The organism is Burkholderia sp. BCC0405, from assembly GCF_902833075.1.
GTDB lineage: Bacteria > Pseudomonadota > Gammaproteobacteria > Burkholderiales > Burkholderiaceae > Burkholderia.
In genome coordinates, this window is record NZ_CADFEO010000015.1 from 1 (window position 1) to 57,671 (window position 57,671).

The 57,671-nt window shown below is 66.0% G+C and carries 40 protein-coding genes and 7 pseudogenes (1 of these 47 running past the window's edge); 15 read left to right on the forward strand and 32 right to left on the reverse strand.

The annotated features are described in order from the left end of the window. Positions 1–117: pseudogene (locus HWX36_RS37310) on the forward strand (IS630 family transposase); the annotation flags it as partial. 85 nt (positions 118–202) lie between these two features. Here the strand turns inward: HWX36_RS37310 and HWX36_RS23575 are convergent. The 3 genes from HWX36_RS23575 to HWX36_RS23585 are packed head-to-tail and all read right to left on the reverse strand — an operon-like array spanning position 203 to position 4,566. Next, positions 203–1,741, reverse strand: a complete 1,539-nt coding sequence (locus tag HWX36_RS23575) for a DHA2 family efflux MFS transporter permease subunit (protein WP_175955254.1) — start codon at positions 1,739–1,741, stop codon at positions 203–205. Continuing rightward, positions 1,738–3,108, reverse strand: coding sequence for an HlyD family efflux transporter periplasmic adaptor subunit (locus tag HWX36_RS23580; protein WP_175955256.1), 1,371 nt, complete (start codon positions 3,106–3,108; stop codon positions 1,738–1,740). The genes HWX36_RS23575 and HWX36_RS23580 overlap by 4 nt, the downstream gene beginning before the upstream one ends. A gap of 9 nt (positions 3,109–3,117) precedes the next feature. Next, the gene (locus HWX36_RS23585) at positions 3,118–4,566 is read right to left on the reverse strand and encodes an efflux transporter outer membrane subunit (RefSeq protein ID WP_244136501.1); all 1,449 of its coding nucleotides are present in this window, start codon (positions 4,564–4,566) and stop codon (positions 3,118–3,120) included. 154 nt (positions 4,567–4,720) lie between these two features. Here HWX36_RS23585 and HWX36_RS23590 point away from each other — a divergent pair, with 154 nt between their 5' ends. Beyond that, on the forward strand, positions 4,721–5,557 hold the full coding sequence (locus HWX36_RS23590) for a helix-turn-helix transcriptional regulator (protein ID WP_175955260.1): 837 nt from the start codon (positions 4,721–4,723) through the stop codon (positions 5,555–5,557). 106 nt (positions 5,558–5,663) lie between these two features. After that, positions 5,664–7,040: a glutamate-cysteine ligase family protein gene (locus HWX36_RS23595; RefSeq protein ID WP_208457821.1), complete on the forward strand. Its 1,377-nt coding sequence runs from the start codon at positions 5,664–5,666 to the stop codon at positions 7,038–7,040. Positions 7,041–7,059: 19 nt separating this feature from the next. On the opposite strand, the gene HWX36_RS23600 is transcribed toward HWX36_RS23595, so the two are convergent. Continuing rightward, complete coding sequence (locus HWX36_RS23600) at positions 7,060–8,172, reverse strand: 3-deoxy-7-phosphoheptulonate synthase (RefSeq protein WP_175955262.1); 1,113 nt, start codon at positions 8,170–8,172, stop codon at positions 7,060–7,062. Between the two features lie 381 nt (positions 8,173–8,553). Here HWX36_RS23600 and HWX36_RS23605 point away from each other — a divergent pair, with 381 nt between their 5' ends. The 4 genes and pseudogenes from HWX36_RS23605 to HWX36_RS23620 form a co-directional block, all read left to right on the forward strand. Beyond that, positions 8,554–8,964 carry an acyl-CoA thioesterase gene (locus HWX36_RS23605; RefSeq protein WP_175955264.1) on the forward strand — a complete coding sequence of 137 codons (411 nt, stop codon included), beginning with the start codon at positions 8,554–8,556 and terminating at the stop codon, positions 8,962–8,964. A 28-nt stretch (positions 8,965–8,992) separates the two neighbouring features. After that, entirely contained in the window at positions 8,993–9,613 is a 621-nt protein-coding gene (locus HWX36_RS23610) for a hypothetical protein (RefSeq protein WP_175955266.1), read from the forward strand. Next, complete coding sequence (locus HWX36_RS23615) at positions 9,610–10,173, forward strand: shikimate kinase (protein WP_175955268.1); 564 nt, start codon at positions 9,610–9,612, stop codon at positions 10,171–10,173. Before HWX36_RS23610 ends, HWX36_RS23615 begins: the two co-directional genes overlap by 4 nt. Positions 10,174–10,440: 267 nt before the next feature. Next, positions 10,441–10,812: pseudogene (locus HWX36_RS23620) on the forward strand (GNAT family N-acetyltransferase); the annotation flags it as partial. A 48-nt stretch (positions 10,813–10,860) separates the two neighbouring features. Here the strand turns inward: HWX36_RS23620 and HWX36_RS23625 are convergent. From HWX36_RS23625 to HWX36_RS23630, 3 genes and pseudogenes are all read right to left on the reverse strand, one after another. After that, positions 10,861–11,028 (reverse strand): annotated as a pseudogene (locus tag HWX36_RS23625) (MarR family transcriptional regulator); the annotation flags it as partial. Between the two features lie 39 nt (positions 11,029–11,067). After that, entirely contained in the window at positions 11,068–11,196 is a 129-nt protein-coding gene (locus HWX36_RS37680; RefSeq protein WP_279613396.1) for a hypothetical protein, read from the reverse strand. Beyond that, complete coding sequence (locus tag HWX36_RS23630) at positions 11,193–11,564, reverse strand: GFA family protein (protein WP_175955270.1); 372 nt, start codon at positions 11,562–11,564, stop codon at positions 11,193–11,195. Before HWX36_RS23630 ends, HWX36_RS37680 begins: the two co-directional genes overlap by 4 nt. A 468-nt stretch (positions 11,565–12,032) precedes the next feature. On the opposite strand from HWX36_RS23630, the gene HWX36_RS23635 reads away from it, so the two are divergent. Further along, positions 12,033–12,665, forward strand: a complete 633-nt coding sequence (locus HWX36_RS23635; RefSeq protein ID WP_175955272.1) for a 5-formyltetrahydrofolate cyclo-ligase — start codon at positions 12,033–12,035, stop codon at positions 12,663–12,665. Positions 12,666–12,679: 14 nt separating this feature from the next. After that, positions 12,680–13,363, forward strand: coding sequence for a hypothetical protein (locus HWX36_RS23640; RefSeq protein WP_175955274.1), 684 nt, complete (start codon positions 12,680–12,682; stop codon positions 13,361–13,363). Between the two features lie 60 nt (positions 13,364–13,423). On the opposite strand, the pseudogene HWX36_RS23645 reads toward HWX36_RS23640, so the two are convergent. The 8 genes and pseudogenes from HWX36_RS23645 to HWX36_RS23680 form a co-directional block, all read right to left on the reverse strand. Beyond that, positions 13,424–14,557, reverse strand: a pseudogene (locus HWX36_RS23645) (AAA family ATPase). A gap of 41 nt (positions 14,558–14,598) precedes the next feature. After that, positions 14,599–15,146, reverse strand: a pseudogene (locus HWX36_RS23650) (RNA ligase family protein); the annotation flags it as partial. Between the two features lie 66 nt (positions 15,147–15,212). Continuing rightward, positions 15,213–16,667 carry a TolC family protein gene (locus tag HWX36_RS23655; protein ID WP_175955275.1) on the reverse strand — a complete coding sequence of 485 codons (1,455 nt, stop codon included), beginning with the start codon at positions 16,665–16,667 and terminating at the stop codon, positions 15,213–15,215. Then, entirely contained in the window at positions 16,657–18,075 is a 1,419-nt protein-coding gene (locus HWX36_RS23660) for an HlyD family type I secretion periplasmic adaptor subunit (RefSeq protein ID WP_175955277.1), read from the reverse strand. The genes HWX36_RS23655 and HWX36_RS23660 overlap by 11 nt, the downstream gene beginning before the upstream one ends. Positions 18,076–18,083: 8 nt before the next feature. Beyond that, complete coding sequence (locus tag HWX36_RS23665) at positions 18,084–20,213, reverse strand: type I secretion system permease/ATPase (protein WP_279613397.1); 2,130 nt, start codon at positions 20,211–20,213, stop codon at positions 18,084–18,086. A gap of 77 nt (positions 20,214–20,290) precedes the next feature. Next, positions 20,291–27,364 carry a S8 family serine peptidase gene (locus HWX36_RS23670; RefSeq protein WP_175955279.1) on the reverse strand — a complete coding sequence of 2,358 codons (7,074 nt, stop codon included), beginning with the start codon at positions 27,362–27,364 and terminating at the stop codon, positions 20,291–20,293. Between the two features lie 14 nt (positions 27,365–27,378). Beyond that, a complete protein-coding gene (locus tag HWX36_RS23675; RefSeq protein WP_175955281.1) occupies positions 27,379–28,104 on the reverse strand; it encodes a hypothetical protein in 726 nt (241 codons plus the stop codon). Positions 28,105–28,679: 575 nt separating this feature from the next. Beyond that, a pseudogene (locus tag HWX36_RS23680) lies at positions 28,680–28,970 on the reverse strand (RNA ligase family protein); the annotation flags it as partial. A gap of 733 nt (positions 28,971–29,703) precedes the next feature. Between HWX36_RS23680 and HWX36_RS23685 the strand changes: the two are divergent. Continuing rightward, a complete protein-coding gene (locus HWX36_RS23685) occupies positions 29,704–30,852 on the forward strand; it encodes an RNA ligase RtcB family protein (protein WP_175955283.1) in 1,149 nt (382 codons plus the stop codon). Beyond that, positions 30,852–31,460, forward strand: coding sequence for a peptide chain release factor H (gene prfH, locus HWX36_RS23690; RefSeq protein WP_347879231.1), 609 nt, complete (start codon positions 30,852–30,854; stop codon positions 31,458–31,460). The genes HWX36_RS23685 and prfH overlap by 1 nt, the downstream gene beginning before the upstream one ends. 86 nt (positions 31,461–31,546) lie before the next feature. On the opposite strand, the gene HWX36_RS23695 is transcribed toward prfH, so the two are convergent. Beyond that, positions 31,547–32,374: an alpha/beta hydrolase gene (locus tag HWX36_RS23695; RefSeq protein WP_175955287.1), complete on the reverse strand. Its 828-nt coding sequence runs from the start codon at positions 32,372–32,374 to the stop codon at positions 31,547–31,549. Between the two features lie 240 nt (positions 32,375–32,614). Continuing rightward, positions 32,615–32,778, reverse strand: a pseudogene (locus HWX36_RS23700) (VOC family protein); the annotation flags it as partial. On the opposite strand from HWX36_RS23700, the gene HWX36_RS23705 reads away from it, so the two are divergent. Continuing rightward, positions 32,740–32,892: a hypothetical protein gene (locus tag HWX36_RS23705; RefSeq protein ID WP_175955252.1), complete on the forward strand. Its 153-nt coding sequence runs from the start codon at positions 32,740–32,742 to the stop codon at positions 32,890–32,892. The pseudogene HWX36_RS23700 and the gene HWX36_RS23705 overlap by 39 nt on opposite strands. Positions 32,893–33,144: 252 nt before the next feature. Here the strand turns inward: HWX36_RS23705 and HWX36_RS23710 are convergent, their stop codons facing one another. The 15 genes from HWX36_RS23710 to HWX36_RS23780 all read right to left on the reverse strand — a co-directional run bounded on the left by HWX36_RS23710 (position 33,145) and on the right by HWX36_RS23780 (position 52,815). Continuing rightward, complete coding sequence (locus HWX36_RS23710) at positions 33,145–33,357, reverse strand: hypothetical protein (RefSeq protein ID WP_175955503.1); 213 nt, start codon at positions 33,355–33,357, stop codon at positions 33,145–33,147. A gap of 173 nt (positions 33,358–33,530) precedes the next feature. Further along, complete coding sequence (locus HWX36_RS23715) at positions 33,531–36,119, reverse strand: EAL domain-containing protein (protein WP_175955290.1); 2,589 nt, start codon at positions 36,117–36,119, stop codon at positions 33,531–33,533. 66 nt (positions 36,120–36,185) lie between these two features. After that, positions 36,186–39,878: a hybrid sensor histidine kinase/response regulator gene (locus HWX36_RS23720; RefSeq protein ID WP_175955292.1), complete on the reverse strand. Its 3,693-nt coding sequence runs from the start codon at positions 39,876–39,878 to the stop codon at positions 36,186–36,188. A 44-nt stretch (positions 39,879–39,922) separates the two neighbouring features. Then, on the reverse strand, positions 39,923–40,999 hold the full coding sequence (locus HWX36_RS23725; protein ID WP_244136502.1) for an ABC transporter substrate-binding protein: 1,077 nt from the start codon (positions 40,997–40,999) through the stop codon (positions 39,923–39,925). Between the two features lie 719 nt (positions 41,000–41,718). Then, positions 41,719–42,156, reverse strand: coding sequence for a hypothetical protein (locus tag HWX36_RS23730; RefSeq protein ID WP_175955296.1), 438 nt, complete (start codon positions 42,154–42,156; stop codon positions 41,719–41,721). Positions 42,157–42,296: 140 nt separating this feature from the next. Further along, positions 42,297–43,229, reverse strand: a complete 933-nt coding sequence (locus HWX36_RS23735; RefSeq protein ID WP_175955298.1) for an ABC transporter permease — start codon at positions 43,227–43,229, stop codon at positions 42,297–42,299. Continuing rightward, positions 43,229–44,098: a sugar ABC transporter permease gene (locus tag HWX36_RS23740; protein WP_175955300.1), complete on the reverse strand. Its 870-nt coding sequence runs from the start codon at positions 44,096–44,098 to the stop codon at positions 43,229–43,231. The genes HWX36_RS23735 and HWX36_RS23740 overlap by 1 nt, the downstream gene beginning before the upstream one ends. A 26-nt stretch (positions 44,099–44,124) precedes the next feature. Beyond that, positions 44,125–45,204 carry an ABC transporter ATP-binding protein gene (locus HWX36_RS23745; protein ID WP_175955302.1) on the reverse strand — a complete coding sequence of 360 codons (1,080 nt, stop codon included), beginning with the start codon at positions 45,202–45,204 and terminating at the stop codon, positions 44,125–44,127. Positions 45,205–45,253: 49 nt separating this feature from the next. Further along, a complete protein-coding gene (locus HWX36_RS23750; protein WP_175955304.1) occupies positions 45,254–46,420 on the reverse strand; it encodes an extracellular solute-binding protein in 1,167 nt (388 codons plus the stop codon). 316 nt (positions 46,421–46,736) lie between these two features. Next, positions 46,737–47,312 carry an alpha/beta hydrolase gene (locus HWX36_RS23755; RefSeq protein WP_175955306.1) on the reverse strand — a complete coding sequence of 192 codons (576 nt, stop codon included), beginning with the start codon at positions 47,310–47,312 and terminating at the stop codon, positions 46,737–46,739. Between the two features lie 16 nt (positions 47,313–47,328). Beyond that, positions 47,329–48,657 carry an MFS transporter gene (locus tag HWX36_RS23760; protein WP_175955308.1) on the reverse strand — a complete coding sequence of 443 codons (1,329 nt, stop codon included), beginning with the start codon at positions 48,655–48,657 and terminating at the stop codon, positions 47,329–47,331. A 158-nt stretch (positions 48,658–48,815) separates the two neighbouring features. Beyond that, positions 48,816–49,871 carry a 3-keto-5-aminohexanoate cleavage protein gene (locus HWX36_RS23765; protein WP_175955311.1) on the reverse strand — a complete coding sequence of 352 codons (1,056 nt, stop codon included), beginning with the start codon at positions 49,869–49,871 and terminating at the stop codon, positions 48,816–48,818. Between the two features lie 114 nt (positions 49,872–49,985). After that, positions 49,986–50,834, reverse strand: coding sequence for a TauD/TfdA family dioxygenase (locus HWX36_RS23770; protein ID WP_175955313.1), 849 nt, complete (start codon positions 50,832–50,834; stop codon positions 49,986–49,988). A gap of 10 nt (positions 50,835–50,844) precedes the next feature. Next, positions 50,845–51,825 (reverse strand): quinone oxidoreductase, encoded by a 981-nt coding sequence (locus tag HWX36_RS23775; protein ID WP_175955314.1) that lies wholly within the window; start codon positions 51,823–51,825, stop codon positions 50,845–50,847. Positions 51,826–51,843: 18 nt separating this feature from the next. Continuing rightward, the gene (locus HWX36_RS23780) at positions 51,844–52,815 is read right to left on the reverse strand and encodes a universal stress protein (protein ID WP_175955315.1); all 972 of its coding nucleotides are present in this window, start codon (positions 52,813–52,815) and stop codon (positions 51,844–51,846) included. Positions 52,816–53,056: 241 nt separating this feature from the next. Here HWX36_RS23780 and HWX36_RS23785 point away from each other — a divergent pair, with 241 nt between their 5' ends. The 3 genes from HWX36_RS23785 to HWX36_RS23795 all read left to right on the forward strand — a co-directional run. Continuing rightward, positions 53,057–55,759 carry a LuxR C-terminal-related transcriptional regulator gene (locus HWX36_RS23785; protein WP_175955316.1) on the forward strand — a complete coding sequence of 901 codons (2,703 nt, stop codon included), beginning with the start codon at positions 53,057–53,059 and terminating at the stop codon, positions 55,757–55,759. A 223-nt stretch (positions 55,760–55,982) separates the two neighbouring features. Then, on the forward strand, positions 55,983–57,107 hold the full coding sequence (locus tag HWX36_RS23790) for a porin (protein ID WP_175955317.1): 1,125 nt from the start codon (positions 55,983–55,985) through the stop codon (positions 57,105–57,107). Between the two features lie 178 nt (positions 57,108–57,285). Then, positions 57,286–57,671: the 5' portion of a glutathione S-transferase N-terminal domain-containing protein gene (locus tag HWX36_RS23795; RefSeq protein WP_175955318.1), read on the forward strand. The gene runs 319 nt beyond the window's last position; the window shows 386 of its 705 coding nt (coding positions 1–386); it begins with the start codon at positions 57,286–57,288; the stop codon falls past the right edge of the window.

Sequence of the window (57,671 nt, forward strand, 5' to 3'; positions counted from 1 at the left end):
GACAAAAAGCTCATGCGCTACATCCGCCAATACAACAAGCAGGCCGCCCCGTTGAAGTGGAAGTACTCCGATCCAACTCGACGCATCCGGTGCAATTCATCCGGTTCAATGGACTAGTGATTCGGTACCGGGAATCCGGCGCGGCTGGACTGACGTCGCGCGATGACCAGCATGGGTCGGAACGGGCCGCGCTGCGCCCGCTTCATCGTTTTGCGGCGGCGCCGGGGCCGAACGGCGGACGGGCGAGCCAGACGACCGCGATCACCGCGAGATACACGCAGCCGAGTGCGAACGAAACGTCGTTGAACGAGATCTGGTACGCCTGTGCGTCGACCAGGTTGCTCAGCAGCGTGGCCGCGCGTTGCGGATCGCCACCGCCGAGCCGGGCGACTTCCGCGCGCACGGCCGGATCGAACGCGCTCACGTGCTCGCTGAGCTGTGCGTGATGCAGGATCGCGCGCCGGTCCCACAGGAACGACGTGATCGACACCGCGAAGCTCGCGCCGAGCGTGCGCAGGAACGTCGACAGGCCGGAGCCGGCGGCGATCTCGTCCGGCTTCAGGTCGGACAGCAGGATGCTGTTGATCGGCATGATGAACAGCGCGAGGCCGAGGCCCTGCAGCAGCTGGATCAGCGCGATGTGCGTGAAGTCGATGTCGGGCACGAAGCCCGCACGCAGGAACGACGACGTGCCGAGGATCGCGAATGCGCAGCACACGAGCACGCGCATGTTGAAGCGTGGCGCGTACTTGCCCATGAACGGCGTCATCAGCACCGGGATCACGCCCATCGGCGCGACCGCGAGCCCGGCCCAGAATGCCGTGTAGCCGAGTGTGCGCTGCAGCCACTGCGGCACGATCACGTTGACCGCGAAGAATGCCGAATACGCGAGCACGAGCGTCAGCGTGCCGGCCGCGAAGTTGCGGTGCGCGAAGAGCCGCAGGTTCACGATCGGATTCGGCTCGTTGAGCTCCCAGATCAGGAACAGCGCGATGCCGAACGCGGCGACCACCGACATCACGACGATGAACGTCGAGTTGAACCAGTCGGCTTCGTTGCCTTTGTCGAGCACGATCTGCAGCGCGCCGACGCCGACGATCAGCGCGGCGAGGCCGACATAGTCGACGCGCGCGGCAACCGTCGTCTCGACGCGCGCACGCATCTGCGCGAACACGCACATCGCGGCGAACACGCCGATCGGCAGGTTGATCAGGAACGCCCAGCGCCACGCGTAATGCTCGGTGACCCAGCCGCCGAACACGGGCCCCGCGATCGGCGCGACGACGGTGACCATCGCGATCATCGACAGCGCGAAGCCGCGTCGCTGCGGCGGGTAGATCGACAGCATCAGCGCCTGCGTGGTCGGGATCATCGGCCCCGCGACCAGGCCCTGCAGCGCGCGGAACGCGACGAGCTGCGGCAGGTTCTGCGCGAGGCCGCACAACAGCGACGCGAACGTGAACGCGAGCGTCGCCCACACGAACAGCCGCACCTGCCCGACGCGCTTGACGAGAAACCCGGTCAGCGGCAGCGCGATCGCGTTGCTGACCGAGAACGTCGTGACGACCCACGCGCTCTGCGTCGTGCTCACGCCGAAGTTGCCGGCGATCGTCGGCAGCGACACGTTCGCGACGGTGCCGTCCAGCACCTGCATGAAGACCGCGAGCGCGAGGCCGAAGGTCGTCAGCCCGACGCTCGACGGACGAAAGCCGCTGTCGGCGGCCGCCATCGGGCCGCTCATCGCACGGCCTCCGCACGCGCTGCCGCCGGCAGGTTCGCATGGATGACGTCGGCGATCAGGCTGTCGGCACGCGCGAGCTCGTCGCGGTACACGTCGGTGTGGAATACCGGCGCGCGCTGCTCGCGATGCGACAGCATCGCACCGCCGCGGTCGTGCTGGTCGACGCGTGCGTGCATCGACAGGCCGATGCGCAGCGGATGCGCGTCGAGCTGCGCCGGGTCGGTCAGTTCGATGCGGACCGGCAGCCGCTGCACGATCTTGATCCAGTTGCCGGTCGCGTTCTGCGCGGGCAGCAGCGAGAACGCGCTGCCGGTGCCGATGCCCAGGCTCTGCACGCGGCCGGTGTAGCGCACCGCGTCGCCGTACAGGTCGGCGGTCAGTTCGACCGGCTGCCCGATACGCATGTGCTCGAGCTGCTTCTCGGTGAAGTTCGCGTCGACCCACAGCTCGCGCAGCGGCACGATCGCAAGCAGCGGCACGCCGGGCGACACGCGCTGCCCGACCTGCACCGTGCGTTTCGCGACATAGCCGGTGACGGGCGTGACGACGTCGGTGCGCGCACGCGCAAGGTAGGCGGCCCGCAGCCGTTCGGCCGCGGCCTGCACGTCCGGGTGTGACGCGACCGCGGTGTCGTCGATCAGCGCCTTGCTCGTCTGGTGCTGCTCGCTCAACGTCGCCAGCGCGCTCTGCGCCGCCGCGTATGCGCTTTGCGCGGACGTCAGCGTGTCGCGTGCATGCGCGAGTTCCTCGCGTGAAATCGCGCCGGTGCGGCCGAGATCCTCGCGGCGGCTGTAGTCGGCCTTCGCCTTGTCGAGCGCGGTGCGGCGCGTGTCGAGTTCGGCGCGTGCGCCGTCGATGCTGTTCGCGAGCCCGCGCTCGTTGCTGTACAGGCCGCGCACCTTGCGCACCGTTGCCGCGAGATCGGCCTGCGCGGTCGCGAGCGCGATCTGCGCGTCGCTCGGGTCGAGACGGACGAGCGGCGTGCCGGCGCGTACGAGGTTGCCGTCGTCCGCGTCGATCGACACGACGGTGCCCGTCACCTGCGGCGTCAGCTCGACGACGTTGCCTTGCGCGTACGCATTGTCGGTGGATTCGTACCAGCGTCCGACGATCGCGTACCAGATGCCCCAGCCGATGATGCCGAGCGCGAACACGGCAACCAGCGCGCGCACCAGATGCTTGCGCCGCGCAGGCGGTGGCGGCGGCGTCGCGGGCGCGCCACCGCCCGGTGCCGGTTGCGTGCGGGCATCGGGCCCGCCCGGCGCGCGCGGCGTCGTGGTGTGGTCGGCCGCCGGCTGCTGGCGGGCGCTGGCGGGATCGGCGGCGGCCGGTCGCGCGGGGGTTTGCAGGGAGTTGTCGCTGCTCATGGTTCGATGTCAAGGACGTTGGGAAGGAGTGGCGGCAAGCCTGGCGTCGTCCGGCTCGGCGCGGAAGCCGCCGCCGAGCGCGGCGGCGAGCTGCAGCGACTGGTCCGCGCGCTGCGCGCGCAGCGCGGCGACCTCGCGGCTCGCGACCAGCAGTTGCTGGCGCACGACGAGCGCGTCGAGGTAGCTGCCGACGCCGGCCCGGTAGCGCGCGTCCGCGAGCCGCCACGCATCGGTGGCGGAGTCGAACGCACGCTGCTGGGCATCCGTCTGCACGGCCAGCGAATGCAGCCGGTGCAGATCGTCGGCCACCTCGCCGATCGCACCGATCAGCGTCTTGTTGTAGCCGGCGACCGCGAGGTCGTATTGCGCGTCGCGCCGGCGCAGCACGCCGCGCCGTTCACCGCCGTCGAAGATCGGCAGGCTCACGGCCGGGCTGGCGTTGTAGGTGCGCGACGCGGCCTGGAACAGCGAGGCGCCGCCGCGCGTCGCGAGCCCGATCAGCGCGGTGAGACTGACGTTGGGCAGGAAATCCGCACGAGCGGCCGCGACGTTGCGGCTGGCTGCCTCGACTCGCCAGCGCGCGGCGACGAGATCGGCGCGCCGGCCGAGCAGCGCGGCAGGCAGGTCGGCCGGCACCGCGAGCGCGTCGGCCGGCAGCGGCGCGGGCCGCACGAGCGCGAGGCCGCGATCGGGGCCCGCGCCGAGCAGGATCGCGAGCGCGATGCGCGCGCTGTCGATCGCCTGCGCGGCGCGGGCCTGCTCGCGCGTCGCGGCCGCGACTTCGCTTTCCGCCTGACGCTGCTGCGCGACGTTGTCGATGCCTTTCGTGACGCGCTGGCGCGTGAGCGTGAGCGCTTCGTCGGCCCGTTCGTATTCGGCCCGTGCGACGTCCTGCTGATCGAATGCGTACGCGAGATTGACGTAGGTGCGCGCAACGTTGACCGACAGCAGCACGCGCGCGGCCTGCGCATCGACCTGCGCGGCGCGTGCTTCGCCGAGCGCGGCTTCCCACGCGGCGCGGCGGCCGCCCCACAGATCGAGATCCCAGCTCAGGCCGAGATTGATCTCGCGCGTGTGGCTGAAGAAGCCGCCGCCCTCGGCCGACGAATACTGGGTGCCGGACAGCCGCTCGGCCTTCGCGCTCGCGCGGCCGACGAGGTGCGGCAGCCGCGCGGCCTGCGCCTCGATCACCAGCGCCTGCGCTTCTCGTGCGCGCGCATCGGCGGTCGCGAGATCGGGGTTGCCGGCGAGCGCTTCGTCGATCAGCGCACTCAGTTGCGCATCGTTCAGCGTGCGCCACCAGTCCGCGGCCGGCCAGTCGGCGGCCGGTGCGTGCGCGAGGCTGCGCGATGCGGCGAGCGTATCGGCGCCGCGCAGCGTGCCGGCCGGCGCGAGCCCGTCGCGGCTCGCGCATGCGCCGAGCACGACGAGCGCCGCGGCGACGGCGATTCGCGACATGACGCGCAGTGCGCCGGCATCGCGTGTCCAGGGAGCAAGTGCTGCATGCATCGCGTTCCTCTGCTTCGTATCGGTTTGAACACGACACGCATTGTTGGACGCCCCCGGACAAAGCTGATAATGTTGTTTAGACAAAAAATAATGAATTCCGGCCATGCCCATCCGAGACGTTTCTCCACCGCGCACCGCGAAGCGCGCCGACTCCGATCCGAGCGAGCGTGACGACGGCCCGTCGCTGATCGCCGTCTGGGGCGAGGACGACGGCGGCAACACATACCGGCTCGGCACCCGCGAGGTCGACTGGCACAGCCATCTGCGCGGCCAGGTGTTCTGCGTGGAAAGCGGTTTCGCGCACGTGCGCACCCCGCATGGTTCGTGGCTGCTGCCGCCGCATCGCGCGGGCTGGATTCCGCCGGGCGAGCAGCACAAGGTCAGCATCAGCGGCGCGTTGAGCGGCTGGAGCGTCGTGATCGCGCCTGCCGCGAGCCGGCGGATGCCGGGCCAGCCGTGCGTGATCGCGATCACCGAACTGATGCGCGCGCTCGTGCGGCGCGCGGTGTCGTGGGCCGATCAGGATCGGCTCGATATGGAGCAGGCGCGCATCAGCGTCGTGCTGCTCGACGAGATGCGCCGTGCGCCGCACGAGCCGCTGCATCTGCCGATGCCGCGCGACCGGCGGCTGCTGCGCATCGCCAACGCGATCCTCGGGCAGCCGCACGACAGCCGCACGCTCGAAGCGTGGGCCGAATGGGCCGGGTTGTCCGCCCGCACGCTGAGCCGGCTGTTCGTCGCGGAAACCGGCACGAGCTTCGCGCAATGGCGTCAGCAGGCGCGCCTGACGCATGCGCTCGAACGGCTTGCGAACGGCGACAGCGTCGCCAACATCGCCGACGCGCTGGGCTACGCGACGCCGAGCAACTTCATCGCGATGTTCCGCCGCGCATTCGGCGATTCGCCCGCGCACTACTTCGCGAAGCGCAGGCAGCCATAGCGCAGTGCCGCTCTGCCCCGCCCCTATCACCCCTGCCAGTACAGTACCGGCGTCGACGTCGCTATAGTCGCCGTGCGACCGGCCGGTCGGTCGCTCAATGTGACTTGTGGAGGGTGTCGATGTCGAATGCCGTTGGGTCGGACCATACGCCGATCGTCTCCGAGCAGCAGCTCGCCGATCATCTGGCTGCCGGCTGCAAGCCGGCCGCGCAATTCCGGATCGGTACCGAGCACGAGAAGTTCGTCGTCGCGCGTGCGACGCATGCAGCCGCGCCTTACGACGGGCCGTCGGGGATCGCCGCGGTGCTCGCGCGGCTGCAAGGCGACGGGACGCCGATCGTCGATGCCGGACGGATCGTCGGCGTGATCCAGCGCGACGGCGCCGCGATTTCGCTCGAGCCGGCCGGCCAGCTCGAACTGTCGGGCGCGCCGCTCGCCACGCTGCACGACACGCACGCCGAGCTGCGCACCTTGCCGCGGCCCGCGACGCGTGCGAGCCGCTCGGCCTGCGCTGCGCGCCGCTGGGTTTTCATCCTCACCTTGCGCGCGCGGCGCTGCCGTGGATGCCGAAGCAGCGTTACGGGATCATGCAGCGCTATATGCCGCGCGTCGGCACGCGCGGGCTTGACATGATGCAGCGCACCTGCACCGTGCAGGTCAATCTCGATTTCGTGTCGGAAAGCGACATGGCGCGCAAGATGCGCGTGTCGCTCGCGCTGCAGCCCGTTGCAACCGCGCTGTTCGCGAATTCGCCGTTCTCCGACGGCCGGCCGACCGGCCTGCTGTCGACGCGCGCACACACGTGGCTCGATACCGACGAGGATCGCTGCGGGGCGCCGGCGCTGTTCCTGTCGCGCAGCTTCGGCTTCGAGCGCTACGTGAGCTGGCTGCTCGACAACGTGCCGATGTATTTCGTGCGGCGCGGCGATCGCTACACGGATGCGACCGGCTGGACGTTCCGCGATTTCATGCGACGCCGCATTCCGCACCTCGAGGGCGACACGCCGACGCTCGGCGATTTCGCCGACCATCTGACGACGGTCTTCACCGAAGTGCGGCTGAAGCGGTATCTCGAGATGCGCGGCGCCGATGCGGGCTCGCCGGCGATGATGGTCGCGCTGTCCGCGTTCTGGACCGGCCTGCTGTACGATCCGGGCGCGCTGTCGGAGGCCGAGACGCTGGCCGCCGCGATCGACCGCGGCGTCCTGCTGACCTTGCGGCGCGACGTGCCGCGCGTCGGGCTCGGCGCATCGGTCGACGGCCGCCCGTTGCGGGCGCTCGCGGCCGATGCGCTGGCGATCGCGCATCGCGGCCTGCGCGCGCGGGCGCGCAGGGATGCGGCCGGCCGCGACGAATCCGTGTATCTCGCGCCGCTCGACGAGATCGTCGCCGGTGCGCCGACCCAGGCCGAGCACTGGCTCGCCCGCTATCGCGACGCGTGGGCCGGCGACGCGACGCGGATCTATGACGAAGCCGAAATCTGACCGTGCCGCGCCGGGCCGCTCACGCGCAGCACGCGAGCAGCGGCTCGTGCGCGAACTCGATGTCCGGCGCCGGCGCATGGCCTCGCCGCCGCGCACGCACCGCGTGCGCGAGCGTCTCGAGAAGCTGCGCGGTATCGGCGAACGACAGGCACGCATCGGTGATGCTCTGCCCGTAGCGCAGCGGCATGCCGGGCACCAAATCCTGGCGCCCTTCGATCAGGTTCGACTCGATCAGCACGCCGACGATGCGCGTGTCGCCGGCCGCGACCTGCGCGGCAACGGCCGCGCCGACGCCCAGTTGATTGCGGAACTGGCGGCGGCTGTTGCCGTGGCTGACATCGATCATCACGCGCGGCGCGCGATGCGCGGCCGCCATGCGCTCGCATGCGCCATTCACGGCGGCCGCGTCGAAGTTCGGTTCGCGGCCGCCGCGCAGCACGACGTGCGTATGCGGATTGCCGGGCGACGCCGTCGCGCATAGCCGGCCGCCCGCATCGACCGACAGGAAGCGATGCGCTCGCGCTGCCGCGCACATCGCATCGACGGCCACCTGGACGTTGCCGTCGGTGCCGTTCTTGAAGCCGATCGGAATCGGCAGCGACGACGCCAGCTCGCGATGCACCTGCGATTCGACGGTGCGTGCGCCGATTGCGCCCCACGCGACCAGGTCCGCCAGATAGTGCGGCGACAGCGGATCGAGAAACTCGGTCGCCGCCGGCATCTCTGCCCCGTTGATGTCGCACAGCAGCGTGCGGGCCGTATGCAGCCCCGCGTCGATCCGTTCGCTGCCATCCAGCAGCGGGTCGTTGATGAGCCCTTTCCAGCCCACCGTCGTGCGCGGTTTCTCGAAGTACACGCGCATCACGATTTCCAGCTCGTCCGCGAAGCGCGCGCGTTGCAGCGCGAGCCGCGCCGCGTAGTCGCGCGCCGCGGCCGGGTCGTGCACCGAGCACGGGCCGGCGATGACCACGAGACGGTCATCCTTGCCGTTCAACACGTCGACGATCGCGCGGCGAGCCGCATGAACCGTGCGCGACGCGCGCAACGCAGGCCGCAGCGCGCCGGCCAGATCCGCGGGGGACGGCAAATGCAGCACGGCGTCACGGTTTGCCGTCCAGGTATTCGCATGCATGGGGACTGCCCTCCTGTCGATAATTCGGTGGATTTTTTACTACAGCGCGACTGTATTGAATGGTTCTTTCCATGCGCAACTAACATAGTTTCCAGTTTCTAATTCATAACCTTATGAATGACAGAAATAAGGGGCGCTCCGGTTGTAGGGGTATTGGCTTTTCTTATTTTTGAGATAAAAGTCAGGATTGATTCTGGATTTTTAATGAAGAATCCCGGAGCCATTTTTCGGGTCGACTTCAAGGAGTTGATGATCTTCCGCGGTGTTTCGCTATTTGTTCTGATAGTGGCGCCCTGATAGGCGTTCGATTAATTTTCAGATTCCTGATGGGCCAATCAGGATCAAATATATAAATCAACCCAGTCCTTGCGGAGAATCACCATGTCTAAGCGTCATTACGAAACGCCCATTCACGTCAAGTATCGTGATACGGACTCGATGGGGCATGTGAGCAGTCCCGTCTATTACGACTATCTGCAGCATTCGTACCTCAGCTACATGTTCGATCTCCTCGGCCTGCCGCGGAGCGAGAAGCTGCCGCACATCATGGTGAAGACGCAGTGCGAGTACCTTGCGCCGGCGCAATTCGGCGACAACCTGACGATCCGGTCGAGCATCGTGCGCTTCGGCAGCAAGAGCTTCGAGCTCGAACAACTGATGGAGCGCGACGACCAGACCATCGTCGCGCGTGGTATGTCGACGCACGTGATGTTCGATTACGCGAGCAACACGACGCAGGCCGTACCCGACGAGTTCAAGGCACGCGTGCTCGAATTCCAGGGTTCGCTGTGATGCGTGCGCGCCATCTCGGGAGCGACACGTGAGCGCCGTGGTGGCGCGCGCCAGGCGCCGGATCGGCGCGATCGTCATCGTCCGCCATGCCGCGCAGGCGTTGCTCGAGCCGGCCGCGCTCGAGCGACACCGCGCGCTCGTCAATCGTCACGAGGATGAACTCGAGGTGCTGCTGCAGCCATGCGGGGGCGCGCACGACGGCGTACGGCCGCTGCTCGGGCGGCTGCGGGATGCCGGCGTGGTCGTCGCGCTCGATGCGGCGACGCTCGCTCATGACGCGTCGCTGCTCGAGTTCGCGAGCTGGGTCACGCAGTGCGCGACGCCCGGCGACACGGCGGAGCCGCACGATGATGCAACCGTGCCGGGCGGCGGGCTGTTCTGCGGCCTGGTCGTGCGATGGCGCGACCTGCGCAACGGGTGGCGGCGGCCCGAACGCGACGAGGCGCCCGAGCGCACGCCGCAAACCATCGCGGCGGATGCGGCCGAGCACATCGCGGCCGGCGATCCGGACGGGCTGGTGCTCGGCGCGCTGCTCGACGCCGACGACGCAGCCACCGGCGCGGCGCTCGACACGCTGTCGGACGCGGTGCGCGCGCGGCGGATCTGTGCGGCGACGCGGGCCGGCTGGCCGCTCGCGCGGCGCCTATGAGCGCTGTCGTCGCGGCGACCCACGCGCGTGCGCTGCCCGCACGCGCGTTCCTGGTCGGCATGATGGGCGCAGGCAAGTCGACGCTCGGCCTCGCGCTTGCGGCGTCGCTCGGCTGGACGTTTGTCGACAGCGACGACGAGATCGAGCGGCGCACCGGACGTTCTGTCGCCGTGCTGTTCGATCGGGTGGGCGAAGGCGGTTTTCGTCTGCTCGAAGCGCAAATCGTCGACGAATTGACGCAGCGCCCGAACGTCGTCCTGGCGACCGGCGGGGGCGCGGTGCTGAATCCGCGCAACCGCGCGCGCCTGAACGAGCGCGGCTGCGTGATCTACCTGCATGCGGATCCGGATGCGCTGTGGCGCCGCATGCGCGATGACACGCGCCGGCCGCTGCTGCAGGTGGCTGACCCGCGGCAAACGCTCGCCGCGCTGTACCGCTTGCGCGACCCGCTGTATCGCGAATGCGCGCATGCGTTCGTCGATACGACTTCGAAGGGTGTCGCGCGCGCGACGGCCGATGTGTTGACGTTGCTGCTGGCACGGGTCAGCGCGCCGGATTGAGGGCGTGCACGACGCATGTTCGCTTCCCTGCCCTCGGTTCGACGGCGAGAAGCTGAAGGCGCGCCGGACGTTGGGCATCGGACGCGTTTTCGAAACGACGAGTTTGGATTTTCAATCGTGCTGTTGTGATAAGAAAAGTTATCCAGACGTCAGCATCGCTTTATCAAACTGCGTGTTCCGCGGCAGACGAATCGGCTCCTCACACGACGAATCCGCAGGCATCGCCGGAGCAACGCGCGCCGCACGGCTGGCTACGTCACGCTCACCGAAGCCGACGTGCCGGAAATGCTCGCGCTGACCACGGCCGCGCAGCCCGGCCCGTTCGGCCCGCGCACGTTCGAGCTCGGCCATTACATCGGCATTCGCAGTGAAGGCAGGCTGGCCGCAATGGCCGGCGAGCGGATGCAGGTCGACGGGTATACGGAGATCAGCGCCATCTGCGTGGATGTCGCGTTCCGGCGGCAAGGGCTGGCGGCGCGTCTGATGCGGTCGTTGATGGCGGAGATCGATGCGCGCGCGGAAACACCTTTCCTGCACGTCCTCACGTCTAACCAGGTTGCGATCGAGTGCTATCTCTCACTCGGTTTCGTCGTCCGCCGCGAGATGCACCTGCTGGTGCTGGGCGACGAGCATGCATGACGACGCGGCCGGTGCGATGCACATGCCGGCCGTTGATGGTTCGGGCGTTCATTCGTCGGTCGACCGGATCAGGTTGCCGTGCAGCGTGACGATCGCCTTCTGCATCTTTGCGAATTCGTCCGGCTTCAACCCGGCGGCTTCGACCGGCTTCATGTCGAGCCCCTTCTCGCGCACGCGGCGGCCGCGCTTCGTGAGGCGGACGAATACCCGGCGTTCCGGACGCGTGATCATCGTGTTCGATGAACCGGCGCGCAGTCAGCCCGCCCAGCGGCGCTTGCCGGTCTGCATGCGGCTGACCGACAGCAGCGTGCATGGCACCGGATGCGCGATTTCGGTCGCGAACCCGCCTGCGGCAAACAGCAGGATCGTCAGCCAGCGTTTCACGCGTCCTCCACGACCGAGAGGCTCGCGCCGTCGGCGACCATTGCATCGAGCGCATACGGATCGATACCTTCGAGGCAGCCGAGGTTGACGCGCCAGCAGGCGGGGTCCATGCGTGTCTGATGGAACGGATAGATGCCGCAATGGCTGCAGAAATAGTGATGGGCCGTGCGTGTGTTGAATTGGTAGCACGTCAGCGCGCCCTCGCCTTCGACGATCTTCAGTTCGCTTGCGGCGAACATCGGGCTCATCAGCGCGCCGCGCCGGCGGCACAGGCTGCAGTTGCAGCGAACCGCCGGCGTCACGGCCGCTCTGACTTCGAATCTGACGGCCCCGCAATGGCAGGACCCTTTGAACCAGGTTGCAGACATGGTGGATTCCCGAAGAGGTCATGCCTGCTTTATAGCGGACGCCCGAAGCTGCGTTGTATCGCAATGTATCCGCCGTTCGTGCAGATACAGAACATTGCAAATCGGCGGCGGACGGCGGCGGACGGGACCGTATGGAAGCGGCGATCGGGGTGCGGTCACCGATCGCGGCATCTGCCTGCGGCTCGCCGCCCGCGGATCGTCCGATCAAGCCGGAACGTGCTGCATCCGCTCGATCGCCGCCCGTGCTTCGCGTTCGAAACGGGTGCGATGGCGGCCTGCAAGAGCGCGAACAGTCTGTCGCACATGGACGCGATGCTTTGCCAGGGGATACTGCACTTACCGTTTTGGCCCTACAATGCGCAGGCGACGAAACCGCATGATCGGCCGTCAGGGTGCCGCGTTCATCGAACGCAGCGTCCGACATTCAAGCGGTTTCGCTGAATAACGAACAACATCCAACCCGCACACATGAAAAGAAGAACGTTTCTCGCGCTGCCCGCCGCGGCAGCGGCCGGCCTGCTCGCCGGTTGCTCCAATTTCGGTCCCGTCACCAAGGCGTGGATGGAGGATTCGAAATACGACGAAACCTTGTCGACGTTCCTGATTACCGCCGACCACAAGCAACTCGTCGTGCTCGGCAGCAAGTATCACTACATCTTCGACATGCCGCCGGGCCTTGCGACGGTGCTCAACGCACCCTATCGTCCCCAGATCGACACGGCGTTCGACGATTTCGAGGCGCATAGCGACACGATCGCCGGCCAGTACACGATGAGGCTGGACTACTCGGATGCGCCGACCGGCTCCGACGTGCGCGAGCGTGCGCTCGCGGACGGTTTCAAGCGAGACGGTGCCTACCTGACGTTGGAAGGCAAGATCAGCGGCAAGCGCTATCTGCCGAACGATGTCACGCCGTCGTCGGTTCCGCAGGCGTTCAATCATCCGTACCATGTCAAGGTGACGGAGAAGCTGGGGGCTGTCGGCAAGGGCGCCAAACTCGCGTTGTCGCCGATCACGATGGCGGCCGATGGCGCGCTGGGCCTGCTCGGCTTCGCCCTGTTCCCGATCGCGTTCACCACATTCATCATCGTGGCGAGTTAAGGCTGGAAACCAAGATGAAATCCCCTGCCCGAAACCTGCTTCGGATCGGCTGCGTGGCTGCCTGCCTGGCGTTCGCGCAACACGCCGTCGCCGAAAGCGACTGGGATGCCGCCCGGCATGTCCGTACCGACTGGGTGTTCGCGTCGATGAAGGAAAGCGACGTGCGGCCCACGCTCGATCGCGCACTGAAGGACCAGGCGCGCTGGGCCGGCCTGCCCGGCAACGCACCCGATACCGGCGCGTTCCAATGCACGAAGCTTGCATTGCCGCCGCCATCGGCCGAAGCGCAGGCCGCGTTCGACGCGGCGCCGTCGCCGCGCGGTCGCGACGCCGACAAGGCGTACGCGAAGGCCGCGTCGCTCGGTTCGTGGCGCGCGGCCGCGCGGCTGGCGAGCAGTTCGCTCGACGACGAGGATTGGGAAGGCGCGCAGCCGGCGATTGCATGGCTGCTCGTTCATCACGTGCCGGCCGGCTACAACAAGCTCGCGGATGTCCTGCAGGCGATGTCGGGCTACGACGGCGAAACGCCCGGCGAGGGCATGAGCGGGATGATCGCGTCGCTGCGCTGGCGCGCGGCGCGCGAAGGCGATCCGGTCGCGCAGATGGAGATGGCCGATCTGTTCGAGAAGCTCGGCAAGGCCGATCTCGTCACCGCGCTGCGCGCTTGCGCGACGCAGCAGAATCCGGCGCTGAAATGAAGCGAGCCGGTATGCCGCGCTGATGTGCGGCGTACCGGCTCGTGTTGTGACGTTGTCGCGTCAGGCTTCGTACCGCACTGCGTGCGCTTCGGTCCGCAGCGGCGGATCCCAGCGCAGCAGCATCGCTTCGAGCGCGCGGTTCGTCAGCGACGTGTCGCGCCGCGCGTTGCGACGCAACAGTGCCGCGCGCGGCTGTTCGAGGTAGACGAGCGTCATGTCGGCGCCGTACGCAAACAGCAGGTCGAGCGTCTTCTTGCGCATCTGCGGCGACAGGTTCGTCGCATTCCACACGAACGGTTTCTGTGCGCGCAACAGCGCCTTCGCGGCGTCGACCGCATGGTGCGCGACGGCACCCTCGTTCTGCCCGTGACGCAGCCCCAATGCATCGCGCGCATCGTCGAACGACACGACCGGCAGATCCGGACGATGCCGCGCAACCCACGTGTTTTTGCCCGACGCGGGCAGGCCCGACATCACGACGACCTACGAGCCCGGCGGACGGAACAGCGGATAGTCGGGATGCACGTCTGCGCCACGGAAGTAGCTGAGCGCGGTATGCGCATCGGCGAACGCGCGCGGCTGGCCGTAACAGCCTTCTTCCCTCGCCAGTTCACGCAACAGTTCGATGTTGTCGAGCACGCGCTGCGTATCGGCGCAGATGCGCCCGCGAATATCGGCTTCGGCGAGCAGGCACAGCAACGGCAGGCTGACCTGCCACGACAGCTCGCGCGCGATGAACTCGGGTGTGCCGCGGCGCGATCCGCTCATCGCGAAGAACGGCACCTGGTGCACGGCGATCATCCGGCAGATCGCCTCGCGCACCGCGAACGGCACGCCGGCATCCCACAAGGCGATCCGCGCGTCGATCGCACCCTTGCGCGAGTGGCCGGGATGGCCGATTGCGCCGGTGACGGGATCGACGACCGTCGTACTGTGCTTCGCGATGTCGTGCAGCAGCGCGGCCAGGAACACGATTTCCTGGTCCGCGCGCGACGCGGCCTGGTACTCGGGCAGCGCGAGCAGCGCATCGATCACCATCATCGTATGCGTCCACACGTCGCCTTCGCCGTGGTGCGCGGGCTCCTACGGCGTCGTTTTTGCGTGTTCGAGCGCGGGAAACGCCGCGAGACACGCGCGGTAGTCCAGCTGCCGGCCGGGTACAGGCACGAGTGCCTGAAGTTGTTTGTACTTCATGATCAAGACTCCTCTCGAAACGGCGCACGGCCGTTCCGTATTCATTTTCCCGGACGCGAGGCGAGGCGCGATCGCCACGTTACCGTCGGGCGCGGCGCATATATGTCGACACCCGGCGCGAGCTGGTTCGGGATGAACGGCTGCTCCGAATGATGGCGTGCCGAATCGAGGATGGCCTGCACGAAATCGTGGTGCACCCACTTCAGGCGCACGGTCGTCGTGTAGTCCGTCTCGACCTTCACATAGAGCCCTTCGGAGCGCTCCGACTTGTCGCACTGCTGCCATGCACGCGCGAGGTTGAGCCCTTGCCGCCGCACCGTTTCCTCGGACGCGCGACGCCAGTTCGGCGTCTTCGCGAGCGATGGGCCGAGCAGCGCCGGCGCGATGCCTTCGTACAGCACGGGCCCGTCGGTGAGCAGCGCGCGACGCGCGGGCGTCGACAGGAAACGGCCCGTTGCGCGGTCGAACACGTCGAACTCGAAAAGTGATGCGGCAGCGCGTCGTAGAACACCACATGCTTCTTGCTCATCGTCTCGCCATACATCACGTAGCGATCGCCAAGGCGGTTGAGCAGCCAGCCGAGGTATGCCCGGGATTCGTAAAAAATCCGCCACATTTCTTCTTAACTTCCTGATTTTATAAAGAATTTTCGATCTCAATGTACGCCTGTACGATCCAGATCCCCCATTCCTAGCTTTCCTAGCTTTGACGCCAACAGCAATCGTGCCGAGCGCCAGTCTGTCAGGGCCTGAATCCGCTGCTTCTTCGCGTTGGCCAGCGCCGACTGCGCATTGAGCAGCTCGAGCATGCTACCCACACCGATCTGATACCGGCGCTGTGCCGCCTCGTATGAGTGCTGCGCCAGTGTCAACAAGTTCGCGCTATTGTCTAGATTTTTCGTCGCGCTCTGCAGCGACTGGTAGCTGTTCCACACGTCCAGTCCTACTTGCTGCCGTGCCTCGGCCAGTAGGTCCATTTGCAACTCTGTCTGAGCATCGGCCTGCCGGACCTGATAGGTCCGCGCGAAGCCCTCGAAAATCGGGATCGTCAGTTGAAACCCGAGATACCACTCCCGGTGTGTGGCCGGAAACACCGGGAAACCGAGCTGCAAACTGGTTGGCTGGTTGTTGAAATTGTACTGGGCGACCAGATTCAACTTCGGCAGACCCTCCGCGCGTGTCTGTGCGGCTTTGGCGCGCGCGGCGGTGACCTGCGCCTCGGCTGCAGCAATCCCCGGGTAATGCTGCTGGGCATCCTCGATCAATGCCGCCACCGAATCGCCGAACGCGTGATCCGGTTGAACGCCGTCTCCAACATCCGGCAGTGAGATCGGCGTCGCCGGCGCCAGATTCATATCCGAGGCGAGCGTCCCCACCGCGCTTGCCCAGTCGCTCTCCGCCTTCGTTCGGTTGACGACGGCCTCTGCATACGCGGTCTGCGCCTGTAGTTGATCGCTGATCGCGACAACTCCCCGGTCCACGCGGGCCGTCGCGACATCGGCGCTACCTCGAGCGGTCCGCTCGATTTCCCGGGCTGCCGCCAACGAGCCTTGCGCGGCCTGCGCCGCATAAAAATCCTTGGCGACGGTACCGAACACCGTCTGCAATGTCGCCAGTTGATTGGCTTGCGCCGCCGCCAGTAGCGCCGTCGCATTGCGCAGCGCCGCCGAGCGGCCGCCGAAGTCGTACAACACCCAGCTAAGCGATACGCTCGCGTTTTGCAGGTTTTTCCCGTAGTTCGAGTCGTACTGCGGATAGCCGGTGACGTGATTGTGCGCAACATCGCGCGTACCCTGCCAGCTACCGTTGATCGTTGGCAGGAATCCGGCTCGTCCGACACCAACCGCGGCCGCCTGAATCTTGACGTTGGCCCATGCCTGCCGCGTTTTCGGATGATTGCAGAGGGCGCGCTCAACCGCATCCTGCAATCTCAGCGGTGTAGGTAGGTCGCCGAACACGCACACACCCTCGCTCTTGCCGAGCAGATCGACTGCAGGCGTTGCCGGTACGGCGCCGTTCGTTAGTAATGGATCGAATGCCCATGTCGCGGTCGCAATCGATAAACCGGCGACGAATGCGCCGGCTACCTCCGTTCTTCGCTTAGCGCTCACGCAAACTCTCCTGACCAGTCTGAATCACAGGATCGAGGAAGTAATGTGCGACGCTGCGCTTTCCCGTCTTGATCTCAGCCGACACCGACATGCCCGGCGTCAGGTTGATCCACGTGTCGTTGGCCCGAATGCGATTCGTCGTCAGGCGGATGCGAACCGGGAAGGTCAGCCCGCGCTTTCGATCGGTCACCGCGTCGTTGGAGACTGTTTCGACGGTACCGTGCAGAAAACCGTAGCGCGTGTACGGGAACGCATCGACCTTGACAACGGCGGGCTGCCCCGCCTTTACGAAGCCGATGTCCTTGTTCTCGATGTTCGCCTCGACCTCGAGCGTGTCGTCCGGCACGATATCCATTACTGGCGACGCTGCGGTCGCGACACCGCCCAGCGTATGAATCTTGAGCTGCTGCACGGTACCGGCAACGGGCGCGGTCAGGCTCAACAGTTTCTGTCGCGTGTCCGCCTTCGTTTCATCGTTGCGGCTTTGTGCGAGCTGCTGATTCGCCTTGTCCAGCGCATCGAGCTGCTGGCGACGATACTGGGACGTGAGTGCCGCGATCTCCGCGCGCTGCTGCGCAATCGCCGCAGCTAGTTCCTGCGCATGGCTGCGTTGCGCCGCCAGTTCGTGTTCCTGGTTCAGCGCAGTCTGCTCCTTGTCCAGATAGTCGGTGCGCGCCACGTATTTCTCGTTCACCAGCGACGCGTAGTCGTTTGCCTGCCGGCGAGCCAACGGGGCGGTCGCGTCAAGCTTCGCGATCTGCTGCCGCGTGGTGCCAAGCTCAGCCTCGCGCTTCATCAGTTCGGCTTGCGCGCTGTTCAGCTTGTCGCGGTATTCGAAGTAGATGCCGTCGGCGAAGTGCTGGGCCTCGAGTTGTTGTTCGTCGCTCGCGTCTTCGACTTTCGCCAGCATCGGTGAAGTTCCCTTGGTTTGCGCCTGTAGCAGCGCACGGCTGCGTTCGACCGTCAGTGCGGCATCGAGCCGGCTCTGATGGGCCTTGTCGGCATCGGCTGCCGCCTGAGTGGTGTCGAGTTCCATGAGTAGTTGCCCAGCCTGCACGCGCTGCCCATCACGCACTAGAATGCGCCGCACCACCCCCGTGAGTGCGGGCTGGATCGTCTTGACCTGCTGCTTCGGGATCAGCTTGCCCGGTGCGACAGCAACGATGTCGAGCTTACCGATCAGTGCGATCAGTACAGTGAAGACGGCCAGTGCGACGATGATGCGCATCGTCCACATCGGTAGCGGATGGACGGGCGTCTCGGCCAGTTCGAGGTGCGCCGGCAGGAAGGCCCGTTCGTGGGCGAGGCGTGGTTTGGTATCGTTCTCGAGCCGCACCCGCCACGCCTCCCGGAAAACGGTTGCATACCGGCCCATCAGGGCAGCGAACGCCTGAATTTTTGTGATCATGGGTAAGCTCAGGCGTTTTGCAGCGCGACCAGATGCGCGTAATAGCCGCGCAGTTCGAGCAGTGTCTCGTGCGTACCCTTCTCGACGATGCGCCCTTTGTCCATCGCAATGATGTGGTTTGCATGACGCACCGAACTGAGCCGGTGCGCGATGATGATCACGGTCCGCCCCTCGCACATCGCCCGCATATTGTTCTGGATGATGTGTTCAGTTTCGAAGTCGAGAGCGCTGGTTGCCTCGTCGAAAATCAGGATACGGGGATTCGTCACCAGCGCCCGCGCGATCGCGATGCGCTGGCGCTGACCACCCGACAGATTGGCCCCTTGTTCTTCCACAATCGTATCGTAGCCCTCGGGCAGTTCCGAGATGAAGTCGTGAGCGCCGGCGAGCTGGGCCGCACGTATCACGACATCGAGCGATACGGCGGGATCGGTGACGGCGATGTTCTCGCGAATCGAGCGATTGAAGAGACGATTTTCCTGCAGCACAACACCAATTTGTCGACGCAGCCAGGCTGGTTCCGCCAACGCCAGATCAATGCCATCGATACGCACGCGCCCGTGTTCGGGTAGATACAGGCGCTGCAGCAGTTTGGTGAGCGTGCTCTTGCCCGAACCCGACCGGCCGACGATACCGACCACCTCGCCCGCCGCGATCTCGAGCGACACGTCGTCGAGAATCGCCGGTCCATCCGGGCGATAACGAAAGCGGATCGACTGGAAGCTGATGTTGCCGCGCACCGCCGGCAGCGTCTGTCGGCTTTGCGCCAGCTCGGTTCGAGTGTTCAGGATGTCGCCGAGCCGGCTCATTGAAATGCCGACCTGCTGGAAATCTTGCCAGAGCTGCGCGAGGCGCAGTACGGGGGCGGCCACGTGCTGGGACATCATGTTGAACGCAACGAGCTGCCCGACCGACAGCTTGCCCTCGATCACGAAGCGAGCACCCAGATACAACGTAATCAGCGACACGAGTTTGCCGACCAGCTGGATCAGTTGCTGGCCTACGTTGCCGAGCGCGGTCACCCGGAAACCTGCTGCGACGTAGCCGGCGAGCTGATTGTCCCAGCGACGCGTGAACTGGGGTTCGACTGCCATCGATTTGACGGTTTCAACGCCGGATACGGTCTCGACCAGGAAAGATTGATTGTCCGCTGTGCGAGCAAATTTCTCGTCGAGCCGCTTGCGCAGGATTGGTGTGATGAGCATCGAGATCGCCGCGTAGACCGGTAGCGACACCATGACGACCAGCGTCAGCCAGACGCTATATACGCACATCACGCCCAAGAAGATGATCGAGAAGAACAGGTCGATGACAGCGGTCAACGCCTGTCCGGTCAAGAAGCTGCGTATGTTCTCCAGTTCGCGTACGCGCGCGACGGTGTCGCCCACGCGGCGCACGCCGAAATAGGCTAGTGGCAGAGTTAGCAAATGCCGAAATAATCTTGCGCCGAGCTCAACGTCAATCCGGCTCGCAGTATGGGCGAACACATAGTTGCGCACGCCCGACAGTAGAATCTCGAAAAGGCCGCTGACCAGCAGTGCAACGCATACGACGTTCAGCGTATCGAACGCACGATTGACCAGCACCTTGTCCATCACCACCTGAAACATCAATGGTGAGACAAGCGCAAAGATTTGCAGTGCCGCCGACACGAGCAGCACCTCGAGCAAGATGCGCCGGTACTTGACGACGGCTGGAACGAACCACGAGAAATCGAAATGTGCGAGAGCGCCGGCCAGGGACGCACGCGAAGTCATCAGCAATAGCTGCCCACCCGTTCGCGCCATCACAGCGGTCGGCGAAACAAGTTCTGCCTGCTTTGCTCCAGCCTCCACAATCAGGGCCTTCTCGGCATCGCAGGCGGCCAATACAAAGTGCCGCCCAGCTTCGTCCAGCATAAGTGCTGGCTTCGGCGTTTCCGCCAACCGCTCGGCAACAACACGGACACGCCGGACTTTCAGACCCAGCGCGCGCGCGGCAAGTTCCAGATCATTGACCTCCAGTTGCTCGGAGCCTGCCGAAGCCGCGTGCCGCATTTGCTCGGCGTTCGCGGCAATTCCGTGATATTGGGCAATCAGGACCAATGCCGCTAATCCGGGATCGATCATCTGCCCGTTATCGGGCATCTTCTCAGTCATCTAAACACCAATTCAACCTGTACAAAAAAACCGCCCGCAATACAACAGTGCGGGCGGTCGCCTCTAAAACGCGAGCGTTAATGCCAGTTAGCGGCAAGGACTGGTTGCAGAGCAGATTGCTGATTGGGTGTCAAGCTCGTCGTCCCGGCTGCAGGCGGAGAAAATGCCGCCATCGCCTGCACCAGCTTCTCGACATTGAAACTCGACACCGTTTTACCGTCACCAGAGGTAATGTCGGCCTGATGCGGCGAGCTCGCGTACCAGTCCCTGAGCACGACCGTCTCGGCACTGCCGATGACCGAAATGTCTAGATCCTGGCCGACGTGCTTGAACCAAAGATGATCGGCGGCGACATCGGAACCGAACTTGAGCTTCCCGGCGAAGCCTGAAATATTCAGATCGTAATTGCCGTGCCCGACATTGACGGTTGAAATGCTGCCGCTGACCGTTGCCACGTCGTGGCCATCTCCCAGATTGAGCGTGGCGATTGAACCGGTGCTGGTCACCGTATTCGTGCCACTTCCCACCGTCAGCACCTGGAATGCTCCGGATACCGTATTGTTTCCGTTGCCGAGCGTAATCTTGGCGCTGCTATCGGAACCAGTCACGTTGTTCGCTCCGTGTCCAGCCACGACCGTCGCTCCGGATCCAACGAGCGTGACGGTGTTGTTACCGTCTCCCAAGGTCAGATTTGCGCTTGATCCCGAAACGATCACGGTGTTGGAGCCTGCTCCCTGAAGCGTTGCCGTATTGCCCGATCCGCTCTGCAGGAGAACGTGATTGCCCCCTGCCGCCGTTACCCCCGAGAACGCGTTACTTTCGTTAATCGCGACCTGAGAATCAGCGACATTGACCTTCTTGAACGTATCAACGTTCAGAACATTGGCCTGAACCAGCAATTCCAAGGTCGAATCGGCGCTAACGCCACTCTGGTTGACCGCAGTCACCTTGATATCGACAGTTCCGGTACCTCCCGCTCCCGGCGCAGCACGCAATTTGTTTTGCGCGGGATCATACGTCAACCAGGCCGGCAGCGGGCTGCCGTTCGCGAGCGTAGCGCGATAAGTCAGCGTATCGCCTTGCGGAACCGTGAACAACGAAGACAACGGATCGCTCTCCCACGCATTCGCCGAGTCGATCATGCGATAGCTCGGTGAATGTCCTGAGAGTTTGGCCGGCCCGAATCCCGGAATCGTGATCGGTGTGATAGGCGGCACCGTTACCGGCGGAACAGGATTGATCGTGACAGGAAGAATTGGATTCCCGGTGATCGGCGGAATGGGCTGGCCCGTTACCGGCGGATTCGTTGGCGTCACCGGGTTCACGATCACGGGCGGAACGACCGGCGTGATCGGATTCGTTACAGGTGGCGTAGGGGACGGCGGAGCCGTCACAACCCCGGCGGCCTTCGGCGTGTCCTTGGCGAAGATAAAATCCGACTCCGTGACCTGTGCGAAATCCAGGGCATCAAGATAGACCAGTTCAGCCGGGGTACCGTTCGCTCCCAATGACTTGCTGCTGACGCTTACGCCATGGATCTGGGCAATTCCATTGATCGTCGCACGATTCCGTTGTTCGACAACGAGATCGGCAAAGCTCGTCACGCCCGTTTGGCTCAGGTCGATCTTGTCGACTCCGTGCCTGAATCCTCGCAGTGCGTTACGGAAGCTCGTTGTACCGGGCTGATTCTGGATCACGAACGTGTCCGAGGTTGCGCTGTCGTGGCTATACACCGTGCCAGCCAGCGACGCGATCGTCTTGCCGCTGGCGTCGGTCGTATAGCTGACGCCTTGTGCGCCACCGTCCAAGACAACCGTTCCTGCGCCGATGTTGGGATTGCCCGACGGCGCCTGGCTGTTGATATACGCAGCGGGCGCAACGAACGTGTCCTGAAACTGGAATTGGGCGGCCGTCAGGGACGAGACTGACTGATTCTCAAGTACGATCGATTGACCGTCGCCCAGATCGATCCGAACGTTTGCCCCCTCCTGTGTAAGCTTCAGGTTGGCAAACGACTTGCCCTTGAAGCCGACCAGATCGATGACTTCCCCACGATTCGCGGCAAAGTTGACGATCGTATCCAAGCCGCCGGCACGCCGATGAACGACAAAATAATCCTTGCCGCTTCCGCCGATCAGCGTGTTGTTGCCTCGCCCGCCATCCAGCAGGGCATCTGCACTGTTTGCCTTCAGCGTATCGTTTCCATCGCCGGTCACGATATTCTGGATTGTTTCCGGGTGCGTGATCGTCAGGCGCGTACCGCCGATACTCGCGATGCCCGTCGTCAAGTCGACCGATGTATCCCCGGAAACAGCCGCCGCGTTGATCGTGTTGCGCCCGCCCGCCTTGCCGTTGACTGCGTCGTCGAGGGTGCTTCGGGTGGCACTGGCCGAGACCTGCGCCGCGAATTCGTCCGTGTAGTAATAGGTATCGTCTGCGGTCGTCGGGCTGCCGTACAGGCGCAACGCCCAGTTGTTCAACGTCACCGGTTGCCCGGTCGCGGCATCCGTAACCTCCAGCTTCCAGCTACCCGCAGACTGCTCTCCCCAGTCGTGTGTCGACATGAACGTGTAGCCGAATTTTCCTGACTGCGTGCTGCCCACATCAGTATCGCTCGCACCCTTCACGCCGACCGGAATTTTGCCTTCCCGGTTCAGCAGGATGCTTCGTGTTCCGTTCGGCGCAATCAGCGTCACGACCAGATCACCGAGCCGGCCCACGTTCGCGTCAAAATCGATCTCCGCGTGCTCGACGGTGAGACCAGCCTGCATGCTCAGCGACGAACTGAACGTGCTGCCCGGCGCGACCACTTGACCAAGCGAACCACTTGCCGCCGAATACATCGCCTCGTTCGCACCGGTGCCCTGCGTCAGCCACGATTCGGCCAGTCGCACGGCAGCACGGGCATCAACCTCGCCGAAACCGTAGTCGTGGCTGGTGTGCATGCCGCCACCATTCCAGTTGTGCGCGCCGTTCGTATCCCACTTCGTAGCGGAGTCGTTCACGGTCCGGGCCGCCAGAGCGAGAATCTTCTGAACGTCGCGATAACCGAGGTTTGGATTGGCCTGCAACATCAGCGCGACCACGCCCGACACGATCGGCGTGGCGAAGCTCGTGCCTTGCATTGCGCTGTAGTCGCTGCCGAATGTCGAGCCCTGGTCGGTTTGAAGCATTTCGCTGGTCGACACGACATTACTGCCCGGCGCCGACACCAACAGGCTTGCGCCGGGATTCGAGAACGGAGCCGAACCGATTTGCAGCGTCGAGAGATCGCCTTGAGCGTTGATTGCGCCGACTTCAATCGAGAAGCGATTGTTGTTCGTCAGCGAACCCTGCGCGCTGCCTCCTTTCTCTCGCTGGTTCCCACCCGCCGTCACGATAATCGTGCCCAGCCCACCTCGGCCGTTGTCGGCCGCATATTGCGCGTTCGACACCAGTGCGCTCTCGGTGTTGATCTGGCCACGCTGCAGGTTGCTCATGGCGAAATCGTTCGTAAAACCCCAGCTGTTGTTGGCGATGTCGTAACTGACCATGTGGCCAAGGCCGCTAAGATCAGCGCCGCTGTTGGCGAGATAATATCCACCGACCGTCGCATCATAGGCGACACCGACACCGCCTTGACCGTTCTTGGCCGCCACCATGACCCCAGCGACCATTGTCGCGTGGTTGGAGACGTTGGTGGGCAACGACCTGTCGGCTTGCTGAGTCTGGAGCCAGACGGGATCGATGTTTGTCGCAAGATCCGGGTGATGAATATCGAGAATCTCCGGCGCCGTTGCGAACTGACCACCGGGTTCGAACTGGCCAATACGAACGCCTTTGCCCGTGTAGTCGTTCCAGACGGGCAGCACGTTAGTATCTGTCAGGTACCATTCTTGCGATGTCAGTGGATCCGTGGGAATCTCGGGCGTGAGCAGCGTCGCGGTGGCCCGCATCGGCGCAGTTTGTCCACTGTTCAAATCCACGACTGTCGCAGCCGGGTTGCCTGCTGCATCCGCGATGCTGTACTTGAAGCTCATAACACCTGTGAAGCGGGCATTGGGCGTAAACAGCACATCGCCGGCAGACGTCAGGCTAACCGTTCCGCCAACAGCATCGCCGACCGTCGTAATATGCAGATTGCCTTGACTTCCGAGCCGCTGGTCGTTCGCAAGCAGTTGCGCAGCGGAAATCAGATGCGGCTGCGTACGGTTGAAGGCGCTTCCGGCCGCATCGGAACGCAGCGCATCGGCGACGGGCATTGCGTTTGGCTGCGTCAAGTTGACCGCCGAAATGTCCGCAAAGTTGAGCTTCTGAATGTTCGTAAGCGCCAGCTTGCCGTCACGGCCTGCGACGTTGTCAGATACCGTATAGCCGGTATCCGTTTTGGTGATCGTGTAGTCGCCGTGATTGCCGTGCAGGGTCACGATGTTGGTGCCGCCACCACCATCGATGACGGCATTGCCCTTGCCGGCCTCGATCACGTCGTCGCTGGCACCACCATAGATGTGATCGGCACCGCCGCCCGCGTGGATAATACTGCCGCCTGCCGACGCGTAGATCGTGTCGCCATTCGGGCCGGCAAACAGCACTGCCTTGCCGCTACCGCCGATAATCGTGTTGTGGCCGGAACCGCCAACTATCACGTCGTTGCCGCCGCCACCGATCAAGGTGTCGTTGCCCGTGCCGCCGCGGATGAACGCGCTGGTGCGACCACCGCTTAGAATTACGTCGTCGCCATGCCCGCCTTCGGCAATAGTCAGCCCCGCCTGCGCCATGTTCAACGTGACGCCCTGGTCACCGACGATGATCGCCGTGTCGCGACCGCCGTTACCGTGGATATTTGCCGGATTGTCCTTGGCGCTGATTACAAAGACATCGTCGCCAGCGCCACCTTGATACGTGTTACTACCACCGCCGCCGACCAGCCAGCTGCCCGTGGGGGCTGCAATCAGCGTATCGTTGCCGGTACCCGCATAGACGTTGTCGACGCCGAGTTTGCTGGCGTCGAGCGTTTCATCCGCTGTATTCCTGCTGGTGAAAGCCGTTTTCGTGACGCCGTTCCCAATCGATGTGAGCTTGGTGCCGCCGGCCACATTCACGAACGTGTTGCTGACCGGGCTTGCCAGGAAATCCACCGACAAGACTTGTCGTGTTTGACCGTTGATCACAAACGAACCGCGGCCCAATACTTCGTTGCCGTCCAGCGTTTCACCAATGCCCGCTGAAGTTGACGCGACATTGATCTGCGTGATACCCAGTTCGTCAAGCGTCTTGAGTTCGCCAGCGCCCGACTTGCCGTCGTGATTTGCGTCGATCCAGACCTTGAGTTTGCCCCAAATCGGATCTTTCTTATCGATCACGCCGTCATGATTGGCGTCGACACTTGCGAGCGCCGCAAAGCTATCCTTGAACGGCGTCTGGCCCGGCCCGCCATTGGTGCTGGCCTTGCCGCCGTAGTATTCCGACAGAAACTGACTCGCATTCGTGATGTTGCCCGTGCCATCGTCCACGACCAGCATGCCGGTCTGGCTGTCGGCCCATCCGGTGCGCTTGAGGGTACCGCTGTGGTCGGTATCGAACAGAACGCCGTTCTCGATGCCCGTCATATGAACGCCCTTACCGCTGATATCCAGCAGCAGCGGGTCGACGTACGTATTGACCGTCGTCATCGCAGACAGGCCGTTGAGCACACTCGCGTTCAATTGAGGCGCATTCGGGTTTTGGGTCAAGGCCGGGTCGACGTAGAACTGGGAGATATAGTTGCCCGGACGTGGATTCGGGTCGAACTGAACTTCGCCCGGACGAATGCCGCCCGAAGCCAAACTGCCCAGCTGTGTTGAGACAAAATCAGTTTTGTTCAGCGTGTTGTTCGAGAACGAAACACTGTTGGTCGCGCTGTTCTGCACGAAGCCGTTCGATACATCTTGCGCCGCCTGCCCCTCACTCTGTACTTGCGAGTGTGGTTGCGGGCTCGAGTTGATGTTGATATCAACAAGGTTAGTCGGCGCAGACATCACCAAGGGCGGATTGTTAATTATTTGACCAGTCCAGATATTGCTTGGATCGGTAATCTGTGGATTCACTTTCAAATAATCAGCTACCGAAGAACCGTTTCTTTGAGCAAGTCCCCAGAGCGTGTCGCCAGGTTGAACCACATAGTTGGCAGGAGACGATGCTGCGTCCGGATCACGAGGGGCCACCGTCCTAACAATGCCAGGACTTCCCGGCGTAGCCGGGGAGGTGGTTACTGGGATGGTTGTTTCTATGCCGTTCACAAATGAGCGCGTGGAAATCGGTTTCCCAGCCGAACTGTAAGAAATCTGAAAATTATACGTTTTTCCCCCGTCGTCCACTTGCGACAGGACCTGCGTAAAACCTCCAGAAGACGGATCCGGAACCCAGATCATCTGGCCATTTTTCCCGTTAGGCAGCATTACGCCCATTGGGCTGCCATCTGGTGCTCGACCAGCTGCGATGTCCCGAGCGACGGTCGTACTTGCGTCGAACTGACTGTAGGTGGGCAGCGATTGCGGGTTACTTAAAATCCATCCGCCATCATTTAGGGACCAACTATTTACCTGTTGCGTATTGTTTATAATATTATCCGCAAATCCCGCGCCGGCCGAAATGGAGTTCACATTCAGAGGGTTATTCCCTCCAGCTCCTCTTGTGTCAATTTTACTATTGAAGTAAGACTGAAACACATTTAATGCGCCGCCTCCAGCTATTGCATTCGCCTTTCCAAGTCCAGAATACTCAGAAATAAGGCCAAAGTTGAATGATGCTGCGCTGCTAAACGCTGCAACGAAATCCTCTGGATTTTTGCCGCTGCTCTGTGGATAGGTGCGCTGAATGTCTTGGGTTCCACTTGGCGCAAACATTGCCGCCAGTGTCGCAAATAGATACTCAACTCCGCTTGTTGCTGCATCGGACACAATCGGCTTAAGTTTATCGGCTACCGATATCGCGTTATCGATTGAATAGTTTTCTGGAACGATTAGATATCCGCTCGGATTTGCCCCTGAAATCCGATTGCCGTTTGTGTCAAATATTCCCGCGTTCATGGCCGCAAACGAATTTGGGTCCTTTACGTACGATCCACCATACACCAGAAATTTCGCCGGAATCAGGTTGCCAGCCCTGTCTTTCACGTAAAAAACGGAAGCCATATCAATTCTCGCCTTCACATAGGATCGTAAAAATCGACCAAATAGTAATCAGAGTAAATTCGCTTCTCGGTATACGGGGATATGCCAAATAGTCCACCTCTACCTTTAGAAACACCTTTCTCTAATCCGCCACCTAACTGTTGCGCCGCAGCATTCCATTCCACCGTAGGATGGCCATCTTCGAGAGCCACCTGCCCACTCGTGTCATACACAATCGATCTGATAAATCCGAAGCGCCACCACTTTTCCTCTGTCTTGCAGATTGACAAACGTGTTCCATCTTTGAAGACAATGCCGTCGCGTCTGCACTCATCAAACGGATGGGCATCAATTACTATCAAAAAATAATCAATAATGGCATAATTCCTGTTTGCAGCAATGAAACCCATCCATGCAAAAATGGCCGCAAGGAATATTAAATTTGCCACCCATTCACCAGAATGGCGCTTCATCACAATCTTTATCAGAAATAAGATTGTCGATGCGGAAATCGCCAAGATCACAGTTGCGTACAAGATCAGCGAATATTGCCCAAACCAAGCGACAACGGCGAAGATCAGTGCCGCCGAAGATAACTTAAGCGCTCGACTCGATTTTAGATTTGAGAACGAATTCATTGGCAATAAAACTTGTTCTTTGGTTGATGATTTCAAAATCGCACATCGTGCTGGTTGCTGGACGGAATCGCAAAGTGCTTGACTTTCTGGCGCAAAGGCAACCCCGCAACGCACATCGTGCATTGAACTTGCCGAAATCACCTCGGAAGCAGACGGAGAGTCCAGCCCATTGAAAAAGCGGCAGTGCTACGAGATGGTTGTGATTTTGTTGGCGTGTCTCTGCCCGTTGGACAGTATCTCGGAAATAGTATCTCTGTTGGCCGCAGCAATCTCTCGACATACAGATCGAAGGAGGATAGTTGCCACAAACGAATGGAATCGACGAACGATTGCCCAGATACGGAAAATATGTATTGCGCATCTTTCCTGACCCAGGGAGCAGATGGTTATTTGAGCATGTCGCAACGTGATCAATGAGACATGACCATCATTTGTGTTACGAAATATTACCACATTTTGTCTGACCATTTGATGCCTCCGTGGAAATGGTGACGAGCACTCGTTCGCATCGCGATGTAATTTGAGTCGCGGCGAGCTGGATACCCGTCCGTGGCAATACCGGCATGAGCACATCAATCAGCTCGGCGACTTTCTGCTGGACTTCCTGCGCCCGTTTTACCGCTCGACGCGACCATGGATTTTTCTTAGGTCGAGATACGGCGGATTTTTTACGAATCTCCGCCCTACCTCCAGTCGGCATGGGCGGCGGCCCAGGTCTTGACGAACCCGAACTGCCGCTCGCGGCCGCCGCCGGCCAGATAGTGGCCGCGCGACTGCAGCAGCAGTTCGCCCGCCGGGCTGAAGCTGATGCCCGTGTTTGCGCCGTCGAGCTTTTCCTCGATGACGAGATGCGCGCCCGCGAGGGTGCGATAAGGAATGTGGTGGTGACGTTCGTCGCCGTCCTGCAGGCGCGAGCCTTCGAGGTGCGGCGTGCGCGGGTAGCGGGCGAGGTCGAGCGATTGCGCGTATGCGCGGAAATCCAGCGTCATGGTCTTTCTCCGGAAACAACAGAAAAGGCCGACGACGTGAACGAACGATGGGGTGTGCGTTGCGGTGTCAGTGCGTGTCCTGGCGCGGCCCTGCGATCGCTGTTCCGCGCCGCGAGGCAGACGGAAACGGGCAGGACGACACGCGGCCGGGACGGCAGTCGTCGGCGTATCAGGCGAAGGGACGAATGTTTGCGGGCACTTGGATCACCGATTCGATGAGGGTTCAGGGATGAAGCCGGCGGATGCTACGAAACGGCCTTTGCGCTGTCAAGCGTGGTCGGGCACATCCGTGGCGGCTGTCCGCGTAGGTCGAATGCCTGCCGCGGCGCGCCTTGCGCGTCATCGACGGGAAAATGATACGGATTCCTATATGTGTGTTTTTCGCCACATCGAGGGATGATTCGGTGGGTTACGCTGCGCTACCCGCTTGCTGCGCCCGTCGCGTGCATGCTAGAGTCGCCGCCATTCCGATCAACCCCTCACTCGCAAGGAGAAGAAAATCATGACGTCACGCCAGCACTCCTCCCGTCGCGGGTCGTAGTTCGGGTTTTTCGCGTCCGTTCGTTTCATCGTTCACGCCAAGCAGCACAACATATCGCCGTCACGGCGATGAGCCGGGTCGTTCCGATCCGGTCGTGCCGCCCTCTTCCCGACTTCCGATGCCGGGCAGCGCTTGTGTGCGCTGCCTGCGCCATGGCCCGCCGTTCTACTTTTTCATCGAACGGAAACCTCCATGGGCACTTCCATGCAATACCTGGGCGAGCGCATCACGTTGTGCGCTTGCGCCACCACCTGGATCGAAGGTGAGGCCATCCGGCAGCTCGAACACGCTGCCACCCTCCCCGGCATGCGGCGCGTCGCCGGCATGCCCGATCTTCACCCCGGACGCGGCTACCCGGTCGGCGCCGCGTTCTTTTCGACGGGCCGGCTCTATCCGGCGCTGATCGGCGGCGATATCGGCTGCGGGATGGCGCTGTGGCAGACCGCGCTCGATGCGCGGCGCGTCAGTGCGTCGAAGCTCGCGAGCCGGCTCGGCTCGATCGACGCCGCGCCCGATGCGAGCTGGCAGCCGCTCATTGCGACCGCCGGGTTCGCGGATCATGCGTACGCGGCGTCGCTCGGCACGATCGGCAGCGGCAATCATTTCGCGGAGGCGCAGCGGATCGACGCGGTGTATGACACCGATGCCGTCGAGGCGCTCGGTCTCGATCCCGATCGCCTGCTGCTGCTCGTGCATAGCGGGTCGCGCGGCTTCGGCCAGTCGATCCTCGAGCAACACATGCGCGAGCACGGCTACAACGGCCTCGACGACGCGGATGCCGCATGCACGGCGTACCTCGCGCGTCACGATGCGGCGTTGCGCTACGCGATCGCGAATCGCGACCTGATCGCGCGGCGCATGCTGGCGCGCTGGCGCACCGATGGCCGGTGCGTGCTCGACGTGAACCACAACCTGGTGAGCCGTGCGACCGTCGACGGCGAGCCGGGCTGGCTGCATCGCAAGGGTGCGACGCCGGCCGACGCAGGGCCGGTCGTCATTCCCGGGTCGCGCGGCGACTACAGCTACCTCGTCGTGCCGGTGCGGCCCGACGATGCGGCCAGCCTGGCATCGCTGGCGCACGGTGCGGGCCGCAAGTGGGCGCGCGGCGATTGCAAGGGGCGCCTCGAACGGCGCTTCACGCCGTCGCAGCTCACGCGCACGCCGATCGGCAGCCATGTGATTTGCGAAGACCGCGACCTGCTGTACGAGGAAGCCCCGCAGGCGTACAAGCCGATCGACAGTGTCGTCGACGCGCTCGAGGTGGCCGGCCTGCTGCGCAAGCTGGCGCGGCTCGCGCCGGTGCTGACCTACAAGACGTCCGGGGAGGCTGGCCGATGCTGATGCAGATTTCTTCGGCGCACGGCCCGCTCGAGTGCCAGCTTGCCGCGGCCAATGCGTTGCGGCGCCTGCAAGTGGAAGCCGATGCGCTGCGCGTCGTCGTCACGGTGCTCGATACGCAGCCCGGTGAACGGCTCGGCACGCTGCGCTCGGCGCTGCTCGATCTCGACGGCGCCGGCGCGCAGGCGCTTGCGGATCGCTGGACAGGCACGCTGCAATGGATTTGCGCGAGCCCGTACCGGTTGCGCCATCCGCGCAAGAACTGGTTCATCGGCGTCACGCGCTGTGCCGACGCGCAGCCGCTGCCGGATGGCGATGTGCGGTTCGAAGCGATGCGTGCACGCGGGCCGGGCGGCCAGCACGTGAACAAGACGAGCTCCGCGATTCGTGCGACCCATGTCGCGACCGGCCTGTCGGTGCGCGTGGAAAGCGAGCGCAGCCAGCACGCGAACAAGCGCCTGGCGCTGCAGTTGCTGCAGGTCAGACTCCAGCAGGAAGCCGACCGTCACGCATCCGATGCGCGCCGGCAGCGGCGGATGCAGCACTTTGCGCTGGAGCGCGGCAACCCCGTGCGCGTGTTTCACGGGGCGGCGTTCGTGCCGGCTGACTAAGCCCGAGCGCGTGGCCGCCGGTGGTTGTTGCGCCGGCGGCCCAACACCGCTCACACGCCCGGCCGCGTGAGCGCGATACGGCGCGCCTAGCGCGGCGCGATCGACAACAATGCGGCGAGCATCGCACCGTCCGGCTTCGCGAGATCGTCGAGCACGTCGAAGTGCTGCATGCCGGGGAGCCCGACGTGGACGCTCCGCTCGCCCGCCGCTTCGCATGCGGTCGCGTACTCGCGTGCCTGCCGGACGAGTTCGGGCAATTCGGCCTCGCCGACCGCCACGACCGTCGGCGCGCCAGGGCCGATATGGCGCAACGGGCTGTACGCTTCGACCTCGTGCGCGGTGAGTTGCAGCTTGTCGTTCAGGCAGCACAGCGAGATCGGTTCGAGATCGACGAGCGGGCTGATCGCCAGCGCCGAGACGACGGCTGGATGCGCGCGGTGCACGGCCGTCAGGTGGCCGCCGGCTGAATGGCCGCTCAGGTGGATCGGCCGCTTCGCGGTGCCGAGGCCGTCGGGGTCGTTCGCGAGGTAATCGAGCAGCGCACCGATCTCGCCGACGATGCCGGTCATCGTCGCGACCGGCGCGAGCGTGTATTCGGCGAGTATCACGTCGAAGCCGCACGCGAGCGGCCCGCTTGCCGCGTAGGCGAAATCCTCTTTCGCGCAGTGCTGCCAGTAGCCGCCGTGGATGAACACGAACAGCGGCGCATCGGGCTGGCCGCACGACAGCCAGTCGAAACGCTGCGCCGGTTGCGCGCCGTAACGCAGGTCGCGCCGCACGGACGCGGTGTCGTAGAACGCCGCACTGCGCGCCTGCATCGACGCCAGCAACGCGGGGAAATCGGGAACGGCCAGCGTGTTCAGATAAGCGGCGTCGAGCGCCGTGCGGTCCATGCCGCGATAGAGGATCGTCATCGGGAATTGCCTGGTTCGGGTTGCGGAAGCGCGGACGCAAGGTCCGGTGCGAAGGCGGCTTCTCAGTCGCCGATGCACGCATTATCCGCAGCGCGGTGCGGATCGGCTATCCGGAATCGGCGAGCGCGGAAACCGTCTGTCCGTTTTCGGCGGGAGATTGGCGCGACGTGCCGCCGCACCGTGATCAGGTCCGCACGCGCGAGCGTGAAGACCCGATACAGCCGGCGGTGCGCCGGGCATTCAGATCGATTCGGAGATTTCGTTCAGGTTCAGGCCGGGATCGCACACGTAGACCGACCGGATCTTCCGCGTCGCGCCCGTGCGTTCGACGGGCCTGTCGACGATCGGCATTCGGCGCGCTTCAGGTGCGCGATCAAGTCATCGAGCGGCACCGACGCGATGAAGCGATGCAGGCGCTCGCCGATCAGCTCGTGGACAACGTCGCCGCGTTCGTGGGCGCCGCGCCGCGGCATGGGGTGCGACGCACGTGGCGCATGGCACGGCGGCGGGAGATTTGAACCGTGCAAACGGAACGGCCCCACTCGATGGCTCGAAGCGGGGCCGGCTGAATTCGGGGGCTGCTTACGCCAGCGACTCGGCACGTAACGGGTTCGTGCATCCGCCCTATCTTGCGGCCGGTTTCTGAATGCCTGATGGGTGCTACTTTAGGGAATCCAGATCGCCAACGCTGTAGGGCCAGTCTGAAACTGAATCGGACGACTGCTGAAAAAATCCGTTTCGACAGCAGCGCACCGCTATCGACGCGAATCTCAGTACGCCGACATCTCGACGCAAGGATCGACCTTGGACGGCGAGCAGATGACCGAGTACTTGGCGCTCTCGCGCATCAGCGCTTCGCCTTCGTGCAGCGCGATCTTGATCTCGGGGTGACGCTCGTACGCGAGGAATGCCGAGCATATGACCGCGGACATCACGACGAGGGAAAACACAAATTTTTCAAGGGTTTGGAAACGTTCAGGCATGGTTCGACCTTTTTCTAGGCCGTGATTATAGCCCAGGATAAGGGTTTTCCCTATATCCCTGCCCGCATGCCGGGCATCGCCGGGAGCGCCCCCCCTTTTTCGTGGTCGCTTCGCCCGCCCGTTCGCACCCGGGGCACCGGACGGGACGCGCGAGCGTCGCCGCGCCGCGTCGCTCAAGCGGGATCGCCGGGAGCGGCCGCTTCGACGGGCCGGACGGAAGACGGGCGAATGCCGGCGCCGGCGGCGTCGATGCCTGTCCGGTTGTGCAACATGCCGCGCTCGAATCGCTTGAACGACTCGGCAATGTGCGTGCGCAACAGCGTGACATCCCACGGTTTGATCAGGAGCTTCTGGACCGATCCGTCGCCGGGCGTGGCGGCGATCGACTGCCCTTCGCCATGGCCCGACAGCAGGATGCGCACGATGTCCGGATAGAGCGCCTTGACGCGCTGCAACAGATCGATCCCGGACAGGTGCGGCATGCGGAAGTCCGACACGATCACGCCGACCCGATGTTGCGCGAGCAGGTCGAGCGCGTCGGCGGGATCGGTCGTGCCGAGAATCTCGTAGCCGTCGCGGCTCAGCGCCTGCCTGAGCGTCTGCAGGACGGCCGGGTCGCGGTCGACCACCAGCAGCGTCCGGTGCAGCAGCTCGCGCTGCCGGCAATGCTCGGGAAGCTCGGAGCCGGCGGAGAGCATGTCGGCGATTTCCGTGCCGGTGACCGGATGGCTGAAGTAATAGCCCTGCATCGCATGGCAGCGGTGCCGGTTCAGGAACGAAAGCTGTGCTTCCGTCTCCACGCCCTCGGCCACCGTCTCCATGTGCAGCGACTCCGCCATCGCGATGATCGAGCGCGTCAGCGACGCGCCTTCCGCGCTCGTGGTGACGTCGCTGAGGAACGACTTGTCGATCTTGACGACATCGATCGGCAGGTCCTTCAGGTACGACAGGCTGGAATAGCCGGTGCCGAAGTCGTCCAGCGACAGCACGACGCCGAGCGCCTTCAATTGGCGCAGCGTGTTCGCGATCGCGTCGCGGTCCTGCATCAGCACGCTTTCGGTCAACTCGAGTTCGAGCCAGGCCGGCTCCAGGCCGGTGTCCCGCAGCGTCCCGCGCACCACGTCGGCCATGTTCTGCTGCCGGAACTGGCGTGCCGACAGGTTGACGGCGATCCGCAGCGGCGCATACCCGTCCCGACGCCACGCGACGGCCTGCGCGCAGGCCGTGCGCAACACCCATTCGCCGATCGGCAGAATCAGCCCGGTTTCCTCGGCGATCGGGATGAAGCGGTCGGGCGGAATCACGCCGATTCCGGGGCGGCGCCAGCGAATCAGCGCCTCGACGCCGCTGATCTGGCCGGTCTTGAGATCGACCTTCGGCTGGTAGTACAACTCCAGTTCGCCGTTCGCGACGGCCTCGTGCAGCGCGTTTTCGAGTTCGGCCTGTTCTTCCACCCGGGCGCCCAGCTCGCGCGTGTAGAAGCTGTAGCCGTTTCGCCCGCGTTCCTTCGCGCAATACAGCGCGGCGTCGGCCGTCTTCAGCAGCGTCTCCGCGTCGACGCCGTCGGTCGGGCAAACGCTGATGCCGATGCTCGTCGTCACGTGCAGGTCGTGTCCGTCGAGCATGAACGGCGCGCCAAAGGCGTTCAGGACCTTGCGTGCGACCGCATCCGCGTCCGCATCCGTCGCGGTCGACAGGTTGACCAGCATCACGACGAACTCGTCGCCGCCGAGCCGCGCGACCGTGTCGCCGTCGCGCACGGCAGCCTTGAGCCGGTCCGAGACGGCTCGCAGCAGGCTGTCGCCGACCGAATGGCCGAAGGTGTCGTTGACGTGCTTGAAGCGATCCAGATCGAGCACCATCACCGCGACCAGGTGCCCCGTGCGCCGCGCCTGCGACATCGCCTGCTCCATGCGGTCGCTCAGCAGGTTGCGATTGGGCAGGCCGGTCAGCGCATCGTGGTTGGCGAGGTATTCGATGCGCCCCTGCTGCGTCTTGCGCTCGGTGATGTCCTGCACGATGCCGCGCAGGATGATCGCGTGGTTCAGGTCGCGCCCCGCCTCCGCGTGGTGCAGCACGTGGCGCTCGGTGCCGTCCGGGTGAATCAGCCGATGCTCGAGCGAGAACGGCGCGCCCTCGGTGCGCAGGCTCGTGAACGACTGGATCAAGAGCGGCTGCTCGTCGACCGGAACGGCTTGCAGCAGCCGATCGAAGGTCGGCGGCGTGCGCTCGGGGTCGAGGCCGAGGATCCGGTACAGTTCCGGCGACCAGTTGCCGTCGATCCGGCCGGCCTGATACTCCCAGTTGCCCAGATGCGCGAGCGCCTGCGCATGCGTCAGGCTGATCTCGGCGGTCGCGAGTTTTTCGAGCGTCGCGGCGGCGCGCAACAGGTAGCGGATCCGGTAGCCGAGCAGCTTCCAGCGCATCGGCTTGGAGACGAAATCGGTCGCGCCGGCGTCGAAGGCATTGGCGATCGACGCGTCGTCGTCGTTGCCCGTGAGCATGACGATCGGCACGCGGCGGCCCTCCGGCAACGCGCGCAACCGGCGGCAACAGGCGAAGCCGTCGCCGCCGGGCATCTCGACGTCGAGCAGCACCACGGCGGGACGATGACGCAGGAACGCGTCGATGCCCTCCTGCGGCCCGGTTGCTTCCTCGACGCGAAAACCCTCCGGCTCGAGGGTTTCCACGACCAGCAGGCGCGTCATTGCATCGTCGTCGATGATCAGAATCACCGGTGCATCGACATTTTCCTCGTTCACGACCGTTCTCCTGTGCTCCTGTATTCGACCCGCCGGGATCGCCACCGCGATCGTCCGGCGGCCCGCTCAATCCTCCACCATGCGTTCCGCCGTCAATGCGGCCTGCGCGTGCCCGAATTCGGTGTCCGTGCCGGCGACGAGTTCGGCTGCCGCGGCAACGTCGGCGGCGCGCGCCCGCTGCTCGATCGCCTTGCAGCGGGCCGACAGCAGGTGCGCGCCGACGTTCGCACTGCTCGATTTCAGCGTATGGGCGGCAAGCCGCAGCGCATCGGCGTCGCCCGCCACGACGGCCGCACGCATGTCGCCGATCAGCCGCGGCGCGTCCAGCGTGAACTGGTCGATGACGCGGGTCAGGATATCGGGGCGGCCCGGCCGCTGAAGCGCGCGCAATGCGTCGAGCGCCTTGCGGTCGATCACGTCGGCTTCACCGTCCCGATCGGCGGCGGCCGCCTCGCCGGCTTCGGCGGCCGCTTCGATGTCCGCCGGGGTTCCTGCGTCGCCGCTCGGGATTGCCGGCCCGGACGCTGCGCCGCGGGCATGGCGCGCGAGCACCTGCAGCAGCGCATCGCGACGGAACGGTTTTCCCAGGTAGTCGTCCATGCCGGCGGCCAAGCAGCGCTCGCGGTCGCCGCTAAGCGCGTTGGCGGTCAACGCGATGACGGGCAGACGCGGCGCGCCGGCCGCCGCTTCGCGCTGCCGCAGCAGTCGCGTCGCCTCGAAGCCGTCCATCAGCGGCATCTGGCAATCCATCAGGACCACGTCGAACGCGTCGTCGGCCAGCATCGTCAGCGCCTGCCGGCCGTCTTCGGCCACGGCCACCCGATAGCCCGTGTCCTCCAGCATCGCCAGCGCGATCTGCTGGTTGACCATGTTGTCCTCGACCAGCAGCACGCGCGCGGATCCGGCGTCGGGCGGCAGCGCCGCGTCCGGCCCGGCGTCGTCGGACACCGGCGCGGCCGACGGCAGCGGCGTTGGCCTCACGTGCATCGCCGACGCGATGGCCGTATAAAGCTCCGCGCCATGGAGCGGCTTCGTCAGCCGGGCGTCGATGTCGAGTTCGCGTGCGACCTGGATGCTGTCCATCATCTCGAACGCGGTCAGCGTGACGATCCTGAGCGCGCGCAGCGATGCGTCGTGGCGGATGTGCTGAACGAGCGAGATGCCGTCCATGCCCGGCATCCGCACGTCGACGATGGCCAGATCGAACGGCGCGCCGTCGGCGACGGCCGAGCGCAACTGCGACAGCGCGTCGTCGCCGTTGATGGCCGTCGCGACGCACAGCTGCCATTCGATCGCATGTTCGACGAGCACGCTGCGATCGGTCTCGCTGTCGTCCACGATCAGCACCTTCAATCCCGCCAGCGACGACCTCGCGCCCGCCGCGACGTCGGCCACGCCGGACGCCGGCTCGAGCCGCGCGGTCACGGTAAACACCGAGCCCTCGCCGGGCGTCGATTCGAGCGTGAGCTGGCCGCCCATCATCTCGGCCAGCTGGCGGGAAATCACGAGCCCCAGCCCGGTTCCGCCGTATTTGCGCGCGGTCGAGCTGTCGGCCTGCTGGAACGGCTGGAACAACCGCGCAGCCACGTCCGGCGCGATGCCGATGCCGCTGTCGGCGATCGCGAACACGACGTGGCCGTCGTCCGCATACGACACGGCCAGCTCGACCTGCCCGCGCTCGGTGAACTTGATTGCATTGCCGATCAGGTTCGTCAGGATCTGGCGCAGCCGGACCGGGTCGCCGCGCATCCATTTCGGCACGGTATCCGCCTTGCGGAATACCAGCTCGAGCTCCTTGCGCTGCGCATTGGGCTCCAGCAGCGCGACGACATCGTCGAGCAATTGGTGCAGGTTGAAATCGATACGCTCCAGCGTCAGCTTGCCGGCCTCGATCTTCGAAAAATCGAGTATGTCGTCGATGATGATGAGCAGCGTCTGACCGGATCGATACACGGTGTCGACGAACTTGCGTTGCTTCGACGTCAGGCGCGTGCGTTGCAGCAGCTCGGTCATGCCCAGCACGCCGTTCATCGGCGTACGGATCTCGTGACTCATCCTCGCGAGAAACTCCGACTTCGCCGAATTGGCGGTTTCGGCCGCGGCGATTGCCGCCTGCAGGTCGATGTCGCGACGCTCGATTTCGTCGAGCATCGTGTTGAAGCCGGCGATCAGGGTCGCGACTTCGTCGCGGCCCTGATGCGACATGCGCAGGGACAGGTCGCTGCCGCTGCGGATGCGGGCCATGGTGCGCGTCAGATTCCCCAGCGGGCGCGAGATCGACGTGCCGAGGCGATGACTGATCACGAGGCTGGCGATCGCGAGCAAATACGACACGGAGGCGATCATCACGATGGCGCTCGTCACCGCGCGATTGACCTGCGACACGATGCCGCGCTGCTGCAGATCGACGCGCACGGCCTCCTGTTCCGTATAGGCCGCGAGGCGATTCGCGGTCGTCTCCACGTCCGCGATGATGCGCTGCATGCTCGCGTCGTTGGACAGCATGTTCGACCTCACCGCGAGGATGCGGCGTGCGGAACCGCCCAGTTCCGCGGCCAGCGGAATCACCTCCTGCGCGCGGCTCGATTCGCGCTGCCCGCTGGCGACGAGCGCATCGCGAAGCGCGCTCGCGGCGGCGGCGAGCTTGCCGAGATTCTCCCGTGCGTCGCCGTCGGCGCGCTTGAGATGTTGCGCGCTTTTGCTTTGCGCGACCATGCGAAGATCGGCCGCCAGCTCCTTGATGCCGCTGTTGACGACGGTCGACAGGTATCGGATCCGGGCCGCCTGCCGCTGGAGCGCGACCGTTTCGTCGAGACGCTGTCGCGCCTTGACGATCCGCAACGCGAACGGGTCGGCGATTTCCGCCAGCTTCGTGTCCAGTGCATCGAGGGACTGCCGGACCTTGTCCGCCCTCGCGTGGTAGCGCGTCGCGACGGACGGCTGAGCGAACATCCTGCCGCGCAGCGCGACAAGGCCGTCGTTGCCGTCGAGGATATCGGCCGCCACGCGCCCGAGCGTATTCGCGACGTCCTGCGTCGCGGCGGCTTCGAGGTTCGGCGCCGCGATCGTCAGCGCATTGCGCGCACCGTCGGTGGCCGCCTGCAGTTGCTCCCTCAGCGGGGCGAGCCGGTATCGGTTCGGCGCGGCGTCGACGCGAGCGGCAATGGCGATGATGTCCTTGACGTTCATGCGAACCTGATCAAGCGCATGAATCGTCCCGTTGTACGCGGTGTTGGCCGCTAGCGCGTCGTTCACCGCCGCATCGGCCCGGCTGTCCAGCCGTTCGGTTTCGGCGCGGATCGTGGCCATGAATGCGTCGCCTCGTGTCTGGATGCGCTCGATCAGACGGCTTTCGGCGCCCAGCCGCGCCTCGTCCCGCAGACGCTGGCCGACGCCTTCGCTCATCGACCGCAGCATCGTGCGCAGGTCGGCGGACGGCGCGTCGACGCCGTGCCCGTCGATCGCGCGCACGGCGGCCGTAAGGGCGGCAGTCCGCTGCAATTGCGTTTCGATCTCCGCGGTCGCCTGCTCCTGCTCGGAGGTGTCTTGCGCCTGTTCGAGCCGGCTGAAATCCACCGCCAGCTCCGCGTACGCGCGCTGGAGTTCGTTGCTGCGCACCTGCAACGGCAGCGATTCGGTCGTCAGCGTGCGCACGCCGGACGCAATGCCGTGCACCGAGATCAGGCTGGCCGCGGAAATCGCCAGCGCACCCAGCAGCATCAGGCTGGTGCCGGTGACAAGCTTGGCCTTGATGTCCATGCAGCCTCCGGATCGGGACGGCCCGCGCGCGGCCATCCGGCGGGTTATCTGGCCGGCGCGTCCACGGGTGCGATGCGGCCGTGCGCGATTTCGGAGAGGAACACCGCGTTCAGCGCCTGGTGATTGTCCGCGCCCAGATCGGCGATCAGGCCGCCGAGATCGAGATGCCTGATCGATTCGAGCGCCTGCTTCAGCGCCGCCCGGGTCGGCGACGGGCCGGCCCGCTCGAGGCCGATCAGCATGACCTTCGCGTCGATGCAGCCCTCGATGTGCACCACGCCCGCGTGTTCTCCCGGAAAGCGCTGCTCGATCAGCCGTACGCAGTCGCGGATCACTTCCCGGTCGTTCTGGGGAAGCGGCACGACCTGCGAGATCAGCGTGCCGTCCCCTTCGTCGCCGACCAGGCGCAGCAGGTCGTCGGTGCCGACGAACGATACCGATGCGAGCCGGGCCTTCAGGCCTTCGCGACGCGCCGCGCGGATGAACGCGGCAATCGGCGTATAGGGGCCGGCCATGACGACGACGTCCGGCTGGCCGACCAGCAGCGATGCGAGGCCCGTGTCGACCGCCGTGGTCCCGCGGCGGAACGTGCCTGTCGCGACGACGTCGAGGCCATGGCGCTGCAGCGCCAGCCGCGTGCCCGCCAGCACCGCGAGCCCGAAGCCGTCGTCCTGATAGAACACCGCGAAACGTTTCGCGCCATCGTGCGCGATGAAATGGTCGACCAGCGCGCGGGTCTCGTCATCGTAGCTGGCGCGGATGTTGAAGACCTCCGGCACCACCGGCTTGCGCAGTGCCATCGCGCCGGTGAACGGGCCGACGAGCGGAATGCCGGCCTCCCGGATGATCGGCAGCACCGCGGAGGTCGTCGGCGTGCCGACATAGCCGAACAGCGCGAACACATTGCGCCGTTCGATCATGTCCAGCGTGCTGTCGATGGTCCTGTCGGGCTCGTAGCGATCGTCGCCGACCACCAGGTCGATCTTCCTGCCGTGCACGCCGCCGCGCGCGTTCGCGTCGTCGAACACGGCTTGCGCACCCGCCAGCAGCGCGCGCCCGAGGCCCGCCGAATTGCCCGATTGCGCGTTGACCATGCCAAGGCGGATCGTGCTGTCGGTCACGCCGGGCTCTGCCGCGAGGCAAGCGCCGGGGCCGATCGTCGCGGCGACGCAAGCCAGGAGCGTCAGGGTCCGGCGCAACGTCGTGCGTCGCGCGTGACGGCGGATCGCGCGGCCGTGTCCGGGCTCGGCGGCAGGCGCCATCGAGCCCGGCCCGCGCCGGCCCAGGGATCGAACGATCGGCGCGAACGCCAGGCGATCGGCTCGGGCAAGCGTGTGCAATACATGCGGAAACCGGGTGCCGGAACACATTCGTGCGACAGACACGCTATTGCCCATGCTGGGTTCCCCTCGCGCCGGTTTCTTGATTCTTTGATATCGGGTCATGCCGCCCCATGCCGGACTACTGACGCGGCACGAAGCAATTAGTCATATATATAGGTTGCATCAAATGCGACTGCAAGCCGGAGGGCGAATAAACGCGGATAATTGACGGCATTGCACTTCGCGTGAGGAACGTTGTCGCGCCGAGCTGTGTTTCGTTGTGCTTTCGGAATTTCGATTCGATTTTTAATTCGCTATTTTCTTGCTGAAATTCGCGCATTCGAATCGCGATGAATACGCGCGGCAATGACGCGATTCGGGACCGCTGCAAAGACGGTATCGGCTTCCGACCTGCAACGCGGCCGGAAGCTCGCCTGTCCGGCGCGAATGTCCTGATCGCCGGAGGGGAAACCGGCGTCCGCGGCGTGCCGGAAGCAACGGCGAAATACGCGGCTACGTCACCGCGGCGCCGACGCGCCGCTCGCCGCGTTGCCGGGCCACGCCTTGCCGATTTCGTCGACCAGCGACTTCGCGGTGCCGGTCACGAGCGCCGCGTCGACGCCGGAGGTCTGCCACGAGCCGTCGGCGGCCTTCACGAAGGTGAGGTTCGCGCGCGAGGGCTTGTAGTCGGCGTTGCGCCACGTGACCACGACATCGCACGAGTACGTGCGCTCGCCGAGCTTCTTGCAGTCGCCATCGGGCTTCGCCGACACGACATCGGCCGAGACCGGCAGCGGCTGGCCGAACAGCGCGTTCAGGCCGCCGTGGTTTTCCGCTTCGAGCGCGCGGCGTACGGCGGCGTCGACGTCGCTCGATCCGGGGCCGTCGTGGAGCAGGTTGCAGGCGGCCAGCAGCGTCGATGCACCGGCGAGTGTCAGCAGCGTGTGGAACTTCATGGATATCCGTTATCGGGTGAATGCCGCGTAGTCTGCAACGTCCGCGTGCCGTGCGCGGTATCCATTTGTAACCAATTGCACGGATGCGCAAGCGGCGCCGCGTGCCCGTGTGTCGCCCTGGGGCGTGAACAGGCCCTCGCCTATTGCCGCTCCTGCTTCACGCGGCTCACGAGCTGCGTCGGGCTCACGAACTGCAGCGCGATCACGACCCACACGAGCGTGATGGCCATGTAGATCATCGCCATCGCGTCGATCGACTGCGGCGCACGCACGCCGGTCGAGAACACCGCGTAATACAGCGCGACGACGAGCGTCTGCGTGCTCGGCCCCGCGGTGAAGAAGGTCAGCTCGAACATCCCGATCGTGCGCACCAGCACGAGCAGCCCCGCCGCGAGCATGCCGGGCACCAGCAGCGGCAGCAGCACGTGGTGGAAATAGCGCCACGTGTTCGCGCCGAAGATGCGCGCGGCGGCCTCGAGATTCGGATCGATCTGCTCGATGAACGGCGTCATCACGAGGATCACGAACGGCAGCGCCGGCACGAGGTTCGCGAGAATCACGCCGGGCAGCGTGCCCGCGAGCCCGACCTTGTACATCACGGTGGCCATCGGGATCCCGTACGTGACGGGCGGCACCATCAGCGGCAGCAGGAACACCAGCAGCGCCAGGCGCTTGCCGCGGAACTGCACGCGTGCGAGCGCGTACGCGGCCGGCACGCCGAGCGCGATCGACAGCAGCACGACCGCGCCGACGACCTCGACGGTCACCCACAGCACGCTCGCGAGCTGGAAGTCCTCCCATGCCTTCGCATACCAGTGCAGCGTGAAGCCCTGCGGCAGCGGCGTGCCGAACCAGCGCGTCGCGACCGAGTTCACCGCGACGGTCGCGATCAGCAGCATCACGTTCAGCAGGAAGAACGCCATCAGCCCCCACACGAGCGCCTTCCAGGCGCGGCCGGCGAGATGGCTTGCCATCTTCTGCGGTTTCCTCGCGTCGACGGGGCGCTCACCGCGCGCATCGGGCGCGTCGTGCTTCGGCGGCCACGTGCGGGCGGCATGGTGGTCGGTCGCCATCAGCCCTTGCCTCCCGTCACCGCGCCCGTATAGAAGAAGCGGCGCGCGCCGAGCATCGATGCGACCACCAGCAGTTGCACGAAGCCCATCACGATCGCGATCGCCGACGCGAGCGAATAGTCGTAGCTCTCGAACGCGGCTTCCGCCGCCGCGATCGAGATCACGCGCGTGGGCCCCGCCGGCGCACCGAGCAGCACGGCCGACGGAAACACCGAGAACGCCTGCACGAACGACAGGCACGCGGCCATCGTCAACCCCGGCACGAGCAGCGGCAGGTAGATCCGGCGGAACTGCTGCCACGGGTTTGCGCCGAGCGTCGCGGCCGCGCGCGCGAGCGTCGGGTCGATGCCGCTGATGTACGACAGCATCAGCAGGAACGCGAACGGGAAGCCCGACACGATCAGCGACAGCAGCACGCCCCAGTAGTTGTGCGTGAGCCGTACTTCATCGGTGTACAGGTGCAGCCCCTGCAACGCCTGCGGAAACCAGCCGTTCGGCCCGAAATACGTGAGCATCCCGTCGGCGACGAGCACCGTGCCGAGCGTCACCGGAATCACGAGCAGCGTCGTGACGAACTTCTGGTACGGCGAATGGCGGCGCAGCGCGAACGCGACGGGCACCGCGATGCCGACGTTGATCAGCGTCGCCGGCACCGCGAGCTTCAGCGTGACGAGCACGGTCGGCCACATCGCGGTGTCGGTGAAGAACTGCACGTAGTTCGCGAGCGCGCCGCCGCCGTTCATCGGCTGGAACGACAGCACGAGGCCATACGCGAACGGATAGATGAACAGCGCGACGATGAACGCGAGCGCGGGCGTGACGAGCCAGGCTTTCGCGTCGCGTGGCGCGCGGGCCGGGAGCGTGCTCATGCGGCCTCCCGGCGTAACCGCGCCGCTCATGTCGGCGCTCCCGGGTAGACGAGCGCGCGTGACGGCGCAACGCGCAGCCGCAGCGGCTCGCCTTCCGTGAATTCGCCGGCGACGCGCGCCCAGATCGCGCCGAACGGCGTGATCGCGCGGATCAGCGAATCGCGGCCGCCGTACTCGACGGTTTCGACGGTCGCGTCGAACGTGTTGTCGCCGCCTGCGTCCGCGCGCTCGATATCGTCGGGGCGCAGCGCGACCCAGACGTCCTTGGCGTCGAAGCCGGCCATCGGCACGCCCGCGAGTCGCACCCCGCCCGCGGCGACATTCACGTAATCGCCGGCCATCCCTTCGAGCGTGAACGGCAGCACGTTGCGATAGCCCATGAAACGCGCGACATGCAGGTTGTGCGGGCGTGTGTAGACGTCCTTCGGCGTCGCGACCTGCTGCACGACGCCCTCCTTCATCACGACGATGCGGTCGGCCATCGACAGCGCCTCGTCCTGGTCGTGCGTCACGTAGATCGTCGCGCGTTCGAGCTGCGTGTGGATCCGGCGGATCTCGGCGCGCATCTCGATGCGCAGCTTCGTGTCGAGGTTCGACAGCGGCTCGTCCATCAGCACGAGCGGCGGCTCGATCACGATCGCACGCGCGATCGCGACGCGCTGCTGCTGCCCGCCCGACAGTTGCCCCGGCAGCTTGCCCTCGTGGCCGAAGAGCTGCACGAGTTCGAGCGCCTGCTGCGCGCGCCGCCGCGTCTCCTGCTTCGGCACGCCGCGCATCTTGAGGCCGAAGCCGACGTTGTCGAGCACCGACATGTGCGGAAACAGCGCGTAGTTCTGGAACACCATCCCGAAGCCGCGGCGCTCGGGCGGCAGCACGTCGATGCGCGTGTCGTCGAGCCAGATGCCGCCGCGCGTGAGCGGCTGCAGCCCCGCGATGCAGTTGAGCGCGGTCGACTTGCCGCAGCCCGACGGGCCGAGCAGCGCGATGAATTCGCCACGCCGGATCTCGAGATCGAGCCCGTCCAGCGCGGCGACCTGCGCGCCTTGCGCATTGGTGAAGCTGCGGCACACGTCATCGAGCCGCAGCCGTTCGAAACTGTGCTTCATTGCGCGAACTCCGTCGACGCGGGCGCCGCGGCGCCCGCCGGTCCATGCGTTACTTCGACTTCTGCGAACCGATCTCGCGGTCCCACTTCTGGAACGCGGCGACCATCGCTTGCGCGCCGAGCGGCTGCACGTGCGGGCGATCGGCGAGCAGCTTCGCGTACTCGGGGCGGCCGAACTTGCGGATCACCTCCTGGCTGTGCGCAGGCGCCATCTGGAGCGTCACGCCCTTCACCGCCGGGCCCGGGTAGAAGTAGCCGTCGTCGTAGGTCATCGCTTGTTGCGCCGGTTCGAGCAGGAAGTTCATCAGCTTGAACAGCACGTCGAGCTTTTCCTTCGGCACGCCCTTCGGGATCACCATGTAGTGCGCGTCGTTGACCCACGTCATGTTGTCGAATGCCTGAATCCTGAACTCGGCCGGCACGATGCCGAGTGCGCGCGGGTTGAGATCCCAGCCGGTGACGGTCACGGTCATGTCGCGCGTGCCCTCGCCGAGCTCCTTCATCACGGCCGACGTGCCGCCCGGGTAGTACGGCACGCAGTCGTTCAACGCCTTGAGGAACGCCCAGGTCTTGTCCCAGCCGTTGATCGGATCCTGCGGATTCTTGTCGCCGAGCACGTACGGCAGCCCCATCAGGAACGTGCGGCCGGGGCCCGAATTCGCCGGGCGCGCATAGATCAGCTTGTTCGGGTGCGCCTTGCACCACGCGAGCAGCTGGTCGGGCGTCTTCGGCGGATTGCCGACCTTTGCCGGGTTGTATTCGAGCAGCGGGCCGGCCGGCATGTAGGTGACTTCGAGGCCGTAGCCCTGCGCGAGATCCTGCATCTTGCGCGGGCCGGGCGCGTATCTGTCGAGCACGCCGGGGAACGCGGCCGCGTCGTCGGGCAGCAGCTTCAGCCACAGGTTCTGTTCGATGCCGGCGGCCAGCGCGTCGGTGCCCGTCAGCACGAGGTCGATGTCGGAGCGCCCCGCCGCCTGCATCGCCTTGATCTTGCCCGGCAATTGCGGCGCGGGCGCGTTCGTGAACGTGACGTTCGATACGAGGTTCGGGTTCTTGTCCCGGAAGGCCTCGATGGCCTTCTGCGTGAGTTGCAGGTTGCCCGCGACATCGACGATGTTCAGCGACACGGGGGCGGCAACGGCTACCGCGGCCGACAGCGTGAAACCCAGGGCGAGTGCGATCCGGCGGACACGGCGAGCGATCGGGGTGGCGTTCATGTCTCCTCACTTCGGTCGGTGGATGGGACCGTTCTTTTCAGGAAATCATGACGGCGTTATACGATGTCGGTCAACAAAAAACCACGACGCGCGGGGCGGGACTTTCCCTGACAAAAACCTTCCGTTGGTTGACGATTTGTGTGCCAACTGCAGCGAGCGAGCCGTCCGGCGCTGATTGCGACGCGTGTTAAGACGTCGTATCTCGATGGACCGCGAGACGGAATGGGTTCAGGGCCGCATTGCGGCCAGACGGCGACGGGACGCGCGCCGGGTATCCGATTGGGCCGGCGCGTCGAAGGCAGGAATATCCAGTCAGTCAGGCCGCGCCGAGTGCAGCCACTTCGCGGATCAACCGTTCGGCATCCTGCCACTCGCCATACCCCGACGCGGGATTCAGGTGCCCGACCTCCCCCAGATCGATGAGCTGGCTGCCCCACCCTGCCGCCAGCGCCTCGACGCGTTCGAAGCGCGCGAGCGGATCGTTGCGGCTCGCGGCGACGATGCTAGGAAACGGCAGCCGCTCGGTCGGCACCGGCGTCCAGCCGTGCGCGTCGATCGCCTCGGGCGCGGGATAACCGGCGGGCATCGGCGATTCGAGATCGGCCGGCGCCGCGAGCAGCGCGCCGTGGATCTTGCGCGTGGCCTGCCGCGCCCAGTGCACCGTGATCATCACGCCGGCGCTGTGCGCGACGAGGATCACGGGGCCGTCGATCGCGGCCAGCGCCGCCTCGAGCGCCGCGACGCGCGCGGCACGGCTCAGCTTGTCGGCTTCGAGCGGTGCGACCGAGCGCGCGTTCGGCAGGCGCCGCTCGAGATGCGTCTGCCAGTGGTTTTCGACGTGGTCCCGCAAGCCGGGCACGATCAGGATGGTGGGTGCGGTCGTCAGGGTCATGCAGTCTCCGAAGCATTCAGGAAAGGGAGGACGCGCGCCGTTCGTGTTCGACGCGCGCGAGATCGGCCACATAGCTCGCGCGTCCGATCGCGAACAGCACGGCGGCCATGAGCGGCACGACGGGAATCCATTGCAGTGCGCCGACGAGCCCCGCGCGATCGGCGACCCACCCCGTCAGCAGCGGGCCCGGCGCCATGCCGAGCAGGTTGTTGGCGAGCGTGAGCGTGGCGAATGCCGATGCGTGGATCGCGGCCGGCGTCAGGTTCGCGACCATCGCGCCCGATGCACCGGACGCGCCCGCGCCGACCAGCATGCCCACGCAGATCAGCGCGAGCTGCAGCGGCCCGGGCGGCAGCCGGAACGCAATCGCGAGGCACGCGCCCGTCAGCACGCAATACGCGATCGCGGTCAGCCACTTGCGCTTGCCGTCGGTCTTGCCGACGCGGTCGGTGACGATTCCGCAGCCGACCATCCCGACGCCCGCGAGCAGCACGAAGCCGGCCGCGAGGACGGCCGCACGGTCGGGCGCCATCGCGTAGTAGCGGTTCAGGTAGCTCGGCAGCCACGCGAACAGCGCGCCCGGCACGAACAGGTGCAGCCCGCTGCCGAGATACGCGCAGATCACCGAACGCGATGCGAACAGGCCCGACATCAGCGCGCGCACGCTGCCGCGCAGGTCGCGCGGCGCGCCGGCGTCGCGCCGGCACGGTGCGATGCGATATGCGGCGAGCCGCCGTTCGGTCACGACGCAGCGATACGCGACGAGCAGCACGATGCCGAGCGCGGCCATCACGCCGAACGACCAGCGCCAGCCGAGATGCGCGCCGACCAGCCCGCCGAGCGCCATCCCGAACACGGAACCGAACGCGCCGCCCGCCATGAACGCGCCGGTCAGCGTCGCGCGCAGCCGGGCCGGAAAGATGCTGAGGATCAGCGCGACGCCGACGCTGCCGTACGCGGCTTCGCCGAGCCCGACGAGGCCGCGCGCGACCAGCATTTCCGCATAGTTGGTCGACAGCGCGCAGCCGAGCGTCGCGACGCTCCACAACGCGGCCATCAGCACGATGCTGCGCACGCGCCCGAAGCGGTCGGCGAGCACCGACAGCGGAAACGTCAGCAGCCCGACCAGCAGCGCGACGACGCCGGACAGCGAACCGAGCTGCGTGTCCGACAGCGCCCACGCGTGCTTGAGCAGCGGGAACACGGCGTTGAGCACCTGCCGCGACATGTAGTCCGACAGCAGCAGGCCGACGGTCAGCCCGAACACGAGCCACGCATACGCGGGCGCGCGCCGGCCGGCGGCGGCGACGTCCTGCATCGACGGCTCGACATGATGGATCAGCATGCGTGTCTCCTCCGGCACCGGAGCGGTCGTGCTCCGGCGCGGCTTGCGCGGCCCCGCTCCGTTGACCGGAGTCATCCCCCGCGCCACGCGCGGGGATGGGCGCCACGCCACAACGATCGGCGGGCGGCGGCCAGTATGGCCGCCTGCCCGGATGCGCGTCAGGCGGCCCGCAGCGGCACGTTCACCTGGCCTGGCCGGCGGTTCGGCGCCATCCCGAGGTGCGCGAGCGTCTCGTCGATGCCGTCGTACTGCACGCCGATCCGGTAGATCGCCTTCGCCTCCTTGCCGGTCGCGATGTCGCGGCCGAGTTCGCGCGCGATCCGTGCGCACTGCTCGACCTGCTGCACCGACGTCATCCGGTTGCCCTTCTGGTCGATGATCGTGTCCTCGATCCCGCAGCGCGGATGCAGGCCCAGCGCCATCGCGACCGTGTTGATCGGCAGCACGTTCTTCATCAGCGATTCGAGCGTGATGCATGCGCCGTCCGGGCAGCGCCGCACGAATTCCATGAAGTTGTACGGATTCGGCCCGTCGAAGCCGCCGCCGATGCCGACCCACGTGACGTTCAGCGGGCCGCGATAGACGCCGCGCCGGATGATCCGTTCGAGCGTTTCCAGCGCGTGCATGCCGGTGAGCTGGAAATGCGGCTGGATGCCGGCCGCCTGCAGGCGGCGCAGGTGCTCGTCGACCCAGCCGGGGCCGGCCGGCACGGTCATCTCGCGGTACGCGTCCCACAGCGCGGCTTCGTTCAGCGACGTGCCGGCGATGTCCTTGCGGTTCATCAGCTCGGTGATGTTCATCTGCACGGTGTTGATCGCGACCGTCACCTGGTCGGGCTTCGGCGTCAGCTCGGCAAGCATGTGGCGCGTGTCGTCGGACAGCCATTTCGCATCGGCGCCCTCGCCTTCCGGCGCGAACGAGATCGAGCCGCCCACCTGCAGGATCATGTCGGGCACCGCCTCGCGCAGCCGGCCGAGCAGCTCGTTGAACTTCGACAGCCGCTTGCTGCCGCGGCCGTCGAGCTCGCGTACGTGCAGGTGCAGCACCGTCGCGCCCGCGTTGTAGCAGTCGACGGCCTTCTGCACGTGCTCGTCCATCGTCACCGGAATGTCTTCCGGAAAATCGGCCGGCATCCATTCGGGGCCGTACGGCGCGACCGTGATGACCACCTTGTCCTGGTTTTCCGGGTGCAGCGAATCGTCGAGAAATTGCATGTCGTCCTCCAGTGGAAATCGTTGTGTTTCGGGCGTACGGGCGTGCGTATCCCGCCGCGCCGGGCGGCCCGGCGCGTCGTTCAGGGTTGCGGATCGGTTACGGTGCGGGCGCGCTCAGAACGGCACGTCGCCGACGATGCCCGCGCGCTCCATCTTGCGCACGCAAGGCGGGTAGTCCATCACCGCGTAGTGCTGGGTGCTGCGGTTGTCCCAGATCGCGACGCTGTTCTTCCTCCAGCGCCAGCGCACCTGGTACTCGGGGATAGCGGCCTGGCTGATCAGGTACTGCAGCAACTGGCCCGCGCCGGGATTCGCGTCCTGCCCGACCCGCACGCGCGCCGGCGTGTGGAAGTTCGTGAAATGGGTGGTGAACGCATTCACGTACAGCACCTTCTCGCCGGTTTCCGGGTGCGTGCGCACGACCGGGTGCTCGGCGTCGGGGTACTGCGCCTTCAGCGCGAGGCGCTTGTCGATCGGCATCGCGGCGCCGAAACTCGCCTCGATGCTGTGCCGCGCGCGCAAGTCGTCGATCTGCTGCTTCACGTGCGCCGGCAGGCGCTCGTACGCGAGCACCATGTTCGCCCACATCGTGTCGCCGCCGACCGGCGGACCGTCGACGCAGCGCAGCACGCAGCCGAACGGCGGCGCCACGCGCCAGCTCGCATCGCTGTGCCACGCATTCTCGTAGCGGTCGTTCGGCTGGTCGGGCGACTTGTAGATCCGCACGAGCCCCGGGTGTTCGGGATCGCTGCCGGCGACCGGATGATCCTCGAGCTCGCCGAAGCGCCGCGCGAACGCGACGTGCTCGGCGCGCGTGATGTCCTGGTCACGCAGGAACAGCACGCGATGCCGGAGCAGCTGCGCGCGGATCTCGGCGAACAGGCCGTCGTCGTGCACGGCGTCGGCGAGGCTCACATCCAGCAGTTCCGCGCCGATCGCGCAGGTCAGGGGTTCGACTCGCATGCGCGTCTCCTCAGACGATGAACACCGACGAACCGGTCGTCTTGCGCGATTCGAGATCGCGGTGCGCCTGCGCGGCGTCCCGCAGCGCGTAGCGCTGGTTGATCTCGATCCGGATCCGGCCGGCCGCGACGTGCGCGAACAATTCGCCGGCCAGGTCGTGCTTCTCGGCCGGATCGGCGATGTAGTCGGCCAGCGCCGGGCGCGTCAGGTACAGCGAGCCCTTCATCGCGAGGCGCTGCGGATCGAACGGCGGGATCGGGCCCGATGCGGTGCCGACGCACACCATCAGCCCGCGCCGCTTCAGCGAATCGAGCGAGCCTTCGAAGGTGTCCTTGCCGACGCTGTCGAACACGACGTCGACGCCCGCGCCGTCCGTCAGTTCACGCACGCGCTTCGCGACGTCCTCGCGGCTGTAGTCGATCGTATGGTCGCAACCGTGCGCGCGGGCGATTTCGGCCTTGCGTTCGCTCGATACCGTGCCGATCACCGTGAGCCCGAGCAGCTTCGCCCATTGCGACACGATCAGCCCGACGCCGCCGGCGGCCGCGTGCAGCAGGATCGCGTCGCCCGGCGCAAACGCGTGGATGCGGCGCAGCAGGTAGGCGGACGTCAGGCCGCGCATCGTCATCGCGGCAGCCGTTTCGCACGAAATGCCGGCGGGCAGCCGCACGAGCGGCGCGGCGGGGATCAGCCGCTCGGTGCTGTATGCGCCGAGCGTGTTCAGGAAGCCCGTGTAGGTCACGCGGTCGCCGGCGGCGACATTCGTCACGCCGGGGCCGACCGCTTCGACCACGCCGGCCGCCTCGACGCCGAGGCCGGCAGGCAGCGGCACCGGATACAAGCCGCTGCGGAAATACGTGTCGGCGAAATTCAGTCCGACCGCGTCATGCCGCAGGCGCACCTGGCCGGGGCCCGGGTCGCCGACCTCGACTGCCTCCCAGCGCAGGACCTCGGGGCCGCCGGTTTCGTGGAATCGCACTGCATGTGCCATGTCGTTCTCCGTAGGGTGTCAGTCCGATGCGCGTCGCGCATCGTCGGGTTCGTTCGGTTCGTTCGGTTCGTTCGCGCGTGGCGGCGTCGCGGCTGCGCCGTCCGCCAGCGATGCATCCAGTCCGGCCCAGTCCGCGTCGCCGAGATAGCGCCGCGCGGCCGGGAAAATCACGCCTTCCATCCGCCCCATCTGCTCGAACGCGCCGTGCGCATAGCGGGCGAGCGCCGCGTCGAAGGCGGCCGACGGCAGCCCGTCCGACGCGATCCGCATGAGCGCATCGAGCGCCTGTGCGTCGCGCTGGCGCTGGCGGTCGAGTTCATCCAGCTCGGCCGCGACGCACTCCGCGCGCACGCGCAATGCCGCGCAGAGGCGCGCTTCGGCGGCCGTGCCGGCGCGGGCGCGCTGCAATGCGCCGAGCGAGGTCAGCGCGTCCTGAGTCAGCGCGTCCTGCGTGTCGGCCACTTGCCGCGGCGGCGCGCCCACGTGCGCCTTTGCGCCGGACGCCGTCAGCGCCCGCAGCAACCCGCCGACCGCGCGATGCGCGTCGAAACAACGCGCCATCACGCGCGCCTCGGCAGGCGATCGCCGCGACGTGCACACGAGCACCGGCACGCCGCTGGTCGCGAGCAGGCGCTGCCGTTGCGCGCGGGCCGCCGCGTCGGCATCGTGCGGCAGCGCCGCGACGCCGATCAGGTCGCAGCCGAGTTCGGCTGCAAGCGTGCCGGGCGCCGCATCGCCGGCCGCCGGATGGCCGGCCCCCGGATGGCCGGCCCCCGCGATCGCATGGGACACCCCCTGCGCCCGCGCGGCGGCTTCCACTTTCGCACCGTGCTCCGGCAGCCGCGCTCCGGATAAACGCGAGTCCGGCGCGGCGCCGGGTAGCAGGAACGTGACCCGGGCGCCGACCGCGCGCGCCAGTTCGAGCGCATGGCCGATCGCGTCGATGCCGCCGGGCGCGCCGTCGACCGTCACGAGCAGATGGCGATACATCGCGCTGCTCCGCTTATCCGGCGAGCGGCGCGCCGCGCCGCGTGCCGGTCGATACGATGTTCATGGCCCCCTCCTCGTTGCGTTCGTGATGCATCGGAACCCATGCTATCGATGCGGCGCCGGGACGGCCCCACTCGTCGCGGGGGGGATTGACGCGCGAACGCGGTTCGGCCGATCCTTCCCCCACGCCCACCCCGGACGCTGGCCCGCACGGCACCGCCGGATTCCGACTGCTGCCCCGATGGCCCACCCACCCGATCGCGCCGACGCGCCCCCCACCGAACTGGTCCTGAAGACGACCGCGCCGCGCGTACCGGCGCAGTTGCTGGCCCGCGCGCGGCTGAGCCTCGCCGCGCCCGCTTTCGGCGGCCGGCCGGTCGCGCTCGTGCAGGCGCCGGCCGGCTACGGCAAGACGTCGCTGCTCGCGCAATGGCGCCGCGAAACCCTTGCGCTCGGCCGCGCGGTCGTATGGCTGTCGGCCGACGAGCGCGACGATGCGGCGCGGTTGCTGCAGGGGCTCGTGCAAGCGGTGCGGACCGGCTGCGCGCGGCCCGGCTTCGGGCGCCTGATCCCGGTCGGCGCGGCCGACGCGGCGCGCGCGCTGGAAGGCGTGACCGCGTGGCTGGCCGAGGTCGCGCAACTGTCGATCGATGCGCTGCTGATCGTCGACGATGCGGAGCGGCTGCCGCCAGCCGGCCTCGATGCGCTGACCTATGTGCTGCACAACGCGCCGCAAAACCTGCATGTCGTCGTTGCCGCGCGGCGCGGGCTCGATCACGCGGCCGGCGACCTGCTCGCCGGCGGGCAATGCACGCTCGCGGGGCCCGACTGGCTGCGTTTCACGCTCGACGAGACGATTGCGCTGGTCGGCGCGCGCTTTGCGCACCGGGTCGACGCCGATGCGTGCGCGCGGCTGTTCGAACGCGTCGACGGCTGGCCGCTCGGCCTGCAGCTCGCGATGGCCGCGATGGCGCGCTCGGCCGATCCGCGCCAGGCGGTCGACGCGCTCGCCGCCCGCGTGGACGGCACGCGCGACCGGCTCGTCGAGCTGCTGCTCACGAACCTGTCGGTGGACGACACGGCTTTCCTGACCCGCACGAGCGTCGCCGATCGCCTGCATCCGTCGCTGTGCGCCGCGCTGCTCGACGACGCGGCCGCGCCCGACCGTCTCGCGCGGCTCGCACGCGACACGCCGCTGTTCATTGCGTCGGACGATTCGGACTGGTGCCGGCTGCATCCGCTCGTGCGCGACACGCTGCGCGACCGCCTGGCCGCGGGCCCGGAACCCGAGCGCAGCACGCTGCATGCGCGCGCGGCCGCCTGGCTCGACGCGCACGGGATGACCGAGGAAGCCGCCCGCCACGCGTATGCGGCCGGCCAGTTCGAGGTGGCGTATGGGCTTGCGCAGCGCTGTCTCGAGGATGCGATCAAGCAGGGCCGCATCAACGACGTGCTCGACTGGCTCGCGCTGCTGCCTGACGCGGAACTCGACAAGCGCCCGACGCTGCGCGTCGCGGTGGCGTGGGCGCTGGCGCTCGGCGAGCGCCATGTCGAGGCGCAGCGCCAGATCGCGGGCATCCTCGCGGATCCCGGCACGCCCGCGGCGATGCGCTACGAATGCGCGCTGATCCTCAGCGCGGCCGCGTATTACGCCGACGAAATCGACCGCTTCGTCGAGCTGTTCGAACCGTGGGCCGACTTCACGCCGCCGGCGGCGACGTGGCTCGCGCAAATGCACGCGAACCGGCTGTCGGCGCGCGCGATCATCGTCGGCGAACCGGCGCAGGCGCGCCGCTTCCAGCACGCGGCGCCGCGCGGCGAGACGGCGGCCGGGTTCGGCTATGTCGCGCGCTGGGGCGAGCTGATCACGGGCCTGAGCTACCTGTGCGAGGGCCAGGTCCGGCTGGCCGACGACGCGCTGTCGCCGGCGCTGGCGCGTGCGGAAGCCGATCTCGGGCGCCGCCATCCGCTGACCTGCATGCTCGCGGCGATGTGCGCGGCGCTCGCGTACGAGGCCGACCGCGTCGACCAGGCCGCCGCGCTGCTCGCGAACCGGCTCGACGTGCTTGAACATGCGGGCACGCCCGACACCGTGCTGCTCGGCTATCGCACCGCCGCGCGCATCGCGCTGCTGCGCGGGGTCGAGCACCGCGCGATCGACCTGCTCGAAGCGCTCGACGCGATGGGCGTCGCGCGCCGCCTGCCGCGCCTGTCGGTCGCGAGTCTCGCCGAACAGGTGCGCATTCATGCGGCGCGCTATCGCGAGGCAACCTGCCACGCGCTCGTCGAGCGGATCGACGCGATCGCGGCGGCCGAGTTTCCGTCCCACGGGCCGCTGTGGCGGCGCCCCGTCGTGCTGCTGCAGGCAACCGCGCACGCGGGCGCGGCGCTGGCCGCGCGCCGCTGGGACGACGCGAGCGCGGCGCTCGACGAAGCGGCGGTGCTGGCCCGCGAAATGAGCATGGGCCAGGCGCGCATCGAGATCATGGCGCTCAGCGCGTTCGCGCTCGAACAGTCGGGCGGCGGCGGCCGCGCGCTGCTCGACGAGGCGATGAACCTCGCGGACCTGTTCGGGCTGACGCGCACGCTCGCCGACGCGCATCCGGCCATCGCCGACTGGGCGCGCCGCGCCGGCGACGAAGCGGCTCCCGGCGCCGGCCCCGCGCGGCACGCGCTGCCGCAGCCGCGCATCGTGCCGCCGGCCCCGCGCGCCGCGGCCAGCCCGCGCGCGGTGCCGAGCGTCGTGCTGACGCCGAAGGAGCGCGCGATCCTCGAACTGCTCGCGCGCAACCTGTCGAACAAGGAGATCGCGGTGGCGCTCGCCGTCGGCGAGGAAACCGTGAAGTGGCACCTGAAGAACCTGTTCGGCAAGCTCGACGCCAGCTCGCGCAAGCATGCGGTACGCCGCGCGCTGGTGCTCGGCCTGCTCGAAAGCGCGCCGTAACGCCGGTTCCGCCAATCGGGCGTAGGGCCGCGCCCGCCTTCCTCCGATTCTCCGCAACCCTGCCCCCCGCGCATGGGGGGGAGCGGCCGCCCGCCGTTGCGTACTCTTTCCGCACGGCTCGCACGGGCGATGCAGGTCACGCCTTCCCGCCCGCCTCGACGCTTCCCCGCTTTACCCGGACGGGCTCGATCCCGTCCGGATCCAATACGATCCTGGAGACTTCATGAAGACGAAACTGGCCGCGCTCGCGGCGCTTGCCGGCTGTTCGGCGCTCGCGCACGCGCAATCCTCCGTCACGCTCTACGGCGTGATCGACTCGGGCCTGCTGTACCAGAGCACGTCGGCGGCGTCGTTCAGCCCGAGCGCGCCGAATACCGGCAAGGTGTTCCGCATGAAGGACGGCGGCATCTACTCGAGCTTCTGGGGCATCAAGGGCAGCGAGGACATCGGCGGCGGCTACAAGGTCAACTTCAAGCTGCAGGGCTCGTTCGACAGCGGCACCGGCAAGCTGCAATTGAGCGACACGCCGGGCGCCGTCGCGATCTTCAACCAGATCGCGTCGCTCGGCGTGTCGGGCCCGTTCGGCTCGTTCACGGCCGGCCGCCAGATCGTGCCGATGATTTACGCGATGGCCGACACCGACGTGCGCAACGCGCAATTCTTCGGCAGCGTGCTGACCGCGTGGCTCGGCCTGAACACGGCGGCCGGCTGGCCGGGAACCAGCACCAACGGCGCGATCGGCGCGCTGTACGACAGCAATGCGCTCGTCTACCAGTCGCCGACCTTCGCGGGCGCGTCGATCGCGCTCGAATATGCGCCGGGCGGCGTGGCCGGCCAGTTCCAGGGCGGTACGCGCGAATCGGTCGTGCTCAGGTATGCGAACGGCGGGCTGAACGCATCGGCCGTCTACTACAACGGGCACGACACGAACCCGGCGCCGGGCGTCGCGCCGACCGGCGTCGACAACAATCGCTTCGTCTACGCCGGTGCGAAATACACGATCCACGATTTCTCGGTGTCGGCGTCGTATGGCAACGGCCGGAATCCGTCGCATGCGGACAAGGTGAACCTCGACATGCTGTCGGCCGGCATCGGTTATCGCTTCACGCCTTTCCTGCAGGTGAGCTCGGCCGTGTATTACCTGAAGGATCGCAACGTCTCGGCGAACAAATCGACGGCGGTCGTGCTCGCGGCCGACTACAGCCTGTCGAAGCGGACGACGGTCTATGCGCAGGTCGGCCACGTGAACAACCGCGGCACGATGGACCAGATGCTCGTGTACGGGCAGCCGGTCGCGCCGGGCGTCGGCACGACGGCCGCGATGATCGGGCTGCGGCACAACTTCTGACGGTTCCGGCGGCGTCGGGCGATGCGGCGGCGCACGCGTGCGGCACCGCCTGCATCGAGCCGCGGGATCGGCTACAGTGGGCGTTTTCGGCGCGTTCCGCCCCGCCGCCGCGCCATCGACCGTGGCGCGCGGCAGCCGGGACGGAGCGCGGAACCTCCACTTCGACGAGCGAACCTTCATGTCCGACCTGTCCGCCTTCCCGATCACGCAAAAGTGGCCGGCCCAGCATCCCGACCGTCTCCAGCTCTACTCGCTGCCGACGCCGAACGGCGTCAAGGTGTCGATCATGCTCGAGGAAACCGGCCTGCCGTACGAGCCGCACCTCGTGCGCTTCGACACGAACGACCAGTTCTCGCCCGCATTCCTGTCGCTGAACCCGAACAACAAGATCCCGGCGATCATCGACCCGGACGGCCCGGACGGCAAACCGCTGCCGCTGTTCGAATCGGGCGCGATCCTGATCTATCTCGCGGACAAGACGGGCCAGTTGATCCCGAAGGATCTCGCCGGCCGCTACGAGACGATCCAGTGGGTGATGTTCCAGATGGGCGGCATCGGGCCGAT

What these genes read in the sequence shown, in the direction of transcription:
- HWX36_RS23575 (WP_175955254.1), bottom strand. Translation starts at nt 1,741, where the DNA reads ATGAGCGGCCCGATGGCGGCCGCCGACAGCGGCTTTCGTCCGTCGAGC.
- HWX36_RS23580 (WP_175955256.1), bottom strand. Translation starts at nt 3,108, where the DNA reads ATGAGCAGCGACAACTCCCTGCAAACCCCCGCGCGACCGGCCGCCGCC.
- HWX36_RS23585 (WP_244136501.1), bottom strand. Translation starts at nt 4,566, where the DNA reads ATGTCGCGAATCGCCGTCGCCGCGGCGCTCGTCGTGCTCGGCGCATGC.
- HWX36_RS23590 (WP_175955260.1), top strand. Translation starts at nt 4,721, where the DNA reads ATGCCCATCCGAGACGTTTCTCCACCGCGCACCGCGAAGCGCGCCGAC.
- HWX36_RS23600 (WP_175955262.1), bottom strand. Translation starts at nt 8,172, where the DNA reads ATGCATGCGAATACCTGGACGGCAAACCGTGACGCCGTGCTGCATTTG.
- HWX36_RS23605 (WP_175955264.1), top strand. Translation starts at nt 8,554, where the DNA reads ATGTCTAAGCGTCATTACGAAACGCCCATTCACGTCAAGTATCGTGAT.
- HWX36_RS23615 (WP_175955268.1), top strand. Translation starts at nt 9,610, where the DNA reads ATGAGCGCTGTCGTCGCGGCGACCCACGCGCGTGCGCTGCCCGCACGC.
- HWX36_RS23630 (WP_175955270.1), bottom strand. Translation starts at nt 11,564, where the DNA reads ATGTCTGCAACCTGGTTCAAAGGGTCCTGCCATTGCGGGGCCGTCAGA.
- HWX36_RS23635 (WP_175955272.1), top strand. Translation starts at nt 12,033, where the DNA reads ATGAAAAGAAGAACGTTTCTCGCGCTGCCCGCCGCGGCAGCGGCCGGC.
- HWX36_RS23640 (WP_175955274.1), top strand. Translation starts at nt 12,680, where the DNA reads ATGAAATCCCCTGCCCGAAACCTGCTTCGGATCGGCTGCGTGGCTGCC.
- HWX36_RS23660 (WP_175955277.1), bottom strand. Translation starts at nt 18,075, where the DNA reads ATGATCACAAAAATTCAGGCGTTCGCTGCCCTGATGGGCCGGTATGCA.
- HWX36_RS23665 (WP_279613397.1), bottom strand. Translation starts at nt 20,213, where the DNA reads ATGACTGAGAAGATGCCCGATAACGGGCAGATGATCGATCCCGGATTA.
- HWX36_RS23670 (WP_175955279.1), bottom strand. Translation starts at nt 27,364, where the DNA reads ATGGCTTCCGTTTTTTACGTGAAAGACAGGGCTGGCAACCTGATTCCG.
- HWX36_RS23675 (WP_175955281.1), bottom strand. Translation starts at nt 28,104, where the DNA reads ATGCACGATGTGCGTTGCGGGGTTGCCTTTGCGCCAGAAAGTCAAGCA.
- HWX36_RS23685 (WP_175955283.1), top strand. Translation starts at nt 29,704, where the DNA reads ATGGGCACTTCCATGCAATACCTGGGCGAGCGCATCACGTTGTGCGCT.
- prfH (WP_347879231.1), top strand. Translation starts at nt 30,852, where the DNA reads ATGCAGATTTCTTCGGCGCACGGCCCGCTCGAGTGCCAGCTTGCCGCG.
- HWX36_RS23695 (WP_175955287.1), bottom strand. Translation starts at nt 32,374, where the DNA reads ATGACGATCCTCTATCGCGGCATGGACCGCACGGCGCTCGACGCCGCT.
- HWX36_RS23710 (WP_175955503.1), bottom strand. Translation starts at nt 33,357, where the DNA reads ATGCCTGAACGTTTCCAAACCCTTGAAAAATTTGTGTTTTCCCTCGTC.
- HWX36_RS23720 (WP_175955292.1), bottom strand. Translation starts at nt 39,878, where the DNA reads ATGGACATCAAGGCCAAGCTTGTCACCGGCACCAGCCTGATGCTGCTG.
- HWX36_RS23730 (WP_175955296.1), bottom strand. Translation starts at nt 42,156, where the DNA reads ATGAAGTTCCACACGCTGCTGACACTCGCCGGTGCATCGACGCTGCTG.
- HWX36_RS23735 (WP_175955298.1), bottom strand. Translation starts at nt 43,229, where the DNA reads ATGGCGACCGACCACCATGCCGCCCGCACGTGGCCGCCGAAGCACGAC.
- HWX36_RS23740 (WP_175955300.1), bottom strand. Translation starts at nt 44,098, where the DNA reads ATGAGCACGCTCCCGGCCCGCGCGCCACGCGACGCGAAAGCCTGGCTC.
- HWX36_RS23745 (WP_175955302.1), bottom strand. Translation starts at nt 45,204, where the DNA reads ATGAAGCACAGTTTCGAACGGCTGCGGCTCGATGACGTGTGCCGCAGC.
- HWX36_RS23750 (WP_175955304.1), bottom strand. Translation starts at nt 46,420, where the DNA reads ATGAACGCCACCCCGATCGCTCGCCGTGTCCGCCGGATCGCACTCGCC.
- HWX36_RS23755 (WP_175955306.1), bottom strand. Translation starts at nt 47,312, where the DNA reads ATGACCCTGACGACCGCACCCACCATCCTGATCGTGCCCGGCTTGCGG.
- HWX36_RS23760 (WP_175955308.1), bottom strand. Translation starts at nt 48,657, where the DNA reads ATGCTGATCCATCATGTCGAGCCGTCGATGCAGGACGTCGCCGCCGCC.
- HWX36_RS23765 (WP_175955311.1), bottom strand. Translation starts at nt 49,871, where the DNA reads ATGCAATTTCTCGACGATTCGCTGCACCCGGAAAACCAGGACAAGGTG.
- HWX36_RS23770 (WP_175955313.1), bottom strand. Translation starts at nt 50,834, where the DNA reads ATGCGAGTCGAACCCCTGACCTGCGCGATCGGCGCGGAACTGCTGGAT.
- HWX36_RS23775 (WP_175955314.1), bottom strand. Translation starts at nt 51,825, where the DNA reads ATGGCACATGCAGTGCGATTCCACGAAACCGGCGGCCCCGAGGTCCTG.
- HWX36_RS23780 (WP_175955315.1), bottom strand. Translation starts at nt 52,815, where the DNA reads ATGTATCGCCATCTGCTCGTGACGGTCGACGGCGCGCCCGGCGGCATC.
- HWX36_RS23785 (WP_175955316.1), top strand. Translation starts at nt 53,057, where the DNA reads ATGGCCCACCCACCCGATCGCGCCGACGCGCCCCCCACCGAACTGGTC.
- HWX36_RS23790 (WP_175955317.1), top strand. Translation starts at nt 55,983, where the DNA reads ATGAAGACGAAACTGGCCGCGCTCGCGGCGCTTGCCGGCTGTTCGGCG.